The organism is Spirochaetota bacterium (assembly GCA_004297825.1).
Lineage (GTDB): Bacteria > Spirochaetota > UBA4802 > UBA4802 > UBA5368 > FW300-bin19.
The window spans coordinates 1-57671 of the sequence record SCSX01000040.1 but is presented as its reverse complement, the minus strand read 5'-3'; the positions used below and the strand labels follow the sequence as shown (position 1 = coordinate 57671).

Annotated in this window: 42 protein-coding genes (1 of these 42 running past the window's edge); 35 read left to right on the top strand and 7 right to left on the bottom strand. The window is 61.2% G+C overall.

The features are described 5' to 3' along the window. The 12 genes from EPN93_08935 to EPN93_08880 all read left to right on the top strand — a co-directional run. Positions 1 to 31: the 3' end of a PadR family transcriptional regulator gene (locus tag EPN93_08935; protein ID TAL36219.1), read on the top strand. Its footprint begins 521 nt before the window's first position; the window shows 31 of its 552 coding nt (coding positions 522-552); its start codon lies off the left edge, out of view; the stop codon is at positions 29 to 31. A gap of 181 nt (positions 32 to 212) precedes the next feature. Next, positions 213 to 1637, top strand: a complete 1425-nt coding sequence (locus EPN93_08930) for an aldehyde dehydrogenase family protein (protein TAL36218.1) — start codon at positions 213 to 215, stop codon at positions 1635 to 1637. A 64-nt stretch (positions 1638 to 1701) separates the two neighbouring features. Continuing rightward, on the top strand, positions 1702 to 2691 hold the full coding sequence (locus EPN93_08925; protein TAL36217.1) for an NAD-dependent epimerase/dehydratase family protein: 990 nt from the start codon (positions 1702 to 1704) through the stop codon (positions 2689 to 2691). A gap of 35 nt (positions 2692 to 2726) precedes the next feature. Next, positions 2727 to 3557 carry an SDR family NAD(P)-dependent oxidoreductase gene (locus tag EPN93_08920; protein TAL36216.1) on the top strand — a complete coding sequence of 277 codons (831 nt, stop codon included), beginning with the start codon at positions 2727 to 2729 and terminating at the stop codon, positions 3555 to 3557. A 91-nt stretch (positions 3558 to 3648) separates the two neighbouring features. After that, positions 3649 to 6036, top strand: a complete 2388-nt coding sequence (locus tag EPN93_08915) for a formate C-acetyltransferase/glycerol dehydratase family glycyl radical enzyme (protein ID TAL36215.1) — start codon at positions 3649 to 3651, stop codon at positions 6034 to 6036. Positions 6037 to 6085: 49 nt separating this feature from the next. Beyond that, positions 6086 to 7021: a CoA transferase subunit A gene (locus EPN93_08910; GenBank protein TAL36214.1), complete on the top strand. Its 936-nt coding sequence runs from the start codon at positions 6086 to 6088 to the stop codon at positions 7019 to 7021. 50 nt (positions 7022 to 7071) lie between these two features. Beyond that, entirely contained in the window at positions 7072 to 7833 is a 762-nt protein-coding gene (locus EPN93_08905; protein ID TAL36223.1) for a CoA-transferase subunit beta, read from the top strand. A gap of 35 nt (positions 7834 to 7868) precedes the next feature. Then, positions 7869 to 9236: an MmgE/PrpD family protein gene (locus EPN93_08900; GenBank protein ID TAL36213.1), complete on the top strand. Its 1368-nt coding sequence runs from the start codon at positions 7869 to 7871 to the stop codon at positions 9234 to 9236. A gap of 259 nt (positions 9237 to 9495) precedes the next feature. After that, positions 9496 to 10662, top strand: coding sequence for an acyl-CoA dehydrogenase (locus EPN93_08895; protein ID TAL36212.1), 1167 nt, complete (start codon positions 9496 to 9498; stop codon positions 10660 to 10662). 24 nt (positions 10663 to 10686) lie between these two features. Continuing rightward, positions 10687 to 11124: a hypothetical protein gene (locus EPN93_08890; GenBank protein ID TAL36211.1), complete on the top strand. Its 438-nt coding sequence runs from the start codon at positions 10687 to 10689 to the stop codon at positions 11122 to 11124. A gap of 119 nt (positions 11125 to 11243) precedes the next feature. Beyond that, complete coding sequence (locus EPN93_08885; GenBank protein ID TAL36210.1) at positions 11244 to 12485, top strand: MFS transporter; 1242 nt, start codon at positions 11244 to 11246, stop codon at positions 12483 to 12485. Positions 12486 to 12512: 27 nt separating this feature from the next. Then, positions 12513 to 14393 carry a hypothetical protein gene (locus tag EPN93_08880; protein TAL36209.1) on the top strand — a complete coding sequence of 627 codons (1881 nt, stop codon included), beginning with the start codon at positions 12513 to 12515 and terminating at the stop codon, positions 14391 to 14393. 45 nt (positions 14394 to 14438) lie between these two features. Here EPN93_08880 and EPN93_08875 read toward each other — a convergent pair whose 3' ends face one another. Both EPN93_08875 and EPN93_08870 read right to left on the bottom strand, forming a co-directional pair. Then, complete coding sequence (locus EPN93_08875; GenBank protein ID TAL36208.1) at positions 14439 to 16520, bottom strand: diguanylate cyclase; 2082 nt, start codon at positions 16518 to 16520, stop codon at positions 14439 to 14441. A gap of 48 nt (positions 16521 to 16568) precedes the next feature. Continuing rightward, entirely contained in the window at positions 16569 to 18674 is a 2106-nt protein-coding gene (locus tag EPN93_08870) for an EAL domain-containing protein (GenBank protein ID TAL36207.1), read from the bottom strand. Here EPN93_08870 and EPN93_08865 point away from each other — a divergent pair. From EPN93_08865 to EPN93_08810, 12 genes are all read left to right on the top strand, one after another. Beyond that, positions 18577 to 20094 carry a M28 family peptidase gene (locus EPN93_08865; protein TAL36206.1) on the top strand — a complete coding sequence of 506 codons (1518 nt, stop codon included), beginning with the start codon at positions 18577 to 18579 and terminating at the stop codon, positions 20092 to 20094. The two genes, EPN93_08870 and EPN93_08865, sit on opposite strands and share 98 nt — an antisense overlap. 234 nt (positions 20095 to 20328) lie before the next feature. Then, a complete protein-coding gene (locus EPN93_08860) occupies positions 20329 to 21621 on the top strand; it encodes an O-acetylhomoserine aminocarboxypropyltransferase/cysteine synthase (protein ID TAL36205.1) in 1293 nt (430 codons plus the stop codon). Between the two features lie 265 nt (positions 21622 to 21886). Next, a complete protein-coding gene (cysK, locus tag EPN93_08855) occupies positions 21887 to 22855 on the top strand; it encodes a cysteine synthase A (GenBank protein ID TAL36204.1) in 969 nt (322 codons plus the stop codon). A gap of 414 nt (positions 22856 to 23269) precedes the next feature. After that, positions 23270 to 24409 carry a PLP-dependent transferase gene (locus tag EPN93_08850; protein ID TAL36203.1) on the top strand — a complete coding sequence of 380 codons (1140 nt, stop codon included), beginning with the start codon at positions 23270 to 23272 and terminating at the stop codon, positions 24407 to 24409. Positions 24410 to 24612: 203 nt separating this feature from the next. After that, positions 24613 to 25752, top strand: coding sequence for a PLP-dependent transferase (locus EPN93_08845; GenBank protein TAL36202.1), 1140 nt, complete (start codon positions 24613 to 24615; stop codon positions 25750 to 25752). Positions 25753 to 25895: 143 nt separating this feature from the next. Continuing rightward, positions 25896 to 26909, top strand: coding sequence for an erythrose-4-phosphate dehydrogenase (gene gapA, locus EPN93_08840; protein TAL36201.1), 1014 nt, complete (start codon positions 25896 to 25898; stop codon positions 26907 to 26909). A gap of 18 nt (positions 26910 to 26927) precedes the next feature. Beyond that, positions 26928 to 27866 (top strand): methyltransferase domain-containing protein, encoded by a 939-nt coding sequence (locus tag EPN93_08835; protein ID TAL36200.1) that lies wholly within the window; start codon positions 26928 to 26930, stop codon positions 27864 to 27866. A gap of 95 nt (positions 27867 to 27961) precedes the next feature. After that, positions 27962 to 28642 (top strand): hypothetical protein, encoded by a 681-nt coding sequence (locus EPN93_08830; GenBank protein ID TAL36199.1) that lies wholly within the window; start codon positions 27962 to 27964, stop codon positions 28640 to 28642. A gap of 153 nt (positions 28643 to 28795) precedes the next feature. Next, the gene (locus EPN93_08825) at positions 28796 to 31777 is read left to right on the top strand and encodes a hypothetical protein (protein ID TAL36198.1); all 2982 of its coding nucleotides are present in this window, start codon (positions 28796 to 28798) and stop codon (positions 31775 to 31777) included. Between the two features lie 4 nt (positions 31778 to 31781). Then, on the top strand, positions 31782 to 33128 hold the full coding sequence (locus EPN93_08820; protein ID TAL36197.1) for an MFS transporter: 1347 nt from the start codon (positions 31782 to 31784) through the stop codon (positions 33126 to 33128). Positions 33129 to 33195: 67 nt separating this feature from the next. Beyond that, positions 33196 to 33459, top strand: a complete 264-nt coding sequence (locus EPN93_08815; GenBank protein TAL36196.1) for a type II toxin-antitoxin system Phd/YefM family antitoxin — start codon at positions 33196 to 33198, stop codon at positions 33457 to 33459. Between the two features lie 303 nt (positions 33460 to 33762). Beyond that, on the top strand, positions 33763 to 35082 hold the full coding sequence (locus tag EPN93_08810; GenBank protein ID TAL36195.1) for a hypothetical protein: 1320 nt from the start codon (positions 33763 to 33765) through the stop codon (positions 35080 to 35082). Positions 35083 to 35107: 25 nt separating this feature from the next. Here the strand turns inward: EPN93_08810 and EPN93_08805 are convergent, their stop codons facing one another. The 3 genes from EPN93_08805 to EPN93_08795 all read right to left on the bottom strand — a co-directional run bounded on the left by EPN93_08805 (position 35108) and on the right by EPN93_08795 (position 38253). Then, complete coding sequence (locus EPN93_08805; protein ID TAL36194.1) at positions 35108 to 36109, bottom strand: LacI family transcriptional regulator; 1002 nt, start codon at positions 36107 to 36109, stop codon at positions 35108 to 35110. 93 nt (positions 36110 to 36202) lie between these two features. After that, complete coding sequence (uxuA, locus tag EPN93_08800; protein ID TAL36193.1) at positions 36203 to 37255, bottom strand: mannonate dehydratase; 1053 nt, start codon at positions 37253 to 37255, stop codon at positions 36203 to 36205. A gap of 143 nt (positions 37256 to 37398) precedes the next feature. Then, positions 37399 to 38253, bottom strand: coding sequence for an SDR family oxidoreductase (locus EPN93_08795; protein TAL36192.1), 855 nt, complete (start codon positions 38251 to 38253; stop codon positions 37399 to 37401). 169 nt (positions 38254 to 38422) lie between these two features. Between EPN93_08795 and EPN93_08790 the strand changes: the two genes are divergently transcribed. From EPN93_08790 to EPN93_08745, 10 genes are all read left to right on the top strand, one after another. Beyond that, complete coding sequence (locus EPN93_08790; GenBank protein TAL36191.1) at positions 38423 to 39487, top strand: sugar kinase; 1065 nt, start codon at positions 38423 to 38425, stop codon at positions 39485 to 39487. Between the two features lie 40 nt (positions 39488 to 39527). Continuing rightward, positions 39528 to 40934, top strand: a complete 1407-nt coding sequence (uxaC, locus tag EPN93_08785) for a glucuronate isomerase (GenBank protein TAL36190.1) — start codon at positions 39528 to 39530, stop codon at positions 40932 to 40934. 339 nt (positions 40935 to 41273) lie between these two features. Further along, positions 41274 to 41879, top strand: a complete 606-nt coding sequence (locus tag EPN93_08780) for a YbhB/YbcL family Raf kinase inhibitor-like protein (GenBank protein TAL36189.1) — start codon at positions 41274 to 41276, stop codon at positions 41877 to 41879. Between the two features lie 291 nt (positions 41880 to 42170). Further along, positions 42171 to 43076: a pirin family protein gene (locus tag EPN93_08775; protein ID TAL36188.1), complete on the top strand. Its 906-nt coding sequence runs from the start codon at positions 42171 to 42173 to the stop codon at positions 43074 to 43076. Between the two features lie 470 nt (positions 43077 to 43546). Continuing rightward, positions 43547 to 46483 (top strand): EAL domain-containing protein, encoded by a 2937-nt coding sequence (locus EPN93_08770; GenBank protein TAL36187.1) that lies wholly within the window; start codon positions 43547 to 43549, stop codon positions 46481 to 46483. A gap of 162 nt (positions 46484 to 46645) precedes the next feature. Beyond that, a complete protein-coding gene (locus EPN93_08765; GenBank protein ID TAL36222.1) occupies positions 46646 to 48283 on the top strand; it encodes a hypothetical protein in 1638 nt (545 codons plus the stop codon). Positions 48284 to 48300: 17 nt separating this feature from the next. Further along, positions 48301 to 49887 carry a hybrid sensor histidine kinase/response regulator gene (locus EPN93_08760; protein TAL36186.1) on the top strand — a complete coding sequence of 529 codons (1587 nt, stop codon included), beginning with the start codon at positions 48301 to 48303 and terminating at the stop codon, positions 49885 to 49887. Beyond that, positions 49877 to 50245, top strand: a complete 369-nt coding sequence (locus tag EPN93_08755; protein ID TAL36185.1) for a response regulator — start codon at positions 49877 to 49879, stop codon at positions 50243 to 50245. Before EPN93_08760 ends, EPN93_08755 begins: the two co-directional genes overlap by 11 nt. A 32-nt stretch (positions 50246 to 50277) precedes the next feature. Beyond that, entirely contained in the window at positions 50278 to 51783 is a 1506-nt protein-coding gene (locus tag EPN93_08750; protein TAL36184.1) for a response regulator, read from the top strand. Between the two features lie 39 nt (positions 51784 to 51822). Continuing rightward, the gene (locus EPN93_08745; GenBank protein TAL36183.1) at positions 51823 to 53826 is read left to right on the top strand and encodes a PAS domain S-box protein; all 2004 of its coding nucleotides are present in this window, start codon (positions 51823 to 51825) and stop codon (positions 53824 to 53826) included. An 18-nt stretch (positions 53827 to 53844) separates the two neighbouring features. Here the strand turns inward: EPN93_08745 and EPN93_08740 are convergent, their stop codons facing one another. Beyond that, positions 53845 to 54288 carry a response regulator gene (locus EPN93_08740; GenBank protein TAL36182.1) on the bottom strand — a complete coding sequence of 148 codons (444 nt, stop codon included), beginning with the start codon at positions 54286 to 54288 and terminating at the stop codon, positions 53845 to 53847. Between the two features lie 91 nt (positions 54289 to 54379). Further along, a complete protein-coding gene (locus EPN93_08735; protein TAL36181.1) occupies positions 54380 to 56986 on the bottom strand; it encodes a PAS domain S-box protein in 2607 nt (868 codons plus the stop codon). Positions 56987 to 57280: 294 nt separating this feature from the next. Between EPN93_08735 and EPN93_08730 the strand changes: the two genes are divergently transcribed. After that, positions 57281 to 57671, top strand: a 391-nt coding sequence (locus EPN93_08730; GenBank protein ID TAL36180.1) for a hypothetical protein, incomplete at its 3' end; no start/stop codon positions are given.

Genomic DNA, 57671 nt, shown 5'->3' with positions numbered 1-57671 from the left:
CGCCGCGGTATCGTCGGCCGGGAAAAGATAACTTCACACAGCCGGGAGGTCGCGAAAATCCTTGCCGGCAATGGCGCATCGATCGCGGGTTTCGACCTGGACGGCAAGGGGCTCGAGAGCCCGGAGCAGGGGCCGGCAGGCACGAAGGGCGATCATTGCTGCTCAGGCACATGGATATCGCGGACCGGACGCCCGGGGCGCAGGGAGGGGGAATGAAAACATACGACAAGTTCTACATCGGCGGACAATGGGTCGAGCCGGCCGGCACGGATACCGTCGAGGTCGTCAATCCCTGCACCGAGGAGGCCATCGCCCGGGTGCGCATGGGCAACGCCGCTGACGTGGACAGGGCGGTGATAGCGGCCCGTGCGGCCTTTCCCGCCTGGGCGTCCACGACGGTCGCGCGGCGCGCCGCGTTCATCGCGGACATCGCGAAGGCGATGGCCGCGCGCCAGAACGAGATCGGCGATGTCATCGCCCGCGAGATGGGGATGCCCCAGGCGCTCTCGCGCATGGTCCAGGCGGGTCTGCCCATAGCCGTGCTGAATGCCTTCGTGCCCCTCCTGGAGGGCTACGAATTCGAGTACAGCATTAACGGCACGCGCATCGTGAAGGAGCCCATCGGGGTATGCGGCTTTATCACGCCGTGGAACTATCCCCTGCACCAGATAATCGGGAAGGTGGCTCCGGCGCTCGCGGCCGGCTGCACGATGGTGCTTAAGCCAAGCCAGCTCGCGCCCCTGGACGCCTTCATATTGGCGGAGATAATGGACGAAGTGAAACTCCCCGCCGGGGTGTTCAACCTGGTGGCCGGCGCCGGCTCGAAGGCGGGCAATGCGCTCGCGTCCCACCCGGGAGTGGACATGGTCTCGCTCACCGGCTCCACGAGGTCGGGGACGCTCGTTTCCCAGGCGGCGGCGGAGACCATCAAGAAGGTAACGCTGGAGCTGGGCGGCAAGTCCGCGAACGTCATCCTGGACGATGCCGATCTCACGAAGGCTGTGCCCAAGGGCGTCTTCAACTGCTTCCTCAATTCGGGGCAAACCTGCATCGCGCTTACCAGGATGATCGTTCCCGCCGAGAAACAGGCGGAGGTCATTGAAATCGCGAAGGGCACCGTGGGGCTCATGAAGATGGGCGACTCGTTCGAGGAAGGCAATTACCTGGGGCCCATGGTGGACGCTGCGCAGCAGCGCTCGGTGCGCGCGTACATCGAGGCCGGTATCCGCGAGGGGGCGACGCTCGTCCTGGGCGGCCCCGAACAGCCGGAAAACTTGAAAAAGGGCTATTACGTGAAGCCGACGATATTCGCCGACGTGCGCAACGACATGACGATCGCCCGCGAGGAGATATTCGGACCGGTGCTGTGCATCATTCCCTACCGAACCGAGGAGGAGGCCGTGAAGATCGCGAACGACAGCGTGTACGGTCTCTCGGGCTCGGTGTGGTCGGGAGACGCGGGGCGCGCGCGGGCCGTCGCGCGGCGGCTGCGCACGGGACAGGTCTTCATCAACGGCGCGGACTTCGACATCAACGCGCCCGCGGGGGGCTACAAGCAGTCGGGGCTGGGACGCGAGCGCAGCAAATACGGGCTCGAGGAATATTTTGAAATCAAGGCGCTTATCGGCCACGACTGAGCGGCGCTATGACGTTATGTGAAATATAGTGGGGAATAACGATCGGACAGGAGAGGGGGGGCGCATGAAATTCGACGGAATCACGCTCGTGACCGGCGCGGCCGGGTTCATGGGGAGCCACCTGGTTGAGTACCTCGCCAATAAAGGGGTGAAGGTGCGGGCGAGCGCCAGGCCGCGGAAGGACATTTCCTTTTTCGAGAAGCTGGGCGTGGAATACGTTCCCGCCGACCTCACGAAGCCCGAGACGCTTCCCCGGCTCTTCGAGGGGAATGTCGACCGGGTGTTCCACCTGGGCGCCATCTGCAATTTTTCGACGCCCTACGAAAGGCTTTTTCCCACCAACGTGCGCGGCGTCGAGCTTTTCACGGAGCTGGTGATGAAACACGGCGTGAAGCGCTATGTGCACGTGGGCTCGACCAGCGTGTATGGCTATTACAAGGGTACGCCCTTCACCGAGGACGGCCCGCGCGATCCGCACGACGCCTACGGGACGAGCAAGCGGGACGGCGAGGACGTCGTCTGGAAGCGCATCGGCCAGGGGATGCCGGGGATCATCACGCGCCCCTGCACGGTCTACGGGCCGCGCTGCAACGACGGCGCGGGAAAAGCGTTCTCCCGGCCCACGGACATATCGGCCATACCGGGACACGGACAGCAGCTACTTTCCAACATACGCGCCGAGGACGTGGCGGCGGCGGTGGAGCATCTTTCGTTCCTCGACTCCGCGGTCGGGAACGCGTACAACATCGCCGAGGACACGCACCCGACCCTGCAGGAAGCGCTTGAGCTGGCTTCCGCGACGTTCGGGACCAGGCCCCCCAGGCTGCACCTGCCCCTGTGGCTGGTGAAAATCGCGGCGAAGATTGAAGGATCGAAGGCGGCGCGAAAAGGAAAAATCCCCGACCTGGAATACGACGCGGTGAAGTACCTGTACGACGACTATATCGTGGACAACGCAAAGCTCAAGTCGACCGGGTTCCGCATGGCCTACCCGGATTTCAGGGAATCCATGACGCAGATGGGGGAATGGTATCGTTCGCATTCGTGTAAATAGTAATAGTAAAGAAATAAATTTACTGGAGGCTCGCGATGAGAGAGGTGATCGTAATAACAGGGCTGGGCGACGGCATGGGCCGTCACGTGGCGAAGATGCTCGCGGGGATGGGACATTCGATCGCGGGTTTCGACGTGGACGCAAAGGGCGTGGCATCGCTTTCCGAAGAGATGGATAAGATCGGGGGAGAGCATCTCCTCATGCCCATGGATATATCGGACCGCGCGGGAATCACACGGTTCCGCGACAAGGTGCTGAAGAAATACGGGAAGGTCGACACGGTGCTTTCCAACGTGGGCATCGGGTTTTTCAGCCCCTTCGAGGAGGTGGACCTCGAAAAGGCGCTCAAGTGTCTCGAGATAAACGTGATCGGCACCGCCGCGATCTTCCAGGCGTTCATCCCGTCGATGCGCGACCGTAAGCAGGGCAAGCTCATAGCCATGTCCTCGCTCGTGGGCCGCATTCCATTCCCGTTCGAGTCTATTTATACCGCGAGCAAGTTCGCGGTGACGGGTCTCATGCTGTCGCTGCGCTACGAGGTTGCGCCGTTCGGGATCAGGGTGTCGATCATCGAGCCGGCCCAGGTGTCCACCACCTTCGCCGCGAAGATACACGTGCTCCCGAAAGATGGGTCGCCCTATCGCGAGCGGGCGCGAAGATTCATCGCACGGGACGACGAGCTGATCAAGACCGCCCCCACGCCTATTTTCGCGGCGGGCAGGATTGTGAAGGTGGTCACCGCGAAGAAGCCGGCGCTCTTTAACCAGATCGATTTCAGCAGCTCTTTTTTACTCTGGATTAATAATTTCCTCCCGACTAAACTGAGGGACGCGATACTGGTGAACTACATGGACATAAAGGTATAGGACGATTCGCGCGCGGTAACACGGCGGGCGCCCGCGGGGATACGTCTCCCGCGCGCGGCGCCCGGCGGCAGTACAATCCGGGGAGGTTGCCATGGGTACGCAGAATGCATCGTTGAAGGACGAGGCCCGGTCAAGGGTCGATAACCTGCGCTGGAAGATAATCGACGCGCCGCAGGAGGTGTGCATCGAGCGCGCGCGTTACGTCACGGAATCCATGAGGCTCCACTGGGACGAGCCGCCGCTCCGGCGGATAAGCTTCGCCCTGGAGCACATCCTCAAGAACATCAGCGTCGTCATCCGCGAGGAAGAGCTGGTCGTGGGATGCCGCACCTCGAAGCTCAAGGGCGCGCCGCTCTTTCCCGAGAACAAGGCGAGGTGGATCGAGGGAGACCTTGACGGCTTCGACCAGAGGGTGGTCCAGCGCGCCCTCATAACCCCCGCCGAAAAGAAGGAGCTCGCCGAATCCATACTGCCGTTCTGGCGCGGGAAGACCGTAGAAGAGTGCATGGAAGGGCGCATGCCCGCCGACGTCGCCGCGGACATGGATAAGTACATCTTCACCATGATGCTCGAGATCACCTATGGCATAGGGCACTTTACGATGAACCACAAGAAGGTGCTCGCGCGCGGCCTGCGCGGCGTGATGGACGACGCGCGCGCGAAGATGGACCGGCTTTCCAGTGAAGAAAAGGCCGGCGAAAAGGGCCTCTTCTACGAGGCGGTCATACGCTCATGCGGCGCGGCTGTCATCTTCGCGCGGCGTTATGCCGATCACGCCGATGCGCTTGCCGCCGCCGAGAAGAACGCCTCGCGCGCCGCGGAGCTGCGCGAGATCGCGCGGGTGTGCCGTCACGTGCCCGAGTTTCCCGCCGAAAGCTTCCACGAGGCGGCGCAGTCGTTCTATTTCATCCACCTGATCGCACAGATCGAGTCCGGGGGGAATTCAATCTCCCTGGGGCGCATCGACCAGATCCTGTATCCCTACTATAAAAAGGACGCGGACGCGGGACGCATCACGCCCGATCGGGCTCGCGAGATCCTGGCGCTCCTCTATGTAAAGACGAACGAAATATGGAACGTGCTCGAGGAGGCCTTCATCCCCGGCGGCGAGGGCACGGAGGGCAAGACCACGCAGAACGTCACGGTGGGCGGAATGGACGAACGCGGGGAGGACGCGACCAACGAGCTGAGCCTTATCGGCCTGGACGCGTACGCGGACGTGCGCACGGTGCAGCCCAACTTCGGCGTGAGGATTTCGAAGAAGGACACGGGGCCCCTGTTGACCAGGGCGGCCGAATACGCGCGCGACGGGGTGCTGCTGCATTTTTTCAACGACGAGGCGATCATCGCGTCGCTGGTAAAATCGGGCCACACGATCGAGGACGCGCGGGACTACGGTGTCGTGGGATGCCTGGAGCCCAATGCGCAAGGCAAGACGTTCGGATCGACCTTCGCGGTCCAGTTTAACGGGATCAAGTGCGTCGAGTTCGCGCTCTCCAACGGCATCGACAACATCTTCGGATACCGCTCCGGGATCGAGACGGGTGACCCCGCGTCGTTCACGTCCTTCGACGATGTGTGGAAGGCGTACGATGCGCAGATGCGCCATTTTATCGGCCAGATGGTCCGCGGCATGGGGGTGCTCGACGGGGCGATCGCGGAGATGGTTCCCTCTCCCTTCGCCTCGGCCATGGTGGAGGGATGCATCGAGAAGGGAAAGGACCTCACGGCGGGGGGCGCCGTCTACAACTCCACCGGCGTGCAGCTCATGGGATTCGCGAACATCGTGGACAGCCTGTACGCCGTGAGCTCGGCCGTGTTCCGGGATAAGCGCTTTTCCATAGGCGACTTGGCCGAATGGCTTTCCGCCGACTGGCAGGACCACGATGACAAGCGCGCGTGGTTCCTGAACCGCGTTCCCAAGTACGGCAACGACAACGACGAGGTCGACGCGATGGCGGCGCGGGTCGTGGAACACTACTGCGACGTGCTGGCGGGACACCGGCATCACCGGGGCGGCGCGTTCTGGCCGGGGATATTCTCGGTGGGCTTCCATATAAGCATGGGCGCCTTCACGGGGGCGACGGCGGACGGCCGTTATGCGGGAGACGTTTTAGGCAACGGGATCACGCCCACGACGGGAAACGCCGCGAGCGGGCCCACGGCGATCATGAATTCCGTGGTGAAGCTTCCCCTGGCGAGGATTTTCAACGGCGCGAACCTGAATATGCGCTTCCAGGGGAAAAGGATAATGACGGCGCACCTGGCCGTGCTCATACGCACCTATTTCGCGAACGGCGGCATGCAGGTACAGTTCAACATGCTGGATTCGGACGTGCTCAGGGAGGCGAAGGCGATGCCGGAAAAATACCGGGACCTCTTCGTGCGCGTGAGCGGCTACTCCGCGGAGTTCACGGGGCTCTCCGAGATCGCGCAGGACGAGATCATCAGCAGGACGGAGTTCGAGCTCGCGAAGTGAGCGCGGAATCCGGGATATCGCGCATCGGCGCACGCGGGAGGAGGGAGAGATGGGCAAGGTGATGAGCACCGCCGAGGCGGTCGGAAGGTTCGTGGGCGACGGCGACTTCCTTTTTATCGGCGGCTACATATGCCGTCCGCCGTTCGCCGCCATCCACGAGATCATCCGCCAGAAGAAACGGGACCTGACCGTCACGAGGAGCAACGCGGCCGACGACTTCGACATGCTTATCGGTGCCGGGTGCGTGAAGCGCTTCATCTCCACGTTCATCTCCCTGGGACTGTACGGCCTCGCGCGGTGCTACCGCCGCTCGATCGAAAAGGGAATCCCGCACAAGATCGAGATCGAGGAGTACACGAACCTCTCGCTCCCCCTCATGCTCATGGCCGGGGCGCTGGGGATGCCCTTCGTCCCGGTGAAGGACATGGCCGGCACCGACCTCTTAAAGATAAGCTCGTTCATGGGCGAGAAGAAATACAAGCAGATCGACTCGCCCTTCGACGGGAGCCCGGTGCTCCTCGCGCCCGCGCTGCGGCCCGACGTCGCGATCATCCACGTGCAGCAGGCCGACGAGGAGGGCAACGCGCAGATGTGGGGGATCGGGGGTGACTGCAAGTGGGGCGCGAACGCGGCGCAGAAGGTGATCGTGAGCTGCGAGCGGATCGTGAGCCGCGAGACCGTAGGCACCGATCCCTCGCGCACGATCGTCCCTTCATTTAAAGTGGTCGCGGTCACCGAGGAGCCCTTTGGCGCGCACCCGGGGTACACGCCCGGATTCTACGACGTGGATTTGACCTACGGATACCTCTACCAGCAGGCCTCGTCGACGGCCGAGGGGTTCGATAAATTCCTGGACGAGTGGGTGTACGGCATGAAGGACCGCGCCGGGTACACCCAGCACTTCATCCAGCGTTTCGGGTACGCGCAGTTTAAAAAACTCCAGGCGAAGTTCGATTACGGATATCCCGTATCGTACGCCTACTAGAGAGGCCCCACATGACCACGCATCCCGATTCCTACATTAAGCCGGAGCTCATGGCCTGCTGCGGCGCGAGGGAGATACGCGACAAAGACCTCGTGATCGTGGGGACTGGTTTCCCCACGATGTCCGCGAACATCGCGAAGCACACCCACGCGCCCGGGGCGTCCATGATGCAGGAGTCCGGCGTGTTCGACGCGCGCCCCGCGCGGCCGGCGCTCTCGGTCGGGGACCCGTGCCTCAATCCCGGCGCGGCCATGATCGGGGGCCTAATCGAGGTGATGGGCATGTTTTTACAAGGGGGCTGGATCGACGTGGGCTTCCTCGCCGGAAGCCAGGTGGACAGGTTCGGGAACATCAACACCACGGTGATCGGAAATTACGACAGCCCGAAAAGCCGCCTCCCCGGGTCCGGCGGCGCGAACCCGATCGGGGCTCTCGCGAAGCGAGTCCTCATCATCGCGCTCCACAACACGCGCACCCTCGCGGAGCGCGTCGATTTCATCACGACCCCCGGCTACCTTGACGGCCCGGGCGCACGGGAGCGCTGCGGGCTTCCGGCCGGGACGGGACCGGAGGTGATCATCACGAACAAGGCGGTCCTCCGGTTCGACCGGGACTCGAAGGAGGCATACCTGGAGAGCTACCACCCGGGAAGCTCCGTCGAGGAGGTGGTGAAGCTCACCCCGTGGAAGCTCAGGGTGAGCGAGGCCGTACGCGAGACCGAGCCCCCGCGCGCCGAGGAGCTCCGCGTGCTCAGGAAGGTCCTGGACCCGCTGGGGATGATACGGATTTACGAGAAGAAGGGATACGTATAGACGCGGGAAAAACCGAAAGGCGGAGGTGAACGCTCATGGAATATACCAGGGAACTCGCGAAGTTCTGCACGGGGATTTCGTATAACGCGCTTCCTGAAGAGGTCGTGCACAAGGCGAAGCTCTGCCTGCTCGACTACGCGGCGAACGTGTACGGCTCGCTGGAGCTGGACGCCGTGCGCGCGGTGACCGAATGCGTGCGCGCCATGGGCGGTCCCCCGGACGCGACGGCGCTCGGCTGCGGGTTCAAGACCGGGTTGCAGAACGCCGCGTTCGTCAACGGCACCACTGCCGAGGCGATCGAGGCCCAGGACGGCCTGCGCTTCGGGGGCAACCACGCGGTGTCGGCGGTCATTCCCGCGGCGCTCGCGGTCGCGGAGGGCCGGGACCTGGACGGGCAAAGGCTCATCGAGGCGGTGGTTGCGGGCTACGAGACCGCGAACCGGACCGCCGCAGCCATGCATCCATTTCATACGCTTTCCGGTTTTCTCCCCACCGGCACGTGCGGTACGTTTGGGGCCGCGGCCGCCGCGGCGCGGCTCATGGGGCTGGATAAGGACGGGATGCTGAACGCGCTGGGCAACGCGGGTTACCTGCTACCGCTTTCCATGGCGGAGCAGCTCATGGGCGGCTACACGATCAAGATCGTCCAGGGGGGACAGGCGGCGAGCGCCGGCATCATGGCGGCCGAGCTCGCGTCGCGGGGGATATCGGGCTCGCCGGTCGTGCTCGAGGGCTCGGCGCTCAAGGGCGGCTTCACGCAGATCACGCTGCGCGCGGATCCCAAGTGCGAACGGATCACGGACGGACTGGGCGAGCGCTACTCGATCATGGACGTCTACTTCAAGCCCTACACCGCGTGCAGGCACACGCACGGCGCGGCGCAGGCGGTGATCGAGCTCATGGGCGCACACCATTTCAAACCTGCCGCGATACGGGCGATCACGGTGTTCACCTACGGAGTCGCGGCGCTCGCGGTGGGGAAGGGCTTCGCGGAATCGGGGACCTTCGTATCGGCCCAGTTCTCCATACCCTTCGTCGTGGCGGCATGCATCCTGGACGGGGAGCTGGGCGCGAAGCAGCTCACGGAGCGGCGCATCGCGGATCCCGCGCTGATCACGCTTTCCAACAAGGTGACGGTCGTGAGCGATGACGAGCTGAACAAGGCCTATCCCGACAAGACCGCGAGCCGCGTGGAGATCGTCACGCACGACGGGCAGAGGTACGTCCGGCAGATCGATATTCCCAAAGGCGACCCGCGCGATCCCATGGAACAGGACGACATCGCCGCCAAGCTGCGCCTCTTCGCCGGCGGGCGCGACGCGGCGAAGATAGACGGCATTATCGAAGGGATAATGAATATCGAGAAGGCGAAGGGAATAGGGCTCCTCCTGGGATCGATATGACGTCAGGGGCAGGGGGTCCGATGCGCGTACGGGCTTCCGGCAGCGCGATCCGGCAGGGGCGCGCCGGGGCGGCGCAGATCGATATTTATTGCGCATAACGGTAGGGTTTCAGGGTTCGTTACCTTAACAATAGACTTGTTGCATAACTCCATTTTCCACGGGCTATAAGGGGCGAAGCCTCTTAAAAGCCCCCCGCAGGGGTTCCCTGCGGGCGCGAGACGGCAGTTTCGCAACAGGTCCAACATTTCGAGGAGTGATCATGGATTTCACGTTGACCGATGAACAGAAAATGCTGATCGACACTATCCGCACCATGGGGGAGCGCGAGAAGTTCAAGGATCTCGCGAAGCATATCGACGCCACGGGCGAGTTCCCCTACGCGCTCATGGCGAAATACGCGGAGCTGGGCTTCCTGGGGATGACGCTCTCGCCGGAATACGGCGGCGGCGGGCAGAGCGCGCTCAATGCGATCATCACGATCGAGGAGCTCGCGAAATTCAGCCCCATGATCGCCGCGCCGGTCTTCGAATCGAACGTGGGCCCGGTGCGGGTCATCGACCTTTTCGGCACCCCGGAGCAGAAGAAGGCGATACTCCCCGGCGTGTGCAGGGGCGAGCTCTCCGTCTCCGTGTGCATGACCGAGCCCGAGGCCGGCTCCGACCTCACCGCCCTCACCACCAACGCCGAGCAGGACGGGGACGGCTACCTCCTGAACGGGCGCAAGTCCTTCATCACCGGCGGCGGGCACGCGAGCCATTACATGGTGTACACGCGGTTCGGCAAGACCAGGGGCTACAAGGGGATAGGCGGACTCATCGTGGAGAAGGGGATGCCCGGGTTCAGTTTCGGGAAACAGGAGCGCTTCATGGGGCTCAGGGGAATGCCCTCATGCGACCTCTTCTTCGACAACGTGAAGGTGCCCGGGAAAAACCTCGTCGTAAAGCCGGGTGACTTCAACAAGCTCATGCTCACCTTCGACATCGAGCGCTGCGGGAACGCCGCGATGTGCCTGGGGGTCGCCGGGGGCGCGCTCGCCGAGGCGAAAGCCTATGCGATGGAGCGCACCGCGTTCGGCAGGCCCATCTGCGAGTTCCAGAACATACAGTTCACGACCGTGGACATGGCGACGAAGCTCGACGCGGCGCGCCTGCTGGTCTACCGCGCGGCCGCGGGCGCGGGCCAGGGGCTCCCCTCCATGTACGAGGCCTCTATGGCGAAGGCCTTCGCGAACGAGATGGTGGTGAGCGTCACCGACAGCGCGATGCAGATATTCGGCGGCTACGGCTACAGCACGGAATTTCCCGTGGAGCGGATGTACCGGGACGCAAAGGCGTGGTGCGTCGCGGGGGGCACCATCCAGATGCTCAAGATAGGGGTCGCGGGCATGATATACGGGAGGAGATTCGACCAGCGGAAGGGACAGTGAAAACTACTAAGCAAGGGGACCGATATGGGAAAGTATTATAAAGACGCGGAAGACCTGTATAAAATTTACGGGTACTTCCTGAACAGGGTGCTTAGCGACGAGAAGATCGGCACCAAGATGGCGAAGTCGGGAATCATCATCCGCTTCTTCTACACGGACCCGGACGCGGAAATAACCATTGACCTGAAAAACCCGCCCGCGAAGCCGGGATTGCACGGAACCTTTTACCTGGGGCCCTGCGATCTACAGCCGGACGTCTGGTCGAAGCAGCCCGCCGACCATTCACACCGTTTCTGGCACGGGCTGGAAAACCCGATCGCCGGCGTCACCAAGGGAATCATCAAGCAGGGCGGGAAGGTCACGGCGATGCTCAAGCTTCTTCCGGTCATCAAACCGGCGTTTCACATGTACCCGATCTCCCTGCGCGAGATGGGGCTCGATCACCTCATCGTCACGAAGTGACGGGCGCGCCGCCAGAACAAGATTCGGCATACCATCACATCCGCGGGCCGAGATCAACCGAATGCCCGCGGAGGGTGGGACCGGGAAATCCCCGGTGAATTGATCCTGGAGGTGCGGGAATGAACCGGAAGGGTCGCATGCACTACGCATGGTGGATCGTGGTCTCGGGATTTTTTCTCAACCTGGCGGGCATTGGCATCATCATGAACTGCATGGGCGTCTTCTACAAGCCCGTGATAGAATCCCAGGGCTTCACTCGCGGCGCGTTCGCGCTCTATTTCTCAATCGCCGCGCTCTCGATGATGGTGGTCGCCCCCTTCATGGGAAAAATACTCGAGCGCAGAAATATCCGCGTCGTCATGGGGATATGCACCGCGCTCATGAGTGTCAGCTTCGCGCTCTTCTCTCAATGCACTACCCTGGCGCATTTTTACGCGCTTTCGGTCTTCCTGGGAATCGGGAGCGCGGGAACCCACATCATCCCGGTGTCCATGATGATCACCAACTGGTTCGAGGAAAAGCGCGGGCTGGCCATGGGGATCGTCTTCTCGGCGACGGGAATTGGCGGGTTCATCTTCAACCCGTTCTCGAACTGGCTTATCGAACAGTATGGCTGGCAGACCGCGTACCTCGTGCTCGGGATCATCGTGGGCGTGTGCACCATTCCCGTCGCGGTCTTCCTCGTGAGCGCCCGGCCGGCGGAAAAGGGGCTTGCCCCCTACGGGGCGGTCGCGGGATCGCCGGGCGCTACGGCCGATGCCGTTCCCGGGCTTACCGCGCGCGCGGCGCTGCGCGCGCCGGCCTTCTGGTTCCTCGCCGTCATGATCCTGTTCATCGCGGTTGCGAACATGGGGGTCCTCCATCACATCGTTCCCTACCTTACCGATATTGGCGTCGACGCGGGGACGGCCGCGAGCCTCATGTCGCTGCACATGGCGGTCCTCGTCGCTGGGAAGCTTGTCATGGGCGATCTTTCCGACAGGCTCGGGCTCATGAGGAGCCTGCTGCTGTGCATCGCCGGGCTCACGGTTTCCATAGGGCTCCTGTTCGGGGCGGCAATGTTCTGGATTGCGGTGCTGTTCAACGTGCTCTTCGGCTTCGCGATATCGGTGCGGACGGTGCTGCCGCCGCTCATGACGGCCGCCTGCCTGGGCCCGCGCCATTTCGGCGTCATCTACGGTTTCCTGAACGTGTTTACCACGCTCGGGACAGCCATCGGGGTGCCGCTATCCGGGTACATACACGACTTCACGAAAAACTATCATGCGGCCTTCGCCCTGTACATCGCGCTCGGGGTGCTCGCCGCGGTCTTTGGCGTGCTCGCCCTCCGCGGGGCGAAGTTCGCGCGCGCGGGACATTGAGACGGCCATGAAACGAGGGAGCACGACATGTATGCGAATACCGGGAAAATAGCGAGCCTGGAATTGACGTCGGGGCACGCGGAGGAAATCAATCTTCCCGCGCAGACCTATGCCTCGTATATTGGCGGAAGCGGTCTGGCGGCGAGGATATTCTTCGAACGGGCGGACCTGTCCGCGGACCCGCTCGCCCCGGAGGCCATGTTCCTGCTCATGAACGGGCCGCTCGCGGGAATCAAGCTCTCGGGCGCGAGCCGCATGTGCGCGGCGGCGCGCTCCCCGCTCACCGGCACCTTCGCCGATTCCTCGTGCGGGGGCTACTTCGCGCCCGCGTTCCGTTATGCGGGATACGACGGGCTCGTGCTCACGGGACGGCTCGAGCAGCCCTCGCTCATTGTGATCGAAGAAGAAACCATAAGCATACAGGACGCGGATTTCCTATGGGGCAGGGGGATTGAAGAGTGCACGAGTCTTATCCGCGGGCGTTATGGCGCACGGGCAAGGTCGCTGGTGATAGGACCGGCGGGGGAGAACATGGTCCCGTTCGCGTGCATCATGCACGAGGCGCATCACGCCTTCGGGCGCTGCGGCCTGGGGGCGGTGCTGGGCTCCAAGAACGTAAAGGCGATCGTGGTGAAGGCGTCGCCCCGCAGGCCAGTAGTATCGGACCCCGATCGCGTGGCCTCCCTCATAAAAACGCTCACCCCGCGCATCAAGGACTTCGTCATGTCGCAGGTCCTGCACGAGTTCGGCTCGGCGGGGAACCTCGAGGGACACATGTACAGCGGCGACGTTCCCGTCCGGAACTGGACCTCGAACTTCGACGAGGAGATGGCCGAGGCGCTCACCGGGAGCACGCTCTCGGATAAGTACCTCACGCGCGCCGGGACCTGCGCGTATTGCGCGGTCGCGTGCAAGCGCATCGTGAAGGTGGACGACGGACCCTTCACGATCCCCGAGGGACCGGGCCCCGAGTACGAAACGGTTGCGGCGTTCGGGAGCCTCATGGGATCGTCGGACCTCGCGGCCGCGTGCAAGGCCAACCGCGTGTGCAACGACCTGGGCATGGACACGATCAGCGCGGGCGCGACGATCGCCTGGGCCATGGAGGCGTTCGAGAGGGGGCAGATAACGCCGGAGCACACGCGGGGCGTGCCGCTGGAATGGGGCGACATGCGCACGGTGATCGACACGCTTCTTCCCGCGATGGCGAGACGGGAAGAGGGGGCGGGCGCGCTTCTCGCGCGGGGGAGCGCCGCGGCCGCCAGGCTCGTGGGCGGAAACTCCATCGACTACACCGCGCAGGGCAAGGGGCTCGAGTCGCCCATGCACGATCCGCGCGGCGGCGGCCACGGGCATGCCCTCGCCTATGCCGTGAGCCCGCGGGGCGCCTGCCACGTATCGACCGCGATGCACTTCATGGAGACCGGCGCCTGCAACTATCCCGAGATAGGATTCGAATTCAACCTCGAGGCGCTCACCGCCGAGGGTAAGCCCGAAACGATGATGCTCGCCGCGGCGATCGGGAGCATCGAAAACAGCGCGTGCCTGTGCCAGTACGCGGACCGCACCTTCACCATTCCCGAGATGGTGGAGCTGTTCAACGCCGCCGCCGGCTACGGCTACGACGCGCGCACGATGCTCGACGCGGGATACCGCGTCTTTCACCTGAAGCGCGTGATCAACTGCCTGCTCGGCTTCACCGCCGCCGACGACGCGCTCACGCCGCGCATGCTGGAGCCCGCGCGCGACGGCGATCCCGCGGGCATCGAAATTCGTTTCGATGAAATGAAGGCGGATTTTTACGCGCTTATGGGCATGGACCCGGAGAAGGGCGTTGCGCGCACGGCGACGCTCAGGGCACTCGGCATGGACGCGGAGGCGCGGGCCGTATGGCCGGGGAATTCGTAACGGCCTTGAAGGCGCGGATTCGAATCCGCGCCTTCAAGGCCGTCCTCAGCGGCTCTCCACACGGTTTCGTCCCCTGTTCTTCGCGAGATACAGCGCTTCATCGGCGCGCCTTATCAGGGTTTCCACGGTGTCCTTCTCCATGAAGCCCGCGACGCCGAAGCTGCACGTTACCGGCCGGGGGATCCTGAGCCTGGCGGTCTCGATCCGGGCGCGGATTTTCTCTGCGGTCAACGTCGCCTCATTCGCGTCGGTGTGCGGCAGCAGCAGGGTGAATTCCTCTCCCCCCCAGCGCGCGAATATATCGCTGCGCCGCGTCGCCCGGCGCACCACGCGGGATATCTCTTTGAGAATCGTGTCGCCCGCCTGGTGGCCGAACTCGTCGTTGATCTCCTTGAAATGATCGATGTCCATGAACACGAGAGACAGGCAGGCATCGTACCTGCGCGCGATCTCGACATGGTGCGCCAGCGCCTCGTCGAACCTCGTCCGGTTGAACGTACCGGTGAGCGCGTCGTGGGACGCCCGGTGCTGGTATACCCTGCGCTTCTCATCCAGGTCCGTCACGTCGGTCAGGGTCGCCACGTACAACTCCTCGTCGATCGAGAGCTTGTTCACCGTGATCGAAAACACGCGTGGTTTCCTGAGCCTGGCCGGCTTGAAGGCGATCAGGCTGCTCTGGCGCCCGGGATCGACGAGCGCGTGCGTCCAGCCGCCGGGCGCCGGTTTCGCCAGGCAGCCCTCCGCATCGACAATTGCCCCGCCTATGGACATGAGCTCCGCTTCGCCGCCCACGCCCGGTTCCAGCCCGAAAAAATCGAGGAACCTGTTGTTCGCCATGCGGACGCGGTCGCGGTCGATGACGATTATGATGTTTTCCTGGGAATCGATTATGGACTGGAGAAATTCGTTCTGGTATTCGAAGAGCCGCTCGAGTATCCGCTTCTCGGTGATATCCATGAATCCCAGGACCAGTCCGGAAAATCCCTCGTAGCGGCTGTTGATGGGCTTGATGATGAGCGAGATGTTTTTTTTCCTGCCGGTCTTGGGCGTGAGGACGAGCTCCAGGTTCGTACCGCGGCCCTCGAAGCCCTTCTCCACCCAGGTGTACTGGATGTCCATGAGCCCGCCCGTTTCGGTCTCGTCGGAGACTGCGAGCACGTCGCCGCAGTACTTGCCCACGGCGTCTTCATGGGTCCAGCCGGTGAGATCCTCGGCGACGCTGTTGATGAGGAGTATCCTTCCCTGGGTGTCCGTGGTGATCACGCCGATTCCCACTGCGTGAAGGGTCTCGGCGAGTCTCTCGTGCTCCTCCCTGGTCCGCCTCCGTTTTTCCGCGAGCTTCAGGTCGGTGATGTCGCTCCCCACGCACTGGTATTCCCATATGGTACCGTGGTCGTCGAAAAGGGCCTGCACCGACCATACGATATAGCGCGGGTCATCGTCGGACTTGATGAAGCGCTCGAAGCTTGTCAGGGGCTTTTCGAGGGTCAGGCCTTCCGTAACGCCGGTGAAGAGAGACCGGTCGTCGCCGAACACCAGCTCGATCGCGTTCTCGCCCAGGGCGTCGAACGGGGTGGTGTTGAAGTAGGCGCAGTAACCCTGGTTCACGAAGGACACGGAAAAGTCCACGGGGAAGAACCGGATTATCATGACGGGCGAGTTGTCGACGATCCCCCGGTAACGCTCCTCGTTTTTCCGCAGCACCTTCTCTATCTTTTTCCGGTCGGTGCCCGTTTTCTTGTATTGGATGGCGTTTAAAATCGTATGGATGAGCAGGAAAAACCTGTCGGACCGGGTTATGGAGGCCTTGGGCAGGTAGTCGAACGCGCCCGCCTTCATCGCCTTGACCGCGAGCGTTTCGTCGCCCACACCGGTGAGCATGATGATCGCCGCGTCCCGTTCAAGGTCCCTGATCATCGAGATTATGTGCAGGCCGTCGATATCGGGCAGCATGTAATCCAGGAGCACGCAGTCGCATTCCCGGCGCTTGAGCTCCTCGATCGCGGAGCCTCCGGTTTCCGCCTCCAGGATCTCGAAGTTGTGCCCGCTTCCGCGGAGTATATCGGCGAGAAGACGGCGAAGCCCCCCGTCGTCGTCGACTATCAATACGATTTTCGCTTCATCCATTCCGTTTCACCTTGATCGGATCCGGGTACGGGCCCTGTCTTGTCCCGCTCACCGGAGCAGAAACTGCTTCTCGATTTCCTCCGGGGGCAGGGGTTTGCTGAAGTAATAGCCCTGGAAGAAATCGCATTTCATGCTGCGCAGGAAGTCATACTGCTCATTGTTCTCGATTCCCTCGGCGACCACGCTGAACCCCAGGTTGTGCGCGAGGTTGAGGATGGCCGTCAAAATCGCCACCGCCTTCATGCTGTGCGGGACGTTGTCGATAAACGATTTGTCGGTCTTCAGCGTATCCACCGGCAGGTCGTGAATTTTGCTGAACGAGGAGTACCCCGTCCCGAAGTCGTCGATCGAGAGGGAACATCCCATCGCCTTGAGTTCATGGAGCCGCTCGATCCCTTCCTTTTCGTTTTCCATGATCCCCGTTTCGGTGATTTCGAACTTGAGGCGCCGGGGATCGGCACCCGTGCGCTCGATGATGGCCGCGATCTCTTTCACCAGGTCGGGCCGTCTGAACTGGTAGGTCGACAGGTTGACCGCCACCGTATAGGGGGAGTAGCCCTTCGCGAGCCATTCCATGTTCTGGAGGCATACCTGCTCTATCGCGCGATAGCCTATCTCTACGATGATGCCGCTTTTTTCCGCTACATGAATGAACTCGGAGGGCATGACCAGGCCCTTGGACGGCGACTGCCAGCGCACGAGAGACTCCATCCCCGCGATCGCGCCGGCGGGGTCGACAATGGGCTGATAATACATGAGGAATTCGTCTTTGCGGACGGCCTGCCGCAAATCGCTCTCCAGACGGAGCTTCTGCACGATACCGTCGTGGATTTCGCGGCTGAAGAGCTGGTAGCTGTTTCGTCCCCGGTCCTTCGCGTAGTACATCGCGGCGTCGGCCTTGTCCATGAGCTCCTCCGCGTCGCGGCCGTCGTCGGGGTGGATGGAAATGCCCATGCTCGCGGAAATGGGAATGGGGATGCCCTCGGCGAAAAAGGGGTCGCCGAACGCGCGCGAGATCTTCTCCGAAATGGTGATTGTGTCCTCGTAGGTTCCCACGTCCGAAAAAATGATCATGAATTTGTCGCCGTATATCCGCGCCAGCACGTCGTCGGGGCGCAGCAGGTCACGGAGGCGCGCAACCACCTGCTTGAGCAGGGCGTCCCCCGTCCTGGTGCCGTACATCTCATTCACGTCCTTGAAGCGGTCCAGGCCGATACACATGACGGCGAAGATGGACTCCTTGTTCTTTCTCCGGTCGGCCTTGATCGTCTCGACCTGCAGGCGTGTCACGAACATGTCCCTGTTGAAGGCGTCGGTGAGAAGGTCGTGCGTGGAGTCGTAGATCGCGTAATCTATGAGGGCGTTGTGCTTTTTCTCGAGATCCCTGTTGTTGCCGTGCATCTTCGAAAGGTCCACGGCGAGCCCGCCGATGCGCGCCTCGGGGACGTCCGCCGGGAGCGAGGTCGCGCAGATATGGACGGGGAACACGCTCCCGTCCGCCCTGATCATCGAGAACTCGTCGCCCCCGTGATCCGAGCCGTTCGAGATGCGCGAAAAAAAATCCCCGGCCTTCCCGCGATCGTCGGGTGCGAACATGTCGCCTGCAGGCCTGCCGATGATGCCACCCGCGGGGTGTCCCAGCAGCGTATTCGTCTCGCCCGTGACGCTCTTGATTTCAAAATCGCCGTTCATCTCGAAATACATCACGGGAAGGGATTTCAAGGCGCGGGTGAGGCGTTTCACGGTTTCACCGGGCTCCTCTCCGTCAACGGTGAACGGGCCCGGTTTCCCCCCGCGCAGTTTGACGGAGTTCGATTTTTTCATGGTCATCCCTTCCCCCGGGCGTGGCCCCTGATCACCGCGCCCGGGCCGGCGCCGTCCCCTCCATCCCGCGCACCCGATCCCTGGAGATTGCTTCGAACGCGTGCGTTTAGAAAAGGCGAACCGGGGCCGATATCCGTCGTTCTGAAAAAGGACTCGATTGAGCTGTTGATGAAACGGTGAATATAATATAAGGATTGGACGGGCGGACGCCAAGTATTTATACGGCCATTTGATGAGCGCCGGACGGTCAAGGCGAGGGGAAGGGGGCCGATACATCCCCGGCGGGGTGCCCGTGAAGGCGCGGAAGCGTTTCCGCGCCTTCACGGGCATAACCTTCGGGGGTGGAAACGCCTGCAGGCGTATTGTGCTTGAAAAAAACCGTTCACCGGCGATACTGCGTTCCCGCGGATGCGGAAAATCGGCGTCTGTGTGCCGGGGCCCCGGGATTTGCTCCTGCACCGAAACCGCGCGGAAGCCGTATCGGCCCCCGCGGAAAATAAACAAGAGAAACAGGAACGGTATGGATTTTAAGAAAATGGCGCGCGAGTGCCTTCACTATGTGAGCGTCTTGATCGGGAAACACGGCCCCCGCCTCGCCGGAACGGAGGCGTGCAGGGCGTGCGCCCAAGACATCAAGGACCGGCTGTCGGCGTCGTGCGACCGCGTTTTAATGGAGGGCTTCGAGTTCAACAGCGGCGCCTTCACGGGCTTCATGAAGATCCTCGCGGTCGGGTATTCCGTGATCACGGCCGGCGCCTTCCTCGGGGGATACTGGCTGATCCCCGCGATGCTCGCCTACGTGGTCTGCAACCTGAGCGCCGTCGGGGGATTCGTTTTTTATAAGAGGATCTTCGATCCGTTCTATAAAAAATCAAGGGGCTGGAACGTGTCGGGCGAGATACTGCCGAAAGGGGAGACCGCGCGGCAGATCGTCATCGCCGGGCACCATGACAGCGCCAACCTGTTCAATTACATGGTGTACCTCCAGAAATGGTATTCCGTGAGGATCGTGACGGGGCTCGTCTTCGTGTTCGTTCCCGGGTTTTTCGTGTTCGCCTGGGGCGCGCTGCATCTCGCGGGATACGCCGATCCCGGGTTCGTAACGGCGCTGCGCACGGCGCTTGCGGTTGGGCTCGTCATGGTGCTGCCCTTTTACTTCTTCGTCAACAAGGCCGCGGTGCCGGGGGCCGGGGACAACCTGATCGCGACGGCGATACTCTGCCGGCTCGCGGAGGTATTCGGTTCCCCGAAAAAAAAGGGGGGGCGGCTCTCTTCGACGAAGCTGGTGTTTCTGAGCACGGACGCGGAGGAGGAGGGACTGCGCGGCGCCCGCGCGTACGTGGATGCGCACCGGGAGGAGCTCCTGGGCGTGCCGACCTGCGTGCTCAATATCGATTCGCTCTATTCTCTCGGGGAGCTTAGATGCCTGACGAGCGAGATCAACGGCTTCCTGAAAACCTCGCTGCCGCTCGCGGAAGATTGCCGGCGGATAGCCGAAAAACTCGGGTATGCCCTGTCCGTCGTCCCGATCGCCTTCGGGGGCGGCGGGACGGACGCCGCCGAGTTCGCGCGAATTGGGGTCGACGCGACCTGCATCCTGGGACTCTCCACACATTATATCCGGGAGGGAATGGTCTATCACACCATGGGGGATACCGTAGATAAGATCGAGCCCGCCATCGTCGAGGCCGTCCTGAAAATCGTCTATCACTTCATCCTGGAAAAAGACGCGGGTCCCGGCGCGCCCTGAACGTCGTCGTACCATACGTGCGCATATTTTCGCGGGTCGAACCACCGGCGTGGTGAGCGGAGTCGAACCATGCCGGCGGTGTTCGTCCTTCGACTCCGCTCAGGATGCGCTGTTTTTATACATAACTATGTACAAATGATTGAAAAAATCTTACTTTTATCTTGACAAAAATGTATCCGGCATTTAATTACTACTAAATCGATAGTTTTAATAGAGATTGAAGGGGGACCAGTAATGAGCAAGATCGACAGTCAATTAAGGGTTGAGACCCTCGCCCTACACGGCGGCCAGGAGCCCGACCCCACGACCGGTGCCCGCGCGGTGCCCATCTACCAGACGACCTCGTACCAGTTCAACGACTCCGATCACGCGGCAGATCTTTTCGGGCTCAGGGTGTTCGGCAACATCTACACGCGCCTCATGAACCCGACGACCGACGTGTTCGAAAAACGGGTCGCGGTCCTCGATGGCGGAATCGGCGCCCTTGCCGTTGCGAGCGGCCAGTCCGCCATCGCGCTTTCAATACTGAACATCGCGAAGTCCGGGGACGAGATTGTATCGGCGGATAATCTCTACGGCGGGACCTACAACCTGTTTCACTATACGCTGCCGAAGTTCGGCGTGAAGGTGAACTTTGTGAAATCGAACGACCTGGACGCGTTCCGGAAAGCGATCACCGCGAACACCAAGGCGGTCTACGCGGAATCGATTGGGAACCCCAAGCTGGATGTCGCCGATCTGGAGGGGATCGCGAAGCTCGCGCACGAGCACGGGCTGCCCTTCATCCTGGACAATACGGTTTCGCCCTACCTTCTTCGCCCGTTCGATCACGGAGTGGACATCATCGTGTACTCGGCGACCAAGTTTATCGGCGGGCACGGGAGCTCGCTGGGAGGCGTCATCGTCGATTCCGGGAGGTTCGACTGGACGAGCGGGAAGTTTCCCCTGATCGCCGATCCCGACCCGAGCTACCACGGGCTCAAGTTCGTCGAGGCGCTCGCGCCCGTGGGCAATATCGCCTATATCCTCAAGGCGCGCGTCTCGCTGCTCAGGGACCTGGGGCCGGCGCTCTCGCCCTTCAACAGCTTTCTCTTTCTCCAGGGACTCGAGACGCTGCACCTGCGCATGCCGCGCCATTCCGAGAACGCGCTCGCCGCGGCGGAGCACCTCGCGCGGCATAAGTCCGTCGCGTGGGTAAGCTACCCGGGCCTCGCATCCAGTCCCGAGGCGGCGCGGGCGAAGAAGTATCTTCCGCGGGGGGCGGGCGCGATCGTCGGCTTCGGGATCAGGGGCGGGATAGAGGCCGGGAAAAAATTCATCGATTCCCTGCAGCTCATCTCGCATCTCGCGAACGTGGGCGACGCGAAGTCCCTGGCGATCCACCCGGCGAGCACCACGCACCAGCAGCTCTCGCCCGAGGAGCAGGCGGCCACCGGCGTAACGCCGGACTTCATCCGCCTCTCGATAGGCATCGAGCATATCGACGACATTATCGCCGACATCGACCAGGCGCTGGTGAAGACGTAACGGCAACGTCAAAGGAATAGGAGATGAGGAGAAAGGCAAAGGCGATGGATGAGATAGGGATTGGGATTATGAAGAGGGTGAATTGACCGACGATTGATTTCATGCGGGAGACTTTCCCCTCCCCCTTGAGGGGGGAGGCCGGGTGGGGGTGGAGAGCGAACCTGGGGTACCGGATGCTTTCACCCTCCCCCAGCCCCTCCCATCAAGGGAGGGGAGAAGGCTTTTTCCCCGGCAGATCATATAATTTTATTTTAGGAGAAAAACAATGGCGAACATATTCGAAGACATCAGCAAGAGCATAGGACGGACGCCGCTCGTGAAGATAAACAGGATCGCCGCGGGGCTGCCCGCGACGGTGCTCGCGAAGGTCGAGGGGCGCAATCCTGCCTACTCGGTGAAGTGCCGCATAGGCGCGTCGATGATATGGGCGGCCGAGCGCGACGGCACGCTCAAGCCCGGGAACGGGAAGGTCACCGTGATCGAGCCGACAAGCGGGAACACCGGCATCGCGCTCGCCTTCGTGTGCGCGGCGCGGCAGTACCCGCTCGTCCTCACCATGCCCGAGACGATGTCCCTGGAGCGCCGCCGCATGCTCAAGGCGTTTGGTGCCGGGCTCGTGCTCACGGAGGGCGCGAAGGGAATGCCCGGCGCGATCGCGAAGGCCGAGGAGATGATCGCGAACGAGCCGGGAAAATACTTCATGCCGCAGCAGTTCAAGAATCCCGCGAACCCGGAGATCCATTTCAAGACGACCGGGCCCGAGATATGGGAGGACACGGACGGGGCCGTCGAAATTTTCGTTTCCGGCGTGGGCACGGGCGGGACCCTCACCGGGGTGAGCCGCTACCTCAAGCGCTCGAAGATGAAGGACGTATGGACGGTGGCGGTGGAGCCGGTGAATTCCCCGGTGCTCACCCAGATCCGGAACGGTGAGGATCCAAAACCGGGCCCGCACAAGATCCAGGGGATCGGTGCGGGATTCAAGCCCGCGGTCCTGGACCTGAGCCTGGTCGACGAAATCGCGACCGTTACGAACGAGGAATCGGTCGAGATGGCGCGCCGCCTCCACAGGGAAGAGGGGATCACCGTGGGCATCTCGAGCGGCGCCGCCATGGCGGCCGCGGTGAAGATCGCGGCGCGTCCTGAGAATAAAGGAAAGAACGTGGTCGTGATACTTCCCGATGCCGGTGAGCGGTATTTGTCGAGCATCCTCTTCGAGGGGATAGACGCGTAACGTCAAAGGAAGGGGAGATGGGGGGGGTAAACGCAACCGCGAATGAACGCGAATTTTACAAAAGTCATTGGCGTGTATTCGCGTGTATTCGCGGCTACTATCCTGGTCTGCGGGGAATGAATATGCCCGCGCAATATTTAGAATTTTCCCCCTCCCTTGATGGGAGGGGTTAGGGGAGGGTGAAGGTTCGGTGCCTGAGCGCGTGATTCAGCTTCCACCCCCACCCGGCCTCCCCCATCGAGGGGGAGGGGCAAGGCTCAAGCCGTTCTATTGAGCAGACTCACCGGAATTCTCTACCTTTCAATACAATAATTTCCTTTTTGTCCCCTGCGACGCGAAAATCATGTTTACCTTGAATTTTCTTCCCGCGTATGCTTGAAGTAGAGCAAGAGCATCTTTCACGGAGGACCGTCAATGGATATCCGCACCACGATCGCGCACGCGGGCCTGTGCGCGGACGAATCGAACGGCGCGATCAGCACGCCCATTCACCAGACCGCGACCTTCCGCCACCCTGGACCGGGCTGTTTTTCAGGGTACGACTATACCCGCACCGCGAACCCCACCCGCGCGGAGCTCGAGCGCGTCATGGCGGACATCGAGGGAGGGAAGGGCGGCTTCGCCTTCGCCTCGGGCATGGCGGCGATCACGGCGGTGATGGCGCTCTTCGGGCAGGGGGCGCACATACTTTTCTCGGACGATCTTTACGGCGGGACCTGGCGCCTCTTCGAGGGGATCGCGCCGCGCTTCGGCATAACGGCATCCTATGCCGACATGTCTCATCCCTCCACGGTCGAAAGTCATTTCCGCGAAGAGACCCGCGCGGTGTTCATCGAGACCCCTTCGAATCCCATGCTGAAGATCGTCGACATCGCTGCCGTCGCCGCGATCGCGAAGCGCCGCGGCGTCCCGTGCATCGTCGACAACACCTTCATGACGCCCTACCTCCAGAATCCCCTCGCGCTGGGCGCCGATATCGTCGTGCACAGCGGCACGAAATACCTGGGCGGCCACAACGACACGCTCTGCGGCATCGCCGTCGCCGCGACCGACGACCTGTGCGCGCGGCTCGCGTACATCCAGAACGCCACGGGCGGCGTGCTCTCGCCCATGGATTCGTGGCTCCTGCTCCGCGGCCTCAAGACGCTCGCGATCCGCCTGGACCGCGCGCAGGAGAGCGCCGCGAAGATCGCGGAGTGGTGTGCGCTGCGCGCCGATATTACCGGCGTCTGGTACCCCGGGCTTCCCGGCCACCCGGGACGCGCGGTGCAGGAGAAACAGGCGCGCGGATTCGGGGCGATGCTTTCCTTCCGGGTGAAGGACCGGGACGCCGCTAACCGCGTTCTCCACGGTGTGCGCATTATCAGCTACGCCGAAAGCCTGGGCGGGGTGGAATCGCTCATCACCCATCCCGCGACCCAGACCCACGCCGACATACCTCTTGACATCCGCGAGCGCCTGGGCATAACTGATACGCTCCTGCGCCTGTCCGTGGGCATCGAGGCCGTGGACGACCTCATCGAAGACCTCGACCAGGCGCTGGCCAATGCTTAACGGCAACTGAGAAACGGCAACGGAATTAGGAGATGAGGAGATAGAGGCAAAGGCGATGGAGGGGATAGGATTAAGGCGGATTGTTGCATGAGGCAGTGGCGTATAACGGGAAGGCAGAACGGAATCTGATAAAATGCGCGAAATTAACTTTCCCCCTCCCTTGAGGGGAGGGGTTAGGGGAGGGGCAACGGAAGAGGGTGCTCATGAAATACGATACTAAAATACTGCACGGGGCCGCGGACCGTGATCCCTTCACCGGGGCGCTCAGCATCCCCATTTATCCCGCGTCCACGTACCATCAGAAGAATATCGACGAGCGGCAGCAGTACGAGTACTCGCGCTCCGGAAATCCCACGCGCCGCGCGCTCGAGGAGATCCTCGCGGCGCTCGAGGGGGGCAGGCGGGGCTATGCCTTCGCATCCGGCGTCGCGGCGCTCACGGCCGCACTCACGGCGGTGCTCAAGAGCGGCGATCACATCGTCGCGACAAGGGACCTCTACGGCGGGAGCTACCGGCTCCTCACGAATTATCTTGATCGTTTCGGCATCACGCATACCTTTGCCGACACCTCGGACATCGCGGCGGTCGAGGGCGCGATGCGCGACAACACCAGGGTGCTCTTTCTCGAGAGTCCCTCGAATCCCCTGCTGAAGATAATCGATTTCGAGGCGATGGTTGCGCTTGCGCGCCGATACGGCCTCGTCACGATCCTCGACAACACGTTTCTCTCTCCGTACTTCTTCCGGCCGCTCGAGCTGGGCGTGGACATGAGCGTGCACAGTGCGACGAAATTCCTGGGGGGGCATTCGGACCTGGTCGCCGGGGCCGTGGTGACGGCGACGCGCGAGATGGGCCGGAAGGTGCTCCACGTGCAGATCACGACGGGCGGCATGCTCTCGCCCGAGAACTCCTGGCTCCTCATGCGCGGGATAAAGACGCTCCGCGCGCGCATGACCCTTCAGGCGGAGGGCGCCATGAAGATCGCGCGCTGGCTTGCCGGGCAGCCCTGGGTGAGCAGGGTCTTCTATCCCGGCCTCCCCGCGCACCCGGGTCACGAAATCATAAAACGCCAGGCGACCGGGTACGGCGCTGTCGTCTCCTTCGCGGCGGACAGCGTGGAGCGCGCCTACGCGATCATGAGGAACGTGCATTACTGGACGGTTGCCGTATCGCTCGGGGGCGTAGAGTCCATCCTCTCATACCCGGCGAAGATGTCGCACGCGGCGATACCGGCCCCGGAGAGGGAAGCCCTGGGCATCACCGATACGCTGCTGCGCCTCTCGGTGGGACTCGAGGACGCGGACGACCTCATGGAAGACTTGGCACAGGCCGCGCGATTATAATTCCGAGCCCTCTCCTATTCTTGCACGCCTTTGTGACGCATAACGTCAAAGGAAAGGGAGATGGGGATCCCCCGCACCCCCTGAGGGGGCAAGGAAGGCACTGCATGTCGGTGAAGGAATGATGATACGGAACGGTGGCTGAGGTGACATACAGGATTGCGATCAACGGGTATGGCAGAATCGGACGGTGCGTGCTAAGGGCGCTCTACGAGCATGGTTTTCGTGAATCGCTGGAGCTCGTCGCCGTGAACGACATCGCCGGTTTCCCCGCGATGGTCCACCTGACAAAATACGATTCCATCTACGGGCGTTTCTCCCTGCCGGTCTCCCTTGACGGCGAAACCATGGCGATAGGGAATGACCGGGTCCGCCTGCTGAACGAACCGGACATGGACCGGCTTCCCTGGAAATTGCTGGACATCGATCTCGTGCTCGAGTGCACCGGGCTGTGTACGACAAGATCGGACGCCGCGCGGCACCTCGCGGCCGGGGCGGGAAGGGTGCTCCTCTCCTATCCCGGTCCCGCGGACGTCGACCGCACCGTGGTGCGCGGCGTGAATCATGGCCAGGTCTCTCCGAACGACCGGATCGTGTCGAACGCCTCCTGCACCTCGAACTGCCTGATCCCGGTACTCAAGACAATCGACGACGCGTTCGGGATCGAGTGCGGACAGGTAACCACGATCCACGCGGCCATGCACGACCAGCCGGTGGGCGATTCCTATCATCACGCCGACCCTCGCCGCATGCGCGCCGCCGAACGCTCGATCGTTCCCGTGGACACGCACCTGGGTTCCGGTGTCGCCCGCGTCCTGCCGGGCTTCGAGGGAAAGATCGAGGCCATTGCGGTTCGCATACCCTCGGTGAGCGTATCGGCAATGGACATCACGCTCCTTGCGGGCAAAGCGGTATCGGCCCCCGATGCGAACCGCGCGCTCATGGAGGCCGCGGGGGGACATCTCGCGGGCATCCTTGGCGTCAATACGGAGCCGCTCGTCTCATGCGACTTCCAGCGCGACACGCGATCCGCGGTAATAGAGGCTTCGCTCACACGGGCGGCCGGCGGAAGGCTCGTGAAGCTCTACGCCTGGTTCGACAACGAGTGGGCGTACGCCGTCCGCATGTGCGAGACCGCGGCCGCGATGCGGGGGATTTGAATCCTTCAGGCGTTTATAATGGCGGAGAGAGCATGGCGGCGCGCTCGCATCAAGCGGGATACTTTTCACGGTGAGGGAATGAGCGAATCGGCGCCCCGCGCTATTATTTTTCGGGGGCCGATGCGCGGATCGTCCCGGTTTCGGGGCGAAAATCTTGATGGACGCGAGGGGGGCTGCATGAGCGGAACGCGCGACTGGGACCCCGGGCTCTACTTGAAATTCGAGGATGAGAGGACGCAGCCCGCGATCGATCTCGTAAACAGGATTCGAATCGGAGACCCGCGGCGCATCGTCGATATAGGCTGCGGACCGGGAAACAGCACGCGGGTGCTCGCGCGACGCTGGCCGAACGCCAACCTGACGGGCGTCGACGATTCGCCCTCCATGCTGGAACAGGCCCGCGCCGGGGACACCGGGGGAAAGTGGATACTCGCCGATGCGCGCGCCTACGATCCGGACGCACGGTTCGATATCGTGTTCTCGAACGCCGCGCTCCAGTGGATGCCCGGCCACGAGACCCTGATCCCCCGCCTGTTCGGTATGACGGCGGACGGAGGGGCGCTTGCGGTCCAGTTGCCCGCGTTCAACCGGATGCCGCTCGGCATCGCGATTCGAAAGATTGCCAGCCTGCCGGAATGGCGGGAAAAGACGGCCGGCTGCGAGGCGATGCTCACCTGCCTGGATTATGCTGAGTATTACACGATACTCGCGCGGCTTTCCGCCCGGGTGGAGCTATGGGAGACCAGGTATATCCACGTGATGGACACGCATGAATCGATCATCGAGTGGAGCCGCGGCACCGGGATGAGGCCCTTCCTCGACCGCATGGACGGCGCGGACGAGCGGGCGCGGTTCGAGCGGGCCGTGCGCATCGAGCTTGAAAAGGACTACCCGGCTATGGAAAACGGGCGGATCCTGTTCCCATTCTTCAGGTTTTTTTTCATCGCCTACCGCTAAAATATCGCTCCAGGCCTTTTTTTCCCCCCATACCGTGTGTATATTGGTCGATCCCGAGAGGGAAGGCATGCATACGCGCAGTGAGGAGGAATTTCATGAAGAGCCGATGGTTGACGTTACTTGCGATGGCGGGCCTGTTGTTTATCGCGGCCCCGTACGCGGGCGCGGAAGAGGAAAACCCTACACTTGCCAACGATCCCGTCTATATCGTACAAACGCTTATGAACAATAATTATATGAATATCCGGGCGCTCTATGTGCCCATAATCAATTACGGCGGCGGCGAGAAGGAATTCTACCGCATCCTCGATTCGTACTCGCTGGCGGTGACGCTCTACCTGCATCGCAAGATGCCGGAATCGGCGGAGATGTTCAGGAAGAACGCGGCCGAGATCAAGGAGCTCGCGGCCAGGATCGCGAAGAAGTACCGCGAGGATTCCGAGAAGATACACACCGAGACGGTGAAGATGTACATCCGGTCCAAGATGCAGCTCGCCCTGAAGTCCAGGACCGTCGAGACCGAGATCACCATGTTCACGACGGGGGACGTCAATATCAGCAACGCCTCCGACTCGATACGCATGGCGGACCGCTACATGGAGAACGGGCGGCCCCTGGACGCGATCGCCTATTACCGCAAGTCCAAGGCCTATTGCTTCGCGGCCTTCGACAATTACCACGTGCCCCTGGCCGACAGCTTCCGCATGGACATCGCCGACAACAGCAACGTAATATACACGGAGCAGGATAAGGCTAAGACCTGCGTAAACTGCTGACGCGCGCGCGTTCCCCGTACCGTACCGTAGAGACGTCCCGGCGGGACGTCTCTACGGTTTCCAATATTTTTTCTTTTTGCTTGCAAAATACGCAAATATCATCCAGCCTTGCTCCATGAGCCGGTCCCCATCTCAACCCCCGGAGGTATCGACGTGAGCGTGAAACACGTAGTGATGATAGCCATTCTCTCCCTTGCCGGCCTGTTGTTGATCTGGCTGGCGGGCATCGTGGTGATTCCCCGGCTCACCCTGATAGGCAAATCGACCGACCGCAAGGTATACCTCTCGATTGGATTTCACGGCAACCTCTACCACTCCTACCGCATCGACACCAACGACGAGGCGGGGTTCGGGAAGGACATTCGGATCATCCGGAAGATCATAGAGGTGCTCGACGAGAAAAACGCGAAGGGCATACCCGTCAAGGGCACCTGGGATTTCGAGAACCTCTTCTCGCTCCAGGAGACGCTCCCGAAATACGCGCCCGACATCATTAAAAACCTCCAGCGCCGCGTAAAGGAAAACGGTGACGAGATCATACTCATGTCGTACAACAACGCGCTGTCGTCCGCCCTGAACGAGAAGGAATTCCTGGACTCGATGAAGCTTTCCATTCATAACCCGAAGGGGAGCGGGGTCGCCGATCTCTTCCAGAAATGGACACCCTATGTGCGCCCCCAGGAGATGATGATCACGCCGGGCAATTACAGGCTCTACAAGGACCTGGGCCTCAAGGGCGTGGTGCTCTATTACAGCGCGATCCCCTTCGACGCCTTCCGCGTGTTCGAGCGCGAGCTCACCCTGGAGGAGGCGCATAATCCGCTCATGTACCGGAACAGGGAGACGAAGGAGGAGCTGCTGGTAATCCCCGCGTACAACCACGGCGACCTCGCCGAGAACATCAGCATTAAAAAATGGGTGCGTGATCTTCACCGCGAGCAGCTGCGCGGGAACATCACGCGCGACGTGCTCATCTGCATCAACGCCGATGCCGACGATTCGTACTGGTACGGGTACAAGCTTCCTTCCTACCTTTCCTGGCTCCCCAATACCGGCGGGCTGTCACAGCTTATCGACGACGCGGCGGGAATGGACTACGTGCGCTTCACCTCCATAGACGAGTACGTGAAGACGCACGAACCGGCGGGGGAGATTTCCTTCGGGCAGGACGCGGCGGACGGGAGCTTTAACGGCTATGTGTCCTGGTCCGAGAAGGCCTATTCGAGCGACTACTGGCAGGAGGTCGCTGCCGACCGGCGCACGCACGAAATCGCGGAGGGGGTGTACGCCCGCGCCGGGATGGGGATACCCGCGGACGTGCGCGCCGCGCTCGACCGCTCGTATGAATCGCGCATGAGGCTTCTTTCCACGACTAACTTCGGCATGGCGACGCCGTTCCTCGCACGCACACGCGAGCGCGTGGTGGAAGGCATCATCGCGGAGCTCAAGGGAAGCTCGGAATTCGCGCGCGCCCGCGCGCGCGCGGTCGCGGAAGGCCTCGCCCGTGACCGGAGGCCGCCGGCGCGCGTATCGGAAGGCGCGGAGCTCGCGGGCTCTATCTTCATCATGGGAGAGAAGCGCGCGGCTGCGGGCGGAGGGGTTGTCGTCACCTTCGCGCAAGGGTACGACGCGCCCGGCGAGCATTTCATCGAGGGCGCGGACGGGCGCGCCCTCACGGCGTACGCCCTTCCCGCCGACAGGGACGGGAGGGCGCGGTTCTACGTCCCGGGGCCCCTTTTGACGGACGGGACGTACAACCTGTACCGGAAAACGAAGGCGGGCGTCACACAATTCCGCACAACGGCAAGTCCCGCGGGGCTGGGCAATGGCCTGGTCGAGATCAAGGTTGACGGGCGCGGGCACGTGCAGGGCGTAACGAAGGGAGGCGTCGTTGAGCTCTTCGAAGACAGCTTTCTTCCAAGTATAGTGTACGATGGAAAGAAATACGCGCCGGGGACGCTCGAAGCGCGCGTGGTAAGGGACGGAGGCGGCGGCGTGGCGGCGCTCAGGCTCACGGGCGAATTCACGCTTCCGGTCGCGGGGACGCGCCCCGGTCATATCGATTACCTCCTGTACCTTGTGGAGGGCGTGGGTTCCGTGTTTATCGACGCCTCGATCACCTATCCCGATACCCCGCGCACCGTCGTCTTCAAGCCGCAGATGGCGGCGCTCGCGCGCCTGTACGATCCCGCGTGGCAGGAGGTTGCGCCCTGCGAGCTCACGTTCGCGCCCACCGCGGACAGGGATTCGCCCTTCAGGGTGCTCAAGAGGAATTTCCTGGGGGTGGAATCTTCATACCCGATCGACTACTCCAGGCATTCAAGGAAAAATCTCGCGCTCGCGAACGTGAACAACCATATCACCGCCGAGTATGTCGCGGTGGCGGGGAAGGAGGGCGGCATCGCCGTGGCGATGGACACCTCGGTCCTGTCGAACTTCGCGTTCTGCCCGCTCAAGATCGATTACGGTTTCTGGACGGGGTTTCACCTGCGCCTGAACCCGTTCGGCACCTATTTCGGGGAACAGTACTATCAGCCGACCTGGAGCAACGGGCAGGGCTTCACGGTTTCGCTGCTCTCGGGCGACCAGTACCATACGGCGGCGTGCACCTACTCGGGACACAGCGCGCAATTCTCGCTCATGGTCTCCTTCTTCGAAGGCGATACGCTGCCGGACGCGGAGAAGCGCGCGCTCATCTCGTTCGCGCGTCCACCGTTCACCGCGGGTCCCGCCGATAAACCGGTCACCGCGCCGCGCCGCGAAGCCGCGCCCCCCCTGGGATTTCTCGCGGTGTACGGCGACGGCGGCATCTACTTCCACTGGGAAAAGCCGGCCGGGGATATTCGCGGCTACCGCGTCTATTGCGGCACGGAACCCGGGGCCTACCCGCGCACCTTCGCGCAGAAGGGCGGCGAGTCCACCCTTTTCGTGAAGGAATTTTCCACGGGCGCGCCGTTCGAAGAGGGTCGCGCCTACTACGCCGCGGTCGCGCCGCTGGACGGGGAGGGGCGCGAGGGACCGCGCTCCCCCGAAATCCGGTTCGAGGCGAAGCCTGCGAAAAAAGCCGAGATGGACCTCCCGGTCTCCCTGCAGTTGAAAATCCTGTGGGCGACTGTCATCTCGCTCATAGACTGACGCGATGAGCAATAAAGGCGGGGTCGCCGATACCGCCCCCGGGCAGGGGGCGCGCGCGGGCGCGGCAGTGACCGGACCCGGCGGAAACTTCCGCTGGGTTATCTGCGCGCTCCTGTTCTTCGCGGCGAGCATCAACTACCTTGACCGCCAGGTGTTCGGAATACTGAAGCCCCTGCTGAAGACCGACCTGCGTATCGGCGAATCCGAATACGGGTACATCGTGATGGCGTTCCAGTTCGCGTACGCGGCCGGGATGCTTCTGTCCGGAAGGATCATCGACGCCATAGGCACGAAGATCAGCTTCGCGCTCTTCCTCTTCCTGTGGAGCCTCGCCTCGATGCTGCATGCCGCGGCGGGCGGTGCGCTCGGCTTCGGTGTCGCGCGCGCCTTCCTGGGCGTGAGCGAGGCCGGCAACTTTCCGGCGGCGATCAAGACGGTCGCGGAGTGGTTCCCGAAAAAGGAGCGGGCGCTCGCCACGGGCATCTTCAACTCGGGCACGAACATCGGGGCGATACTCGCGCCGGTGCTGGTTCCCTGGCTCGCCGGATCGTTCGGCTGGCAGGCGGCGTTCGTCGCGACAGGGGCGGTGGGGCTCATGTGGCTTATTTTCTGGTTCCGATACTACGACAGCCCCGAACGGAGCGCGCGGCTTTCACCGGCCGAGCTCAGGTTCATCCGGGGCGACCGGGAGGAATCGGCCGGCGCCCCCCTCTCATGGGCGGGGCTTTTCCGCTACCGGCAGACGTGGGCCTTCGTGGCCGCGAAGTTTCTCACCGATCCCATCTGGTGGTTCTTCCTTTTCTGGATCCCCGGCTGGCTGGCCGACGTGCGCGGGATGGACCTCAAGAGCTTCGGGCTTCCGCTGGTCGTCATCTACACGGCGACCACGGTGGGGAGCGTGTTCGGCGGCTGGCTCTCGTCGTTCATGATCGCCCGCGGCATGCCGGCGCACCGGAGCCGCAACCGTACGATGCTCCTTTTCGCGCTGCTGGTCGTCCCCATCGTCTTTGTCCAGTCGCACGGCATGGGTCTCCCGGCCGCGATCGCGCTCGTGAGCCTGGCCGCGGCCTCGCACCAGGCCTGGTCGGCGAACCTGTATACGACGGTTTCGGACATGTTCCCGGCGAAGGCCGTGGCATCGGTCACGGGCATAGGCGGCATGGCGGGAGCGTTAGGCGGCATGCTGATCGCCGCCCTCGCGGGAAACGTGCTCCAGTACTGGGAGGCGCAGGGCGATATCCGGACGGGGTACTTCGCGCTCTTCCTCGTATCGGGCAGCGCCTACCTGCTCGCGTGGTGCATGTTCAACGTGCTCGCGCCCGGGATGAAGAGGGTGCGCACACTGGAATAATATCAATCTCTGCCATAGGCGTAAAGATAAACAACAGATTATTGATTGGGAACAAGGAAGTAAAATTATGAAAATCGCGTCAATCGCTGAAGTAAAATCAAAACTGAGTAAATATATCAAGGATTCCCATAATGTCGCCGTTGTTATCACAAAAAATGGAAAGCCGGCGGCCGTATTGTTAGCTATAGAAAATGATGACCAATTAGAGCGGATTATTTTATCCGAATCAAAGATTTTTCAAAATATCATCCACAAATCTGAAAAACAAATAACTTCCGACCATAAATTTAAACATGATGCATTTTGGAAGCAATCGGAGAGAAATACATAAAGGCAGACTCGGCACATGGCTCTGCGGGCCGCATCGCGTACACGCGGCATGTTGCATGCGCAGGCTGGTCGAAACGACGTGCTCCGTGTTGTGAAATTGCTACACTGTGTTAAAATAGATCAACAGAATATCAATTCCCGATGAGCCCAGAAACCTGGCGCTCCCAACTCCTCGAAAATCCAGGGATTACCCGATCCCGCTCAACAGCCTGGTTGGCATGAAATGTGCTTATCAAAGAGTGTACGACTATAAGCCTTAAGGTGGCGCCATATCCCGGCAAAGCCATTCGCAAACGACAGAGTAATGCATAATGCTCAAACCAGCTTCAGGAATCGTGGAGGTTCATCGATGAAAGCCGGACAGCTGGCGAAAATCGTAATCCCGATTATTCTTCTCGCTTCGCATATACTTTCCTGCGATGTCGGAACCATGGATCTTTCCGACGATTGGGGAACCGAGTATGTATACCCCCACTCATCCGGGCCCACCGACCTCATCGTATATAACGATTTATTGTTTTTCGGTTCACGGTCGGGAAATCAGGCCTTTCTGTTTTCCTATGACGGGATTTCATCTCCGCGCTATTATCCGACGGAATCCTGGGATTGCCTTTCCGGCCTTGCTCCATGGAAGTTGCTGGTGTGGAACGATGCGCTCTATTTCCTCGGAATGAAAAACCCTTCAACCCTGGGGCTTTGGAAATACGATGGTTTCGACGATCCGGCGTTCATAGAGTCGATGTCCCAAGCGGGTTCCGCGGGGGTGTATCCGGATGGATCAATAATTTACAATAACAAGATGTACTTCACGAATTACGGCATCATGCGAAGCCTCTGGTGCTATGACGGCTCGAATGAGCCGGGCCTGATATTCGATCCGGACCCCGAGTATGCTCACGGGGTTTCGCTGCGCATCATTTTTAATAACAAGCTGTTCTTCAACGCATACACCGCCGAAGGGGCGGGGATACTGTGGTCATACGATGAGACCGACGGATGCAAGCTTGCCCCGGGCATAAACCCCGTGGAGGGGAATTTACTAGGAGCCATGATCGTTTTTAAGGACAAGCTTTTTTACAGCGCCGACGACGGTAATTTCGGACGGGAGCCCTGGATATATGACGGATCGAACCCGCCTGAACTGGTGATGGACATCAATACCGGCAGTTCTGGAAGCGGGATATGCGGATTGACCGTGCTGAACGATACGTTATTCTTTATTGCGGATGACGGCATTCACGGCTTTGAGCTTTGGAAATACGACGGAATAAATGCTCCATCAATGGTGTCAGATATTCATCCGGGCGACAGTTGCGAGTTCCAACGATATCAGCGTCGTCACATGCTGCCATTCAATAACAAGCTTTATTTCGCCGCCGATGACGGCGTGCGTGGCATCGAGCTGTGGGTATACGACGGCGCTGCCGCACCGCACATGGTCGCCGATATAAATACGAACGGCGATAGTTCACCAGATTACTTTGTCGAATATAATGGTAAATTATATTTCAGTGCCTACACCGACGAAAACGGACGCGAGCTCTGGGTTTATGATGGAACGCATGCGCCCACGCTTGCCGCGGACCTGTATCCCGGCACATACACGGAGACGACCTTCTGGTAATGAGTGTACCACCCGGCTTGTCTGCCTACTTTCTCCTCACGCTCTTCCTCACCACCATCGTCCCGTCGACCTCGATGCGGAGCGACCGGTCGAGCCGGTTAAGGATGTTATCCCTGAGCCAGCGTGAGGCGAGGAAGGCCATCTCAAATGTGGGAAGCGCGATCGTCGTTACGGGGGGGCGCGACACGCGCGAGAGCGGCGAGTCGTCGAACCCGGTCACCGATACGTCCGCGGGCACGCGCTTCCCGAGCGCCGCGAGCTCGTTGATGAGGGTGACGGCCTGGAAATCGTTGAAGCAGGCGACTGCGTCACATTTTTTCGCGGCGAAGAATTCGGCGGCGGGGCGGCATGAATCGAGGGCGCCCCGGTTCATGAACACGAGATCGGCGGGGAGCGCGGTGCCGGATTCGGCGAGCGCGAGCCGGTAGCCGCGCAGCCTGTCCGCGTTGTTGGGATTCCCCTCGTTTCCGAAATAGCCGATGCGCCGGTGGCCCGTTGCGAGAAGGTGCTCCACGAGCTGCAGCACGCCCTTGATGCCGTTGCACGAAACGTAATTGTCGTCGGCGAAGCTGCGGCTCAGGAACACGTGCGGTATCTTCCGGTCCCGGAGCCTCTTCCGGAGCGCCTCCTCGATGCCGCGATACGCGAAGAGGATGCCGTCGCAGCCCGGTCGTTCGACGTCGATGTAATGCGCGAAGTTCTCGGCGGTGATTATCTCGACGCGCTTGCGCTCGGTGCGGAACGACTCGTTTATGGCGCCCAGGAGCTCGGACACATTGAAAAAGGGATTCGCCGAGAGCTCCTCCTCCTCGGGCACCACGACCATGAGATCGAGCTGCGAGCGGACGAGGGGACGCTTGCGCGTCCGGGGCGTGAAGTTCTGCTCCTGGGCCATCTTTAAAATTTTCTGCCGGGTCTTGCTCGAGATGCCGGGCTCGTTGTTGAGCGCGCGCGACACCGTGCTTATCGAGACCCCGCAGGCCACGGCGATGTCCTCGATGCTTTTAAGTTTTTTTATTTTTAACATGGTTTTTAATTACGCCTAACGGCGAATCGGACCCCGAATCCCTTAAGCGCCGCGATTTTCCCGGCGGGCGTTCGATCGCGCGGGGGCCGATACCTACCTGTCCCCTTTAGATTTATTAAGGCCCTCCCAGAGGCCCCACAGGTACATCGCGCCTAACGCCCTGTCGTGGAGACCGTACCCGGGCCTTCCCTTCTCGCCCCAGATCATGCGCCCGTGGTCCGGCCGCATCATGCCGCGGTAATCCGCGTCCACGAGCTCCTTCATGACCGCGTACACGTCGATGTCGCCGGATTCGGTGGTGTGCGCCGTCTCGCAGAAGCTGCGCTCGCCTGAGCGCCGGATGTTGCGCAGGTGCACGAAATGCACGCGCCCCATGCGCGCGAATTTGCCGATCGTCCGCACGAGCTCCGTCGAGCGGTTGGGTCCCAGCGAGCCTGTACAGAAGGTGATGCCGTTCGAAGGGCTGTCCACGGTGTTCACCAGCCGGTCGAGGTCGGCCTCGTCCTTGACGATGCGCGGCAGGCCAAAGATGGGCCAGGGCGGATCGTCCGGGTGTATCGCCATCTTCACGCCCGATTCGGCGGCGACGGGGACGACCGCTTTAAGGAAATACTCGAGATTTTCCCAGAGCGCCTCGTCGCTCACCCCGGCATACGCGTCCAGGAGCGCCGTGAGCTCCGCGCGGGTGTACGCCGTCGCCCAGCCGGGAAGCTCCAGGCCCTCGCCGCGTATATCGATCCCCCCGATTCTGTCGTGGTCGTAGCACAGGCACGTGGATCCGTCGGGATTCTTGACCTCGAGATCGGTGCGGGTCCAGTCGAAGACGGGCATGAAGTTGTAACAGAGCACCGGTATGCCCTGGCTCCCCATGTTCCGCACGCTCGCCCGGTACGCCTCGATGTAACGGTCGCGCGACGGACGCCCGAGCTTGATGTCCTCGTGCACCGGGATGCTCTCGATCACCGAGAGTACGAGACCCGCGTCCCCCACGCGCCGCTTGAGCGCCGCGATCTTGTCCGCCGGCCATTCGTCGCCCACGGGAATGTCGTATAACGCGGACACAATGCCCTTCACGGACGGTATCTGGCGTATGTACTCGAGGGGAATCGCATCGCCCTCGCCGAACCACCTGAATGTCATCTGCATGATGAAACTCCTGTATAGATTCATCTCCTCTAAGGCATTCTAACAGGGATTGTCAGGATGGACAGGGATTTGCATGTCCGATGATTATACCGATCCTTAATATCCTGCAAATCCCTGTTAATTTCTCTAACCCCCCTTTTTGGCTACACCCCCGCGAAGGCCGCGAAGCCGCCGTCCACGGGGATGACCGTGCCGTTCACGAATCCCGAGGCCTTTTCGTCCGCGAGCCAGAGGAGCGTACCGATAAGATCGTCGGCGTTCCCGAAACGCCCCATGGGGGTGTGCGCGAGTATCGTCGCGGCGCGCGGGGTGAACATGCCGTCGGCGTTCATGAGGAGGGTCCTGTTCTGCTCCGTGAGGAAAAAGCCGGGTGCGATCGCGTTCACGCGTATCCCCGCCTTCGAGAAATGCACCGCCAGCCACTGCGTGAAGTTGCTCACCGCCGCCTTCGCACCGCTGTAGGCGGGAATCTTCGTGAGCGGCCTGAACGCGTTCATGGACGATACGTTTATTATCGACGCCCCTTTCGCGCCTATCATGCCCCGCGCGAAAACCTGCGTGGGGACGAGGGTGCCGATAAAATTCAACCGGAACACGAACTCCACCCCCGCCGGGTCAAGGTCGAAGAACGTGACCGTGTCCGGTCCCGCGCCGGCGTCGGACGGGTTGAAATACTCGCGGCTGGTCGTGCCCTTCGGGTGGTTCCCCCCGGCGCCGTTGATCAAAAGGCTGCAGGGGCCGAATTCCGCACGCACGCGCTCTTCCGCCGCCTTGAGGCTCTCGGCGGAGAGCACGTCGGCCTGGACCGCGAGCGCGGTCCCGCCCGAGGCGTGGATAGCACTCACCACGCCCTGGGCGTTCTCGATCTTCAAATCCAGGACCGCGACGCGCGCGCCGCAGCGCGCGAGCGCCCGGGCGAATGCGCCGCAGAGCACGCCCCCCCCACCCGTGACCACCGCCGTGCGTCCCGTGAGATCGACCTTAAACGGCAATTCCATGCGCGCCGCCTCCCCCGTATAACTCGTGTGCCTTCCCGTAACCTATGATCGCATGGAACCGGGCCGTGTGCCAGCAATTATTTATTTATTCTTGCAAAAAACGCAAGTTCCTGGGAGGATTTCACCGTACGCGGCCGGAATGCGAAACGGCGCGCGGGGAGGACACGTCATGCCGGGGGTAACCGGGTACGAGAAGGCGGGTGAACGGGTATACGCCGCGTTCGGCGAGATAATGCTCAGGCTTTCGCCGCCGGGAAACGAGCGCCTGTTGCAGTCGCCCGGCTTACAGGCGACCTTCGGGGGCGGGGAGTCCAATGTGCTTGCGAGCCTCGCGATCCACGGCCTGTCCGCGCGCTTTCTGAGCGTGCTGCCGGACAATGATCTCGGGCGCGCCGCGCTCAGGAACCTGCGCGGGTACGGGGTCGACGTGTCGATGGTTTCCCTCCGCAAGGGGGCGCGCATGGGCGTTTACTTCATGGAAAAGGGCGCGAGCCAGCGTCCCTCTCGCGTCATCTACGACCGCGCGCACTCCGCGATAAGCGAAATCGCGCCGGGGGACATCGACTGGCGCGCCGCGCTCGCGGGCTGTGGATGGTTTCACATAACGGGAATCACGCCCGCGCTCTCGAGAGGTGCCGCGGACGAATCGCTCCGGGCGATCGAGGCCGCGCGCGCATCGGGCTGCACGGTCTCGTGCGATCTCAATTACCGCGCCGCGCTCTGGAACTACGGCGCGAGCGCACGGGACGTGATGCCCCGCCTCGCGGCGCTGGCGGACGTCATCATCGCGAACGAGGAGGACTGCCAGAAGGCGCTGGGAATAGGAACGGCGCTCGATCCGTCCGGGGGGAAGCTGGATCATGCGCGCTACGGGGAGCTTGCCGCCGAAGTGATCGGCGCCTACCCGAATGTGCGTCTCGCGGCGATCACGTTGCGCGAAAGCGTATCGGCGTCGCACAACCGATGGGGAGCCTGTGTGAGCGACGGGAAGGGCGCGTTTTTTTCGCGGACGTACGATATCAGCCCCATCGTCGACAGGGTGGGCGGGGGCGACAGCTTCGCGGCCGGGCTTATATTCGGACTTTCAATGCTCGGCACGCGCGAGGAGGCGCTCGAATACGCGGTCGCCGCATCGTGCCTGGCCCATTCGATCGAGGGTGACGTGAACCTCGCGTCCCCCGCGGAGATACGGGCACTCCTGGAGGGAGACGCCTCGGGACGGATAAAGAGATGAGCTTGAAAGTGAGTAGAGTATCGCATAACGGAAAACCACGATGAAGCCCTTCATAACCGATACCTTTCTCCTCGAAAGCGACGAGGCCGGCGCGCTCTACCACGGCTTCGCGAAGGACATGCCCATCATCGATTATCACTGCCATCTCTCGCCAGGGGACATTGCCGATGACCGGCGCTTCGAAAGCATAACCGAACTCTGGCTCGAGGGCGACCACTACAAGTGGCGCGCGATACGCGCGAACGGGGTGGAGGAGCGCCTCATCACCGGGGACGCGGGGCCGTGGGAAAAGTTTCAGGCCTGGGCCGCGACCGTGCCCCGCACGCTGGGCAACCCGCTCTACCACTGGACGCACCTTGAGCTCGCGCGCTGCTTCGGGATCGCCGATACGCTTCTCTGCGAAAAGACGGCGCGGGAAATCTACGAGTGCTGCAACGCCGCGCTGCGCGGCCCGGAATTCGGCGCGCGGGGACTCGTGCGAGCCATGAAGGTCGAGACCGTATGCACCACCGACGATCCCGCCGATTCCCTGGAACACCACGCGCGCTTCGATGCGGGCGCCGCGGGTTTCAAGCTCTATCCCGCATGGCGGCCCGACAGGGCGCTTCGCGCGGACGATCCCGCGCTGTTCAACGCGTGGCTGGACGCGCTGGGAAAATCCGCGGGCGCGCGGATCGAAACGTTAGGCGATATGAAAGAGGCCCTGCGCGCGCGCCAGGACTTCTTTCATGCGAAGGGATGCCGGCTCGCCGATCACGGCGTGGAGACGTTGCCCGGCACAGTCGCGAACGAGCGTGAGGCCTCGCGCGTGTTCGCGAAGGCGCGGGGGGCCGATACGCCCGGCCCCGGCGAGATGGACGCCTATCGCGGCCACATGCTCGATTTTCTCGCGCGTCTCAACCACCGGAAGGGATGGGGGCAGCAGCTTCACATGGGCGTGCTGCGGAACGTGAACACGCGCCGCTTCCGCGCCCTGGGGCCCGATTCCGGGTTCGATATGATCGGCGACTTTCGGCACGCGGCGCCCCTTGCCGCCTTTCTCGACCGGCTGGACGCGGACGACTCCCTCACGCGGACGATACTATACCCGGTAAATCCCTCCGGCAACGAGGTGATCGCGTCGGTGATCGGCTGCTTCCAGGACGCGTCGATCCCGGGAAAGATGCAGTTCGGGAGCGCCTGGTGGTTCCTCGACCAGAAGGACGGCATGGAGCGGCAGATGCGCGCGCTCGCGTCCATGGGGCTCCTCTCCCGCTTTGTGGGAATGACGACGGATTCCCGGAGCCTGCTTTCGTATCCGCGCCACGAATACTTCAGGCGTATCCTGTGCAACATGCTCGGGGAGGACATGCGGCGCGGCCTTATTCCGGACGATCTCGAGCTTGTGGGCGGAATGGTGGGGGACATCTGTTACCACAACGCGAAGGCGTGGTTCGGCTTTCCGTGAGCGGGGCTTCCCCTCCCCCTTGATCTACCCATTACCCATATCACAAAAACTGCCTCAGGAGGCCCCCTAAATCCCCCGGAGGGGGGTATGGGGGGCGTTTTTAACTTGTGGGTAATGGGTAGCATCGAGGGAGGGGAATGCGGATGAACGCTTCCAGCGAATACGCAATGACAGCATCTAAATTATGCCCCCCACGTTGACGCGCAGTCTTAATTTCCGTATCTTTCTTCAATCCAACCGCATTGTGCCGACCGACGGCGCCGTGGAAGCCGGTAGCCTTTTCTCGTAGCGGGAAAAGGGGAATCCGCAGGGCGCACACCTTCAACCAGGAGAGAATCGATGAAACGTATCGCATTGCTGTCTATCGCAGTGTTGGTCGCGGCGTCATGCACGTCGTGCACGGACAATCCGTATGAAAAGCTTCCCAAGGTTCCGGCATTCGCCGTGACCAGCACCGACGTGAAGAACGGGGAGGCCATGCCGGTCGCCCAGATGAGCGGCGTATTCGGGGCCGGCGGCAAGGACGATTCCCCGCAGCTCGCGTGGAGCGGGTTTCCAAAAGAAACCAAGAGCTTCGTCGTGACGCTCTACGATCCCGACGCGCCCACGGCCAGCGGGTTCTGGCACTGGGCCGTGGTGGACATCCCCGCGAACGTGACCATGCTCGCGACGGGGGCGGGCGCGCCGGAAGGGAAGGGCCTGCCCAAGGGCGCGTACATGCTGCCCAACGACGCGCGCAACGTGCGCTTCCTGGGCGCCGCTCCGCCGGTGGGCCACGGGAAGCACTGTTATTATTTCGTGGTGCACGCGGTCGATGTCGAGACCCTGGGGGTCCCCAAAGACGCGACCCCCGCGTTCCTCGGGTTCAACCTGTTCACCCACACCCTGGCCCGCGCGACGCTCGTGACCTGGGCCGAGAGGAAGGAAGCGGCAAAAAAACCATAAACATGCGTATCGGCGCGTTGTAACGGAAAGGGGGATGAAGGGATTGAAGAGATGGGGGAGATAAAAGATGAAGGGTCCTATTGTAAATTAGTGAGAAAGGTCCGGTATGAACAACAGCCGGGCCCGTGAACAAGAAAAGCGCATATAGGCGAGCCGTTCCCCTCCCCCTTGATGGGGGAGGCCGGGTGGGGGTGAAGAAGCACCATACCAGGTTGGGCATCATCACCCTCCCCTGGCCCCTCCCGTCAAGGGAGGGGTAGGTGGATGGACATTTTCGTATCTGGAGGAGCCATGAGCATAAGGAAAATCAGGAAGATCATCAAAAGCAGGCCGGTACTCGAGGGCGCCGGGGTGCATCTCAAGAGGGCCATTGGGTTCGGCGAGGCGACCATGTTCGACCCGTTCCTGCTGCTGGACGATTTCCGTTCGGGGAAGGAGTCGGATTATATTCGCGGCTTCCCCTGGCATCCCCATCGCGGCATCGAGACGATAACCTACATGCTGCGCGGTAACGTCGAGCACGGCGACAGCATGGGCAACAAGGGCGTCATCTCCGCCGGGGATATCCAGTGGATGACCGCGGGCAGCGGCATCATACACCAGGAGATGCCCAAGGGCGACGCGCAGGGGGTGATGAACGGCTTCCAGCTCTGGGCGAACCTGCCGCGCTCCCACAAGATGATGGACCCGCGTTACCAGGAGATCAGGAGTTCCGATATACCGGAAGTCGAGGCGGGCGGCGGGGTCAGGATCAGAATCATCTGCGGCGCAGTGGGCGGTACCCCCGGGCCGGTTAAGGACATCGTTACCGAGCCGGAATATCTCGACATCACCGTTCCCGCGGGCTGCGAGTACACGCATCCCGTCAAGAAGGGGCATACCGCGCTCGCGTATGTAATCGGAGGGAAATGCTATTTTTGCAACGAGCGGAAACCCTTCGCCCACGACGCGGAGGGCGTTAACTATTTCGACTTCACGCAGGAGCCGTTTGTCGCGAACGAGACCCTCGTGCATTTCGGGGACGGGGACTCGGTCCTGGTCGCCACCGGCACCGAGCCCGCGCGGTTCCTTCTCATATCGGGCAGGCCCATAGGCGAACCGGTGGCGTGGTATGGGCCCATCGTGATGAATACCCAGGACGAGCTGCGGGTGGCGTTCGAGGAATACCAGGCGGGCACCTTTATCAAGCACAAGTGACCCCCGGTTCCCCGTACCCTGAAAAATTCATCCGCGAATGGGTTGACAAATCGCCATGCGTGCGTATACTGATTGCGCATAACGCCGAAAGCGCACGGGGCGCGTGGCCGGGTGCGGCAGGCGGCGTAAAACGAAATTGGCTAAAACTGGTTGACAAGCGAGTCTAATTTGAATAGAACCATGGAGTTTGCAGGCGCGCTTCCCCGCATCGCCGGTCGAGCGCGCATTGAAAAAAAGAACGGCACCTGCAAAAGGCGGAGTATTTTTCGGACAGGACATCGCACACACGATTCTGCGGCCTGTCGGATTTCATCTGCACTACGAGTGGGGATTGGCGGTATGATACGCATGGACCGTATGCCGGCGACAATGGACCCGGGAGGCATGGACCCGGCGCGAAGGGGTTATTTCGCGCGGGCTTCCCGTTTTTCCCTCCCGGACGTATATCGGACCCCCGCGGCTTTTAAAGGATGCCCCGGCCGCACGGGAGCGTCTCGCAACGAGGGTGCGCAGTGAAACACGACGAGAGCGCCATCCCCGGGTTTCCCTACCTTGAGCTCGTTCACGAGCTTCCGGACATCATGTATAAGATCGATCCCGAGGGTCGATTCACCTTCCTGAGCAACTCAATATCGAGATGGGGCCACGATCCGTGCGCCCTCCTGGGAAGGCATTTCAGCGAGGTGATCCATCCCGAGGACGTGCCGCGCGTTACGCGCGAGAGCGTCCTCGCGACGATGCGGGAGGAGGGGGCGTGCACGGACGAGCCCCCCAGAATCATGGACGAGCGAAGGACGGGGGCGCGCATCACGAAGCACCTGAAGGTGCGCCTTAAGCCGGGGCCGGGCCCGCGTTCGGTGCATCGCGAGCCGCACTACGAGGTATTCGCGACCGGGACCTATGCGGGCGGGAACGGCTCCGGGAGGGTGCTTTCCGGGACGTTCGGCATCATGCGCGACGTGAGCGAGGTGGAGAGCGGGGAGCGCGCCCTGGTGCGCACCGAGCATTATTACCGGCGCCTCACGGAGGATTCCACCGACATCGTAAGCGTGCTCGCGCATGACGGGACCATATTGTTCAAGAGCGAATCGGCGCGGCGGATACTGGGGCGCGATCCCGTGGAAATGATAGGATCGCACGAGACCGAGTTCGTCCACTGGGACGACGCCGCCGCGTTCTCCGCCGTGCTCGAGATGGAGTGGGTGCATCCCATCGTGCATTCCGTCGCGTACCGCTTCCTCCACGGGGGCGGGGAGTGGAGGGTGCTCGAGGCGACCATCAAGCGGGTGAGCGACGCCAATGACGCGACCGCCTGCTTCGTGCTGAACTCCCGCGACATCACCGAGATGGAACGCGCGCGCGGGCAGATCAGGGAATCCGCGAAAAAGTTCAAAACCATCGTTGGGCACCTTTCCGAGGTCATCGTCATCGTTGACGCCGCGGGCGATATCGAGTACGTGAGCGAGATCATCGAGCCCATGCTGGGGTATACCCCGATCCAGATCGCCGGGACCAGCATCCTGGACCTGTTTCATCCCCGGGACCGTTCCGTGATAATGGAGCGGCTCAACATGTGGGTGTCCTCCTGCCGCGACGGTGTCATCCCGAACATCAGGGTTTGCACCCGCGGCGGCGTGCAAAAAACCGTGGAGATTGCCGTGTGCGATTTGAGGAACGATCCCTGCATCGGGGGAATACTCCTGAACATGCGCGACACCACCGACAAGACCGAGAACGAGCGCGCGCGCCGCAGGAGCGAGAACAAGTTCCGCACCCTTTACGAGAACGCCCTCGTGGGCATGATGACCATCGACCTCTCGAAGAGAACAATCATCGCGGCGAACGACATGGGGTACTCGCTTTTCGGGCACGCGTCGAAAGACGAATTTATCGGGCTTCCCATCCAGGAAAAGATCGCCGACGGGCAGCGATGGCAGGAGATTCGCAGCGCCCTGAGGGAGCACGGCGAGGTCCGCAACGCCGAGGTGCTTTTCAGGCGGACCGACGGCAGCACCTTCTGGGGGGGGATCACCGCGAAGGTCTTTGCCGGCGAGGGCATCATCGAGGCGATCGTCATCGACATCACCAAGAGCAAGGAGAACGAGGAAAACGTCTTCCGGCTCAGGCATTACGATCCGCTCACGGAGCTTCCCAACAAGCAGATGCTCGCGCTCCTGCTCCAGAGGGAGATTTTGCATAATAACAAGTTCCTGCTCATGTGTATCGGCGTCGACCGGTTCAAGAACATCAACGAGATGTTCGGGATCGGCGCGGGCGATGAGCTCCTGAAAGCGATCGCCGACAAGCTCAGGCTTACCTATTTCAAGAAGGACGTCGTGTCGCATTTCGAGGGGGACAAGTTCGTGGTGCTGCTCTTGGGGATCGGCACCTTCGACCGGGAAACGGACCTGGACAGGATCGCCAAGATCGCGAAAAAGGCGCAGGATATCTTCGCCGATACGTTCAGCATCGGGGACGCGCAGATCGCGGTCACCACGAGTATCGGCCTGGTCGTATATCCCGACGACGGGACGACCCCGGAATCGCTCCTGAAAAACTGCGAGTCCGCGATGTATATCGCGAAGGGCAGGGGAGGAAAGGCCTTCCACTATTACGACGGGGCGCTCAACGAAAAGATGATGTCGCGCCTGGTCCTGGAGCGGCAGATTTCCCGGGCCATACAGGAAAACGAATTCGTGCTGCATTACCAGCCGAAGGTGGACGCAATGGGCCGCATCGCCGGGCTCGAGGCGCTCATACGCTGGCGCGCCCCCTCGGGCGCGTTCGTGAGCCCGGCCGAGTTCATCCCGCTGGCCGAGAAAAACGGCATGATCATCGACATAGGGCGCATCGCGCTTGAAACCGCATGTGCCCAGGGAAAGCGCTGGCAGGAGGCCGGGATCGCGCCGGTGCGCATCGCCGTGAACCTCTCCCCCTACCAGTTCTCCCACGAGGACCTGCTGCGCGATATCGCCGGGGCGCTCGCGAAGACGGGGCTGGACCCGCAGTGGCTGGAGCTCGAGATCACGGAGAGCGGCATCATGAACGACGAGGAGGACGGGGTGCGCAAGCTCGGCGAGATCCACCGCATGGGGATTGCCCTTTCCATAGACGATTTCGGTACCGGGTATTCCTCGCTCTCCAAGCTCCGGCTCTACCCGCTGGACGCGCTCAAGATCGACAAGTCCTTCGTGGACTACCTGCCCGGCGACCGCATGTCGGAGACCATCGCCGCGGCGATCGTGACCCTGGGACACAACCTGGGATTCAAGCTCGTCGCGGAAGGGGTCGAGACAAGGGAACAGCTGGATTTCCTGGTAAAGACGGGGTGCGATCTCTTCCAGGGATATCTCTACTACAAGCCCCTGGCGCCGGAAGACGTCGAGCGCTTCCTTGAGCGCGCCTGAGTTTCCCAAACTAAATTCTTTGCCTTTTTCCGGGAAGGGCTGTATTATTTGGTCAAGCGCCATTTATACAAAAAGCCGAAGTACCGGGAGAATAACGTGCCTACTCATCGTGCGGTGGCGGGAGGGAGCGGGATAGTCGTTTTCGTCTTCGGCGTCGCCGTGATGGCGGGGTGGCTGTTCGATATTCAGGGCCTGAAAAGCGTCCTGCCGGGCTGGGTAACCGTCAAGGCCAACACCGCGTTCGCGTTTATCCTGTGCGGAGGCGCGCTCGCACTTAATCCCTTTAAGAAGCACTCCCGCTCGATTCGGGCGGCAGCCGTATCGTGCGCGGTGCTGGCCGGCTTTATCGGGGCCGCGACGCTCGTCGAATACGCGGGTTCCCTAAATCCCGGGCTGGATCAAATGCTTTTCACCGAGAGCGCCACAGCCGTCCAGACATCGCATCCCGGACGCATGTCCCCTATGACGGCGATAAACTTCACGCTGATAGGCGCCTCGTACGCGCTCCTGTTGTTTAAAACCAGGAGCGCGGTTATAACCGGCCAGGTACTGGCGTGTCTCACGATGCTGATTGCGCTGGTCGCGATTATCGGCTATCTCTATTCGATCCACGAACTATATGGATCGAGCTCCTACACGTCGATCGCGCTTCCCACAGCGGTCACATTTCTGGTTCTGGGCGCGGGAGTGATTCACGTAACGCCGGATCGCGGCATCATGGCAACGGCAACGGGCGGCGGCCCGGGCGGCATCATCATCCGGCGCCTCATCCCCGCCGCCGTAATCATTCCCGCGTTTCTGGGATGGCTCAGTTTTATGGGCGGCGCACTGACTTACTACAGCATGGGTTTTGGGCTGGTGCTCTTCTCGGTTTCGAATATCGCGTTGCTTTCGGTCCTGATACTCTGGAGCGCCAGGACGATCAACAGGGAGTTCGCCGTCAAGGTCCGCGCCCAGGCGGAGATGGCGCGGGTCAGGGAGCGCACCGAGGAACTGGAGGAGCGCGTGCGGGAACGCACCAGCGAGCTCGCGATCGCGCTCGGCGCGGCCGATGCGGCGAACAGGGCCAAGACCGATTTCCTCGCAAATATGAGCCATGAGCTCCGGACACCGCTCAACTCCATTATCGGCTTCGCGGAAATCCTCCAGGACGGGCTCTACGGCGGACTGAACGAGAAGCAGCTATCATACCTGGACTTTATCGACACGAGCTCCCGCCACCTCCTGGACCTCATTAACGACATTCTTGACCTCTCCAAGGTGGAGGCGGGGAAAATGGAGATGCATACCGAGGTGCTCAATCTGGGGGACGCGGTCCGGATGACGATGTCCATGCTCAAAGAGAAGGCTTTCGCGCACGGCATCGAGCTTTCAATGGAGGCGGTACCGAATAAAGGCCCGGCTATCGAGGCGGACGCGCGGAAAATCAAGCAGATACTCTTCAATCTGATGAGCAACGCCGTCAAATTCACCCCGGACGGCGGGCGGGTGACGGTGTCCGTTGGGCCCGCGCCGGGCGAACCCGATTCGGTGCTGGCGGCGGTCGCGGATACGGGCATAGGAATCAAGCCCGGGGAAATCCAGAAATTGTTTTCGGAATTTACGCAACTCGAATCTCCCCTGGAGAAAAGGTATCAGGGCACCGGGCTGGGTCTCGCCCTCACGAAAAAACTGGTAGAGCTTCATGGCGGGAAGATTTGGGTGGAAAGCGAATACGGTAAAGGGAGCATCTTTTATTTCACGATGCCGGTACGCGCGCACGCGCCCTACGGAACCGGACAGGGCGGGGGCGCGGACTGAAAGGGGACGACCTGGGGATGCATAGCAACGGCAGGGAAAACGACACGCTGGGTACGATGCGTCGAATCGAGAACCGGCTCAAGCTGATCCTTGAGTCCGGCCCGGTCGTCTCCTATATATGCGCTGCGTCCAACGGATTTCGGATCGTCTTCATGGGCGAAAACGTTTTTTCCCTGCTGGGATACAAGGCCCATGAATTCATCGACGATCCCGGTTTTCGCGACGCGCACATCCACCCGGACGACGCCGCGTCGGTCCGGGAGGCGCTTCGCGCCATCTTCAAAAAAAAGCGTGACGCGCGGGAGTACCGCATGCGCCACAGGGACGGCTCGTATCTCTGGCTGCACGATGAGCTCAGGCTTATGGAAGGCGAAAACGGAAGCCCGGTGGAGATTGGCGGGAGCTGGTTCGATATCTCCAAGAGAAGGGAGGCGGAGGAGTTGCTCAGCCTGACCGATGAACGCTTCCGGCTCATAACCGAGAACATGATGGACCTGGTTTCCATACTCGACGATCAGGGCACGGTGCTGTACGCGAGCCCCTCGCATAGCGCGATTACGGGGTGTGACGCTCCTGATTTGATAGGGAGATCGGTATTCGATCTCGTCCATCCCGGGGAGGCTCCGGCGGTCCGCGCTGCCTTCAATGATCTGCTCGCCACGCGCTCCTCAACACGGGTTGAATACCCTGCTTTCGGAAATCGGGGGAAGCGCTGGTTCGAAAGCATCGCGAGTATCGTGAGCCCTATGGAAGGCCGCGTGTGCTTAGTAATCGTGAACTCCCGCGACATCACCGAAAGAAAAGAGAGCGAGGAAGTGATCGTACGGCTCAACAAAGAGCTTCGCGCCCGCAACAGCGACCTGGAATCGCAAAAACTGCTGGCCGAAGCGGCGAACCGGTCCAAGACAGCGTTTCTCTCGAACATAAGCCATGAGCTCACCACGCCGCTTAATTCCATAATCGGCTTTTCGGAGGTGCTCCAGGACGGGCTTTCGGGGGAATTGAACGCGCGGCAAAAGGATTATGTCGGCTTTATCGAAACAAGCGGCAGGCGCCTTCTCGATATCCTGCTGAACCTGGTCGAGCTCGCCGGCCTGGAGTTTAACGACACGGTCTTGCAGCCGGGGAGCCTCATAATCAGGGACTTGGTCTTGTCCGCGGCGGCCATGTTCCGCGACGAGGCATACAAACGCAACATCACCCTGATTCATTCGGTAAAACCGGGCGCCAACATCACGATCGAGGCCGACGCGGCCAAGATCAAGCAGGTTCTCTTTCACCTGGTCAACAACGCCGTCAAGTTTACGCCCGACGGCGGCACGGTCGCCGTCTCCGCGATCAGAAAGGCGGAGTATGTCGAGATCGAGGTCGCGGATACGGGAATCGGCATCGAGGAGGCGCGCATCGCGGAGCTTTTTCAGCCGTTCGCGCAGCTCGAGTCGCCCTTTGAAAAGCGCTATGCCGGCGCGGGCGTGGGTCTGTTTCTCGCGAAGAAGCTCGTGGAGCTTCACGGGGGCGGTATACGGGTACATAGCAGCCCGGGAAAGGGGAGCGCGTTCACGTTCACCCTGCCGGTTTATCGGGAGGACTCGCATGAATCATAAGGTGCTCATCGTTGAGGACAACCTGGCCAACAGGACCCTCCTCCGGGATGTTCTTCTTCATTACGGGTTCGATACGCTGGAAGCCGTGAACGGCCTGGAGGGTATCAGGATGGCGCGGGAGGCACGCCCCGACGTAATCCTTATGGATCTCCAGATGCCCGTCATGAACGGCTACTCGGCGATCGAGGTCTTGAAGGCCGACCCCGTTACGCGGGATATGAAGATAATCGCCGTGACCTCGTTCGCGATGACCGGGGACCGGGAGAAGGTAATGGCCACGGGCGCCGACGAGTATATCGCGAAGCCGATCGATACCAGAAAATTGCCGGAAATAATTAAAAACATCATTTCGGAATAAGCGGATTCGAACACTATCCGGAGGGAACCGTTATGGAGCCTAAGCATATATTATGCGCGGATGACGAGCGGGCGAATCTGGCGCTCCTGGAGGCGCTCCTGCTCCCCAGGGGATACCGCGTCACCACTGCGGAGAATGGGATCGAAGCGCTCGCCTTCGCGATGCAGCACAACGTCGATCTGATCCTTCTCGATGTAATGATGCCCACCCTGAACGGTTTCGAGGTATGCAAACAACTCAAACAGGACGAGCGGTTTAGAAGGGTGCCCATTGTGCTGCTCACCTCGCTTCGTTCCAAACAGGACCGCATTAAGGGCATTGAAGCCGGGGCCGAGGATTTCATCTCCAAGCCGTTCAACCAGGGCGAGGTGCTCGCGCGCATCGCGATGCTGCTGCGAATGAAGGAACTGGACGACCAGCTTGAGCACGCCTACACCAACATTAACAGCATGACGCATTTTGGCGAGCAGTTGATTAAAAACTTTGATCCCATGCGCTTTGATCTGGCGGAGGGAGTCAAGCGCTTCGTCTCGCAGATAATTGCCGGTGATGAAACGCGCCCCGGGAAACCCCGTATCCTGATCGTGGGCATAGCGGCGGATTTCGGATGGGAGTGGCGCATGTATTCCATGGAGGCGGGCGTCATCGTGAAGAGCGGCTTCGATATGGACCTGCACGACCTGTTAACGGCGGGAAACGGATCTAATATAGGGTTTTTAAATAATTCCGACCTCGAATCAGGGAAGTGGGAACCGCTCGGTCATGGGCTCGCCGGCCTGTCGATTGAGGCGGATAACCTGGTTTTTCACGCGGACGAAAAGCTGACGGTCATGGCCGTTAATTACGGGAGAACCGTGACGCGCCACGACGCCGCGGTGCTGAACAACCTGGTCCTCAATACCATGTTCCTGAAATCGCTCTCGGTACAGATCAAGGAAACGGAAAACGCCTTCGAATACACGATCCAGGCGCTCGCCCGCGCCTCGGAGGCGAACGACGAGGACACGGGTAATCACATCATGCGTGTCGGCGAATACAGCGCGGCCCTGGCCCGGGAGCTGGGATTCCCCGAGACATTCATCAGGACAATACGGTTTCAGGCCCCCATGCACGATATCGGGAAAATTCACGTGCATCCGGATATTTTAAAGAAGCCCGGAAAGCTCACTGCCGAGGAGTTTGAAAAGAACAAACTGCATACCGTGCAAGGCGGGAAGATTCTCGGCGAACATCCCCGCCTCGCGATGGCGCGCAGCATCGCCCTCACGCACCACGAGCGCTGGGACGGGACCGGTTATCCGCGCCGCCTGCAGGGGGACGCCATTCCCCCCGAGGGGAGAATCCTGACCATCGCGGACCAATACGACGCCCTGCGCAACGCACGGGTCTATAAACCGGCATACGATCACCCGACGGCGCACGCGATCATCACCGAGGGCGACGGGAGGACGCTCCCCGCCCATTTCGATCCCCAGGTGCTGGCGGCCTACAGGAAAATCTCCTCGAAATTCGAGGAGATATATGATAGACTTGCATGAGGCCCGATGCGCGCACGTCGCCTGGGACCGGGATAAAGAATGGAGCATGCAAAGGTTCTTATTGTCGAAGACGATAAGCTGATCGCCGCCGCGGTCGCGCGGATACTGGGCGCCCACGGCTATGAGATCGCGGGAACCGCGTCGAGCGGGAAGCAGGCCTTGTCCCTCATCGAACGGACACGTCCCGACGTCATTCTCATGGACATTTTTCTCGAGGGCGGCATGGACGGCATCGAGACCACCAGGGCCATAAACGAGAAACACGGAACCCCCGTGATCTTCACGACCGCCTATTCCGACGAGGAAACCGTGCGAAGGGTCAACGAGGTCGAGTCGTTCGGTTACCTGCTGAAGCCGTTCAATGAAAACGAAATCGTAATCAACATACGGCTGGCCCTCGCCAAGCATCGAATAGAATCCCGTCTCAGGGAGAGCGAGTCGAGGTATCGGACCCTGTTTCATTCCTCGAACGACGCGATTTACATAAGAGACCTGGACGGAAACCTTCTGGATTTCAACCGGTCGCTCATGGACCTGCTCGGCTACACCAGGGAGGAACTGCTCGCCGTCAAGGCCGGCACGACATACGTTCGTCCGGAGGACAGGCTCCTGTTTCAGGATTTGCTTGCGGCCAACGGCTATGTCCGGGACTTCGAGACGCAGCTTCGTCGCAAGGACGGGTCGGAATTCACCTGCCTTGTAAGCGCGTCGTTACTTCGGGAGGAAAAAGGGGGACCCGTCCTGATTCAAGGCATTCTCCGCGACATCACGGAACAGCGAGAGGCCCTGCGGCAGATCGAGTCGGCCCACGCGGAGATAGTCTACATATTGAACGCCATTACCTCCATCCTGATCGGGGTATCGCTCAAGGACGTGGTTACGCACTGGAACCCCGCGGCGGAGGCCGCGTTTCAATGCGGCGCGGCGGATGTCGTGGGCCGCAGGTTCGGTGAGATCCCTATCGAGTGGGAGTGGGCGAGGATTTACGAGGGCATAGCGGATTGTACCAGCGAGGAACGGACGGTGCGCCTTGACGACTTGTCGTATACCGACGCCCGGGGGGATTCCAGGATTCTCGGGGTGTCGATTAATCCCCTCAAGGACGGGAAAGGATTGTTAATCGGATTCATCGTCACGGGGGCGGACATCACGGAGCGGCGGGTGCTTGAAGAACAGCTTGCCCACGCTCAGAAGATGGAATCCATTGGTCAGCTTTCCGCGGGCATCGCTCATGAGATCAATTCGCCCCTTCAATATATTTCCGATAATCTTTCGTTCCTGAAGGACGCCTTTGCCGACTACGACGTAATCGCGCGCGCATATGAGCTGCACGTCATGCCACGGGACAATCCCGCCGCCGATACGCGTGCGGATAGCGTCCATGAGGCCGCGCGCGGCATCGATCGCGCGTTTCTCGCCGTCGAAGTCCCGGGCGCGATCGGCGAATCTATTACCGGCGTTCAAAGGGTCGTGTCGATAATAAAGTCCATGAAGGAGTTCTCCCATCCGGGCTCGGCGAAAAAGGTCCCCACCGATATCAACAAGACTATTGAGAGCGCGATCACCATCTCAAGGAACGAGTGGAAATACGTTGCCGACGTGAAGACCGAATTCGATCCGGGGCTTCCGGCCGTCCCGCTCTTCGAAGGCGAGCTGAACCGGGCCGCGTTGAACATCATCATCAATGCGGCGCACGCCATCGGCGACGTCGCGCGAAAAGACGCCGGGGGCAAGGGGACGATCGGTGTCGCGACGAGGCTCGAGGGGGATTGGGTGGAAATACGCATATCCGACACCGGGACGGGAATCCCCAAAGAAATACAGCCCAGGATATTCGATCCCTTTTTCACCACAAAGGACGTAGGCAAAGGCACCGGGCAGGGGCTGGCAATCGCGTACGCGATCGTGGTGAAAAAGCACGGCGGCACGCTCACCTTCGATACCCGGCCGGGGGAGGGAACGACGTTCATCATCCGTCTGAAGGTTTCGGACGAGATCCTGGTGCTTCCGGAAACTGATTTTGCGGCCGGGGAAGGGATTTAGGGCCGGTATTCCGGTATGCTAATTCGTTTCAGGTGCCTGATTAAGCATGAACCAGTAGAGCCCCAGCTGGCCTACCGCCTCCACGAATTGTCCGAATTCCACGGGCTTGCGGATGTAGCTGTTGCACCCCAGGTTGTAGCAGGTAGTGAGGTCCGAATCCTCGTTCGAGGTCGTAAGAACCACCACCGGTAACGCGCGGGTCGTCTCGCGTTTCTTTATTTCCCTGAGGACCGTTATTCCATCGATCTTCGGCAGGTTCAGGTCCAGCAGGATGAGCCCCGGGAGGTCGCATGTGTCTCTTCCCGCGTACTCCCCCTCGCAGAACAGGTAATCCAGCGCCTCCTGGCCGTCCTGCGCGACGACTATTTCGTTCGCGACGCGCTTGAGGGAAAATGCCCGCTTCGTGAGAATAACGTCGCTCGGGTTGTCTTCTATGAGTAAAATCTTTTTACGTTTCGTCATACCCTGCCGATGCTCCCTTCGAATACTTACTTAATAGCGCAACACCAAACACCCCACTGGCACCTGCCCCAGAGCGGTCATTATAATATACCTATAAAGTGAAATAAAAGCACGCACCTTTTTCCGGCTCACCCACGGCAAAAATTTCGCCCCCGTGGCGGTTCACGATGCGTTTTACCGTGGCAAGCCCTATACCGGTTCCGGGAAATTCCGACCGGCGGTGAAGCCGCTGGAAGGGCGTAAAGAGCTTGGATGCGAACCGGGGGTCGAACCCGGTACCGTTATCCCGCACGAAAAACGGGGATTTGCCCTCCATCTCGACCCGGGAGAATTCGATAACCCCCTTTTCCCTTCTTGACGTGAATTTCCAGGCGTTTTCGAGCAGGTTGCGCAGGATCGCGGTTATGAGCGCCGGGTCCCCGAACGCGGTGAGATCGGGTTGCGCCTTGAACTCGACGTCCCGCGCCGGGTAAAGCTCCCTGAGCTCGCGGTCGATCGCGAGGGCCGTCCCGCTCATGTCCACGGTCTCGCGCCGCAGTTCCTTACGGCTGAGACGCGATAATTGGAGCAGGGCGTCGATAAGCTCCGCCATCCGCTGGGTCTCGCTGCGTATCGTGGCGAGATACTCGATCCCCTTGCCCGTGAGCGCGTTCCCGTACTCCTCGACAAGGGCCAGGCCCCATCCGTCGATCCCGCGCAAGGGCGCCCGCAGGTCGTGCGAAACGGCGTAGGAGAAGCTCTCCAGTTCCTGGACGGCGGCCGCGAGCTCCGCGGTGCGTGCCTCGACCCGCGTTTCCAACTCCAGGTTCAGCTTGTTGATCTCTATTTCCGCCAGTTTTCGCGTGGTGATATTCGAGAACATGATCGCGAATTTTCCCCGGTCAAGGGGATAGGCCTTGAATTCAAAATGCCCGCCCAACGCGTATGAGAAATCCTCGAATTCCGCGGGCTCGCCCGTGAGCGCCGTGATACCGAACCGGTCGATCAGCCGTTCCTCGATTCCCGGCATGACCTCGCGTGCCGTGCTGCCCACGGCGTCCCCCGCGCGGAGGCCCGTGAGTTTTTCGGACGCGGGGTTAAGGGACAGGAAGCGAAAATCCGAGGGCCTGCCCCGGTCGTCCACGAGCATCTCGCACACGGCGAAACCGGTCATCATCTGCTCGAACAACAGCCTGTACCGTTCCTCCGCCCGCCTGCGCTCGATGATCTCCTGCCGGAGCTCGGCGTTGATCGACTCTATGCGGGTGCGGGCGAGTACCGTGTCTTCCATCAGGTTGAGCGCCGCCAGGCGCGCGGTATCGAGCTCCCCAGTCCGCTCCTTCACCCTTGCTTCGAGCGTTTCATTCATCATGCGCAGCGCTTCCACCGCCCGCACGCGCTCGGTGATGTCCTCGTTCGTCGAAATGAAGAGGTGGCGTTCGCCGATATCGACTTTGTGCAGGTTGACAAGAATGATGTGCGCGGCGCCCTCGCGTGAAACGGCCGTCATCTCGAAATTTCGCACCGATCCGCTGTTCCGGAACTCGTTCAGCAAACGCTCCCTGGAATCCGCGTCGGGAACCAGGCCCAGGTCCAGGGACGTCTTCCCGATCACGTCTTCCTTCCGGTTGAAACCCATGAGATCCAGCCAGGCCCTGTTCACGTTGAGCTGCACCCCGTCCGGCAGGGAGGCCAGCGACATGGCGATAGGGGCCGCATCGAACATGGTCGCGAACAGTTTTTCGCTTTCACGCAGGGCACGCTCGGCCGTTTTGCCCGCGGTGATGTCCCGGGCAACGTGAATCGAGCCCGTCATCCTCCCGTCCCGGTCCGGCAACGGGGTCGTGCTCACAAGGAATTCCCCCCCGAGACGGTCCTCCCGGACCTCCATCGTATGTTCCCGGGAATCCTTGATCGTCAGGGCATGCGGGCAGAAAGCCGGCGGCCCGTCGGTTCCGTGCACGACCTCATAGCATATTCGGCCTGTGCATTGCGCGGGCGTCACGCCGAGCCGTTGCGCCATTGCCTTGTTGGCGCGCACAATCCGGTGCTTATCATCGAGTATGGCGATCAGGTCGGGGACGCTGTCAAATGTCCGCTCCCATTCCTTCTCCGCCGCCCGGATGTCTTCTCCCGCCATAAAGGTCCGTCTCCGCTGCAGGTGGAGCTGCCAGGAGCTCAAAACGCAGATTATGGGAGTCACGAACAGGGTGAGGGCGATTACCATGGCTTCCTGCGGCGACCGCGGGCCCAGGGATACGATTACCGCCTCCGCGGTCAGGATTGCCGTCGAGATCGCGAGCTGGTTGGTAAATCTGGTGGGAATGACAAGAAGAAAAAGAAATACGGCGACCACGGCGACCATCAGGTGACCGATATAGCTTGAGGGACGAAGTGCCGCAAGGCCCGCCAGGGTCAATGCGCAGGCAAGCTCCCAGCCAAATATGAACCGGTCGTAGGATGTGTGCGATTTTATCCCGCTCATGCGCGCAAGCAACAGCGCGGTAGAGACAACCAGGGCAAGCCGCCACAGGGTAATGGCATAGAACGGCCAGGTGAAGCCATAGAAAAGGTAATCGTTGACGGCATACCCTGCGATGGGCACCAATAAAAGCAGGATGCAGATCCTGGCCTGGGCGATATCCGTACCAAGCTGCGATTGCCTGAAACGTTCTTCCATCTCATGGGTCAGTCCAAAGGTCAGCCATTTAGCGGGCATTATCCGACATCCTGACGAATAACCATATAGTATCGCGAGAACTGTGATCAATCGCCCCCCGCGTGCGGCGACGGTAACTATAGGTGAAGGTTGGCGGCGGCGTGGATTAACCGGCAGCAGTATAGATAATAAATATCGTTATGTCAACCGCCAATTCATAATTCGGGGACGGAAATACCGGCGGGTTTGAATTAATTTTCGGGCACCCGGATCATAGCCGGGAAAACCGTTCATATTTTTCATTCCCCATTCGTATTCACTTTGGACGCTCAGTTTTGTCCCGGAGGATACGGAATGCTTCGCACTTCTATAAACATGAGCCACATCGTCTTCGTGAATATCGCCCTTGCCGCGGCAAAGCTCAAAACAAGCCGCCAGGCGGTCGTCATCATGCTCCTGAAGCGCGTTCTGCGCGATATTGACCGGTTTCAGGGAGGGTTTACTCTGGTGAGGTATCAGCCTCGTGACCCTTTGAAGCGTTGGCATTGTTTTCCTATTCGCTTCAGGAAGAATGAGAATGAGTTTGCTTCGGATTTCCGTAAGTTGAGCCGGTTCTCGGTCTCGCATCTGGTGGCCATCGCGACGAAGCGCTACCTGCACGAGCTGCTGCGCGATTCGGCCGGAAGGCATAATTATGTTCGGTTCCCCCATTATGCCATCGGCCAAAGGAGCGCAGGGGGCATTC

What these genes read in the sequence shown, in the direction of transcription:
- EPN93_08815 (TAL36196.1), top strand. Translation starts at nt 33,196, where the DNA reads ATGAAAATCGCGTCAATCGCTGAAGTAAAATCAAAACTGAGTAAATAT.
- EPN93_08760 (TAL36186.1), top strand. Translation starts at nt 48,301, where the DNA reads ATGCATAGCAACGGCAGGGAAAACGACACGCTGGGTACGATGCGTCGA.
- EPN93_08775 (TAL36188.1), top strand. Translation starts at nt 42,171, where the DNA reads ATGAGCATAAGGAAAATCAGGAAGATCATCAAAAGCAGGCCGGTACTC.
- EPN93_08915 (TAL36215.1), top strand. Translation starts at nt 3,649, where the DNA reads ATGGGTACGCAGAATGCATCGTTGAAGGACGAGGCCCGGTCAAGGGTC.
- EPN93_08835 (TAL36200.1), top strand. Translation starts at nt 26,928, where the DNA reads ATGGCGGAGAGAGCATGGCGGCGCGCTCGCATCAAGCGGGATACTTTT.
- uxuA (TAL36193.1), bottom strand. Translation starts at nt 37,255, where the DNA reads ATGCAGATGACATTCAGGTGGTTCGGCGAGGGCGATGCGATTCCCCTC.
- uxaC (TAL36190.1), top strand. Translation starts at nt 39,528, where the DNA reads ATGAAGCCCTTCATAACCGATACCTTTCTCCTCGAAAGCGACGAGGCC.
- EPN93_08820 (TAL36197.1), top strand. Translation starts at nt 31,782, where the DNA reads ATGAGCAATAAAGGCGGGGTCGCCGATACCGCCCCCGGGCAGGGGGCG.
- EPN93_08740 (TAL36182.1), bottom strand. Translation starts at nt 54,288, where the DNA reads ATGACGAAACGTAAAAAGATTTTACTCATAGAAGACAACCCGAGCGAC.
- EPN93_08895 (TAL36212.1), top strand. Translation starts at nt 9,496, where the DNA reads ATGGATTTCACGTTGACCGATGAACAGAAAATGCTGATCGACACTATC.
- EPN93_08790 (TAL36191.1), top strand. Translation starts at nt 38,423, where the DNA reads ATGCCGGGGGTAACCGGGTACGAGAAGGCGGGTGAACGGGTATACGCC.
- EPN93_08780 (TAL36189.1), top strand. Translation starts at nt 41,274, where the DNA reads ATGAAACGTATCGCATTGCTGTCTATCGCAGTGTTGGTCGCGGCGTCA.
- EPN93_08805 (TAL36194.1), bottom strand. Translation starts at nt 36,109, where the DNA reads ATGTTAAAAATAAAAAAACTTAAAAGCATCGAGGACATCGCCGTGGCC.
- EPN93_08745 (TAL36183.1), top strand. Translation starts at nt 51,823, where the DNA reads ATGGAGCATGCAAAGGTTCTTATTGTCGAAGACGATAAGCTGATCGCC.
- EPN93_08920 (TAL36216.1), top strand. Translation starts at nt 2,727, where the DNA reads ATGAGAGAGGTGATCGTAATAACAGGGCTGGGCGACGGCATGGGCCGT.
- EPN93_08765 (TAL36222.1), top strand. Translation starts at nt 46,646, where the DNA reads ATGGCGGGGTGGCTGTTCGATATTCAGGGCCTGAAAAGCGTCCTGCCG.
- EPN93_08795 (TAL36192.1), bottom strand. Translation starts at nt 38,253, where the DNA reads ATGGAATTGCCGTTTAAGGTCGATCTCACGGGACGCACGGCGGTGGTC.
- EPN93_08875 (TAL36208.1), bottom strand. Translation starts at nt 16,520, where the DNA reads ATGGATGAAGCGAAAATCGTATTGATAGTCGACGACGACGGGGGGCTT.
- EPN93_08880 (TAL36209.1), top strand. Translation starts at nt 12,513, where the DNA reads ATGTATGCGAATACCGGGAAAATAGCGAGCCTGGAATTGACGTCGGGG.
- EPN93_08925 (TAL36217.1), top strand. Translation starts at nt 1,702, where the DNA reads ATGAAATTCGACGGAATCACGCTCGTGACCGGCGCGGCCGGGTTCATG.
- EPN93_08755 (TAL36185.1), top strand. Translation starts at nt 49,877, where the DNA reads ATGAATCATAAGGTGCTCATCGTTGAGGACAACCTGGCCAACAGGACC.
- EPN93_08905 (TAL36223.1), top strand. Translation starts at nt 7,072, where the DNA reads ATGGCCTGCTGCGGCGCGAGGGAGATACGCGACAAAGACCTCGTGATC.
- EPN93_08845 (TAL36202.1), top strand. Translation starts at nt 24,613, where the DNA reads ATGAAATACGATACTAAAATACTGCACGGGGCCGCGGACCGTGATCCC.
- EPN93_08830 (TAL36199.1), top strand. Translation starts at nt 27,962, where the DNA reads ATGAAGAGCCGATGGTTGACGTTACTTGCGATGGCGGGCCTGTTGTTT.
- cysK (TAL36204.1), top strand. Translation starts at nt 21,887, where the DNA reads ATGGCGAACATATTCGAAGACATCAGCAAGAGCATAGGACGGACGCCG.
- EPN93_08810 (TAL36195.1), top strand. Translation starts at nt 33,763, where the DNA reads ATGCATAATGCTCAAACCAGCTTCAGGAATCGTGGAGGTTCATCGATG.
- EPN93_08885 (TAL36210.1), top strand. Translation starts at nt 11,244, where the DNA reads ATGAACCGGAAGGGTCGCATGCACTACGCATGGTGGATCGTGGTCTCG.
- EPN93_08735 (TAL36181.1), bottom strand. Translation starts at nt 56,986, where the DNA reads ATGCCCGCTAAATGGCTGACCTTTGGACTGACCCATGAGATGGAAGAA.
- EPN93_08890 (TAL36211.1), top strand. Translation starts at nt 10,687, where the DNA reads ATGGGAAAGTATTATAAAGACGCGGAAGACCTGTATAAAATTTACGGG.
- EPN93_08750 (TAL36184.1), top strand. Translation starts at nt 50,278, where the DNA reads ATGGAGCCTAAGCATATATTATGCGCGGATGACGAGCGGGCGAATCTG.
- EPN93_08930 (TAL36218.1), top strand. Translation starts at nt 213, where the DNA reads ATGAAAACATACGACAAGTTCTACATCGGCGGACAATGGGTCGAGCCG.
- EPN93_08860 (TAL36205.1), top strand. Translation starts at nt 20,329, where the DNA reads ATGAGCAAGATCGACAGTCAATTAAGGGTTGAGACCCTCGCCCTACAC.
- EPN93_08770 (TAL36187.1), top strand. Translation starts at nt 43,547, where the DNA reads ATGCCCCGGCCGCACGGGAGCGTCTCGCAACGAGGGTGCGCAGTGAAA.
- EPN93_08870 (TAL36207.1), bottom strand. Translation starts at nt 18,674, where the DNA reads ATGCCCGTGAAGGCGCGGAAACGCTTCCGCGCCTTCACGGGCACCCCG.
- EPN93_08865 (TAL36206.1), top strand. Translation starts at nt 18,577, where the DNA reads ATGAGCGCCGGACGGTCAAGGCGAGGGGAAGGGGGCCGATACATCCCC.
- EPN93_08900 (TAL36213.1), top strand. Translation starts at nt 7,869, where the DNA reads ATGGAATATACCAGGGAACTCGCGAAGTTCTGCACGGGGATTTCGTAT.
- EPN93_08850 (TAL36203.1), top strand. Translation starts at nt 23,270, where the DNA reads ATGGATATCCGCACCACGATCGCGCACGCGGGCCTGTGCGCGGACGAA.
- EPN93_08910 (TAL36214.1), top strand. Translation starts at nt 6,086, where the DNA reads ATGGGCAAGGTGATGAGCACCGCCGAGGCGGTCGGAAGGTTCGTGGGC.